The 55,944-nt window shown below is 68.0% G+C and carries 45 protein-coding genes and 1 tRNA gene (1 of these 46 running past the window's edge); 20 read left to right on the top strand and 26 right to left on the bottom strand.

Translation table 11 applies throughout. The features are described 5' to 3' along the window. The coding region (locus tag GA0070213_RS14915) for an endo-1,4-beta-xylanase (RefSeq protein WP_091063269.1) at positions 1-1,049 on the top strand (1,049 nt) is incomplete at its 5' end. Positions 1,050-1,063: 14 nt separating this feature from the next. Here GA0070213_RS14915 and GA0070213_RS14910 read toward each other — a convergent pair. From GA0070213_RS14910 to GA0070213_RS14900, 3 genes are all read right to left on the bottom strand, one after another. Further along, entirely contained in the window at positions 1,064-1,501 is a 438-nt protein-coding gene (locus tag GA0070213_RS14910; protein ID WP_217628618.1) for a MerR family transcriptional regulator, read from the bottom strand. A gap of 18 nt (positions 1,502-1,519) precedes the next feature. After that, positions 1,520-2,560: an NAD(P)-dependent alcohol dehydrogenase gene (locus GA0070213_RS14905; RefSeq protein WP_091063148.1), complete on the bottom strand. Its 1,041-nt coding sequence runs from the start codon at positions 2,558-2,560 to the stop codon at positions 1,520-1,522. Positions 2,561-2,656: 96 nt separating this feature from the next. Further along, positions 2,657-4,237, bottom strand: coding sequence for an Ig-like domain repeat protein (locus tag GA0070213_RS14900; protein ID WP_139128676.1), 1,581 nt, complete (start codon positions 4,235-4,237; stop codon positions 2,657-2,659). A 145-nt stretch (positions 4,238-4,382) separates the two neighbouring features. On the opposite strand from GA0070213_RS14900, the gene GA0070213_RS14895 reads away from it, so the two are divergent. Further along, complete coding sequence (locus GA0070213_RS14895; protein WP_091063142.1) at positions 4,383-5,171, top strand: class I SAM-dependent methyltransferase; 789 nt, start codon at positions 4,383-4,385, stop codon at positions 5,169-5,171. A 336-nt stretch (positions 5,172-5,507) separates the two neighbouring features. On the opposite strand, the gene GA0070213_RS14890 is transcribed toward GA0070213_RS14895, so the two are convergent. The 3 genes from GA0070213_RS14890 to GA0070213_RS14880 all read right to left on the bottom strand — a co-directional run bounded on the left by GA0070213_RS14890 (position 5,508) and on the right by GA0070213_RS14880 (position 7,581). Further along, on the bottom strand, positions 5,508-5,900 hold the full coding sequence (locus GA0070213_RS14890; protein ID WP_175441341.1) for a type II toxin-antitoxin system PemK/MazF family toxin: 393 nt from the start codon (positions 5,898-5,900) through the stop codon (positions 5,508-5,510). Continuing rightward, positions 5,890-6,543, bottom strand: a complete 654-nt coding sequence (locus GA0070213_RS14885; RefSeq protein ID WP_091063137.1) for a Panacea domain-containing protein — start codon at positions 6,541-6,543, stop codon at positions 5,890-5,892. Before GA0070213_RS14885 ends, GA0070213_RS14890 begins: the two co-directional genes overlap by 11 nt. A 456-nt stretch (positions 6,544-6,999) precedes the next feature. After that, on the bottom strand, positions 7,000-7,581 hold the full coding sequence (locus tag GA0070213_RS14880; RefSeq protein WP_091063134.1) for a DUF3800 domain-containing protein: 582 nt from the start codon (positions 7,579-7,581) through the stop codon (positions 7,000-7,002). A 189-nt stretch (positions 7,582-7,770) separates the two neighbouring features. Here GA0070213_RS14880 and GA0070213_RS14875 point away from each other — a divergent pair, with 189 nt between their 5' ends. Next, positions 7,771-8,226: a hypothetical protein gene (locus GA0070213_RS14875; RefSeq protein WP_217628617.1), complete on the top strand. Its 456-nt coding sequence runs from the start codon at positions 7,771-7,773 to the stop codon at positions 8,224-8,226. A 321-nt stretch (positions 8,227-8,547) separates the two neighbouring features. On the opposite strand, the gene GA0070213_RS14870 is transcribed toward GA0070213_RS14875, so the two are convergent. Further along, entirely contained in the window at positions 8,548-10,092 is a 1,545-nt protein-coding gene (locus GA0070213_RS14870) for a hypothetical protein (protein WP_091063131.1), read from the bottom strand. A gap of 408 nt (positions 10,093-10,500) precedes the next feature. Beyond that, positions 10,501-10,833, bottom strand: a complete 333-nt coding sequence (locus GA0070213_RS14865) for a hypothetical protein (RefSeq protein WP_091063128.1) — start codon at positions 10,831-10,833, stop codon at positions 10,501-10,503. 567 nt (positions 10,834-11,400) lie between these two features. On the opposite strand from GA0070213_RS14865, the gene GA0070213_RS14855 reads away from it, so the two are divergent. The 3 genes from GA0070213_RS14855 to gltX all read left to right on the top strand — a co-directional run bounded on the left by GA0070213_RS14855 (position 11,401) and on the right by gltX (position 15,189). Continuing rightward, complete coding sequence (locus GA0070213_RS14855) at positions 11,401-12,786, top strand: NsdA family TPR-like regulatory protein (RefSeq protein ID WP_245716397.1); 1,386 nt, start codon at positions 11,401-11,403, stop codon at positions 12,784-12,786. A gap of 7 nt (positions 12,787-12,793) precedes the next feature. Continuing rightward, entirely contained in the window at positions 12,794-13,681 is an 888-nt protein-coding gene (locus tag GA0070213_RS14850) for a phosphotransferase (RefSeq protein WP_091063117.1), read from the top strand. Between the two features lie 98 nt (positions 13,682-13,779). Next, entirely contained in the window at positions 13,780-15,189 is a 1,410-nt protein-coding gene (gltX, locus tag GA0070213_RS14845; RefSeq protein ID WP_091063114.1) for a glutamate--tRNA ligase, read from the top strand. Positions 15,190-15,191: 2 nt separating this feature from the next. Here the strand turns inward: gltX and GA0070213_RS14840 are convergent, their stop codons facing one another. From GA0070213_RS14840 to GA0070213_RS14815, 6 genes are all read right to left on the bottom strand, one after another. Then, positions 15,192-16,574: a hypothetical protein gene (locus GA0070213_RS14840; RefSeq protein WP_091063110.1), complete on the bottom strand. Its 1,383-nt coding sequence runs from the start codon at positions 16,572-16,574 to the stop codon at positions 15,192-15,194. Beyond that, positions 16,564-17,268, bottom strand: coding sequence for an FkbM family methyltransferase (locus GA0070213_RS14835; RefSeq protein ID WP_091063106.1), 705 nt, complete (start codon positions 17,266-17,268; stop codon positions 16,564-16,566). The genes GA0070213_RS14840 and GA0070213_RS14835 overlap by 11 nt, the downstream gene beginning before the upstream one ends. Next, the gene (locus GA0070213_RS14830) at positions 17,265-17,984 is read right to left on the bottom strand and encodes a phytanoyl-CoA dioxygenase family protein (RefSeq protein WP_175441340.1); all 720 of its coding nucleotides are present in this window, start codon (positions 17,982-17,984) and stop codon (positions 17,265-17,267) included. The genes GA0070213_RS14835 and GA0070213_RS14830 overlap by 4 nt, the downstream gene beginning before the upstream one ends. Before the next feature lie 5 nt (positions 17,985-17,989). Continuing rightward, positions 17,990-18,580 carry a class I SAM-dependent methyltransferase gene (locus GA0070213_RS14825; protein WP_245716396.1) on the bottom strand — a complete coding sequence of 197 codons (591 nt, stop codon included), beginning with the start codon at positions 18,578-18,580 and terminating at the stop codon, positions 17,990-17,992. Between the two features lie 62 nt (positions 18,581-18,642). Next, positions 18,643-19,869, bottom strand: coding sequence for a methionine adenosyltransferase (locus GA0070213_RS14820; protein WP_091063099.1), 1,227 nt, complete (start codon positions 19,867-19,869; stop codon positions 18,643-18,645). Positions 19,870-19,886: 17 nt separating this feature from the next. Then, the gene (locus GA0070213_RS14815; RefSeq protein ID WP_245716395.1) at positions 19,887-20,810 is read right to left on the bottom strand and encodes a radical SAM protein; all 924 of its coding nucleotides are present in this window, start codon (positions 20,808-20,810) and stop codon (positions 19,887-19,889) included. 286 nt (positions 20,811-21,096) lie between these two features. On the opposite strand from GA0070213_RS14815, the gene GA0070213_RS14810 reads away from it, so the two are divergent. The 8 genes from GA0070213_RS14810 to GA0070213_RS14775 all read left to right on the top strand — a co-directional run bounded on the left by GA0070213_RS14810 (position 21,097) and on the right by GA0070213_RS14775 (position 30,352). Then, complete coding sequence (locus GA0070213_RS14810) at positions 21,097-22,503, top strand: APC family permease (protein ID WP_091063092.1); 1,407 nt, start codon at positions 21,097-21,099, stop codon at positions 22,501-22,503. Continuing rightward, positions 22,500-23,528: an acetamidase/formamidase family protein gene (locus GA0070213_RS14805; protein ID WP_091063087.1), complete on the top strand. Its 1,029-nt coding sequence runs from the start codon at positions 22,500-22,502 to the stop codon at positions 23,526-23,528. The genes GA0070213_RS14810 and GA0070213_RS14805 overlap by 4 nt, the downstream gene beginning before the upstream one ends. Further along, positions 23,525-24,208 carry a GOLPH3/VPS74 family protein gene (locus GA0070213_RS14800; protein ID WP_091063084.1) on the top strand — a complete coding sequence of 228 codons (684 nt, stop codon included), beginning with the start codon at positions 23,525-23,527 and terminating at the stop codon, positions 24,206-24,208. Before GA0070213_RS14805 ends, GA0070213_RS14800 begins: the two co-directional genes overlap by 4 nt. A 112-nt stretch (positions 24,209-24,320) precedes the next feature. Further along, the gene (locus tag GA0070213_RS14795; protein ID WP_139128675.1) at positions 24,321-25,211 is read left to right on the top strand and encodes a hypothetical protein; all 891 of its coding nucleotides are present in this window, start codon (positions 24,321-24,323) and stop codon (positions 25,209-25,211) included. A gap of 196 nt (positions 25,212-25,407) precedes the next feature. Further along, positions 25,408-25,914, top strand: a complete 507-nt coding sequence (locus GA0070213_RS14790; protein ID WP_245716394.1) for a GNAT family N-acetyltransferase — start codon at positions 25,408-25,410, stop codon at positions 25,912-25,914. Between the two features lie 36 nt (positions 25,915-25,950). Next, the gene (locus tag GA0070213_RS14785; RefSeq protein WP_091063078.1) at positions 25,951-27,051 is read left to right on the top strand and encodes a helix-turn-helix domain-containing protein; all 1,101 of its coding nucleotides are present in this window, start codon (positions 25,951-25,953) and stop codon (positions 27,049-27,051) included. Positions 27,052-27,245: 194 nt separating this feature from the next. Further along, a tRNA-Lys gene (locus GA0070213_RS14780) sits at positions 27,246-27,318 on the top strand. A gap of 667 nt (positions 27,319-27,985) precedes the next feature. Beyond that, positions 27,986-30,352: an AAA family ATPase gene (locus GA0070213_RS14775; RefSeq protein ID WP_175441339.1), complete on the top strand. Its 2,367-nt coding sequence runs from the start codon at positions 27,986-27,988 to the stop codon at positions 30,350-30,352. 75 nt (positions 30,353-30,427) lie between these two features. On the opposite strand, the gene GA0070213_RS32535 is transcribed toward GA0070213_RS14775, so the two are convergent. The 3 genes from GA0070213_RS32535 to GA0070213_RS14760 form a co-directional block, all read right to left on the bottom strand. Continuing rightward, complete coding sequence (locus GA0070213_RS32535) at positions 30,428-30,814, bottom strand: cold shock domain-containing protein (protein ID WP_091063071.1); 387 nt, start codon at positions 30,812-30,814, stop codon at positions 30,428-30,430. Between the two features lie 126 nt (positions 30,815-30,940). Beyond that, complete coding sequence (locus GA0070213_RS14765; protein ID WP_139128674.1) at positions 30,941-31,252, bottom strand: hypothetical protein; 312 nt, start codon at positions 31,250-31,252, stop codon at positions 30,941-30,943. Between the two features lie 125 nt (positions 31,253-31,377). Next, complete coding sequence (locus GA0070213_RS14760; RefSeq protein ID WP_245716393.1) at positions 31,378-31,830, bottom strand: hypothetical protein; 453 nt, start codon at positions 31,828-31,830, stop codon at positions 31,378-31,380. Positions 31,831-32,032: 202 nt separating this feature from the next. Here GA0070213_RS14760 and GA0070213_RS14755 point away from each other — a divergent pair, with 202 nt between their 5' ends. Continuing rightward, on the top strand, positions 32,033-32,530 hold the full coding sequence (locus GA0070213_RS14755) for an HAD domain-containing protein (RefSeq protein WP_342670500.1): 498 nt from the start codon (positions 32,033-32,035) through the stop codon (positions 32,528-32,530). Between the two features lie 70 nt (positions 32,531-32,600). On the opposite strand, the gene GA0070213_RS14750 is transcribed toward GA0070213_RS14755, so the two are convergent. Then, complete coding sequence (locus GA0070213_RS14750) at positions 32,601-33,239, bottom strand: DinB family protein (RefSeq protein WP_091063057.1); 639 nt, start codon at positions 33,237-33,239, stop codon at positions 32,601-32,603. A 67-nt stretch (positions 33,240-33,306) separates the two neighbouring features. Further along, entirely contained in the window at positions 33,307-33,819 is a 513-nt protein-coding gene (locus tag GA0070213_RS14745) for a hypothetical protein (protein WP_091063053.1), read from the bottom strand. Between the two features lie 639 nt (positions 33,820-34,458). Between GA0070213_RS14745 and GA0070213_RS14735 the strand changes: the two genes are divergently transcribed. Then, positions 34,459-34,881 carry an NUDIX hydrolase gene (locus tag GA0070213_RS14735; RefSeq protein ID WP_091063046.1) on the top strand — a complete coding sequence of 141 codons (423 nt, stop codon included), beginning with the start codon at positions 34,459-34,461 and terminating at the stop codon, positions 34,879-34,881. Positions 34,882-35,079: 198 nt separating this feature from the next. On the opposite strand, the gene GA0070213_RS14730 is transcribed toward GA0070213_RS14735, so the two are convergent. Then, complete coding sequence (locus tag GA0070213_RS14730) at positions 35,080-36,558, bottom strand: tyrosine-type recombinase/integrase (protein WP_091063042.1); 1,479 nt, start codon at positions 36,556-36,558, stop codon at positions 35,080-35,082. A gap of 2 nt (positions 36,559-36,560) precedes the next feature. Further along, positions 36,561-36,956, bottom strand: a complete 396-nt coding sequence (locus tag GA0070213_RS14725; RefSeq protein WP_245716391.1) for a helix-turn-helix transcriptional regulator — start codon at positions 36,954-36,956, stop codon at positions 36,561-36,563. A gap of 2,041 nt (positions 36,957-38,997) precedes the next feature. On the opposite strand from GA0070213_RS14725, the gene GA0070213_RS14720 reads away from it, so the two are divergent. The 3 genes from GA0070213_RS14720 to GA0070213_RS14710 all read left to right on the top strand — a co-directional run bounded on the left by GA0070213_RS14720 (position 38,998) and on the right by GA0070213_RS14710 (position 42,814). Next, positions 38,998-39,858, top strand: a complete 861-nt coding sequence (locus GA0070213_RS14720; RefSeq protein WP_091063254.1) for an RNA polymerase sigma factor — start codon at positions 38,998-39,000, stop codon at positions 39,856-39,858. Positions 39,859-40,277: 419 nt separating this feature from the next. Beyond that, entirely contained in the window at positions 40,278-41,246 is a 969-nt protein-coding gene (locus GA0070213_RS14715) for a replication-relaxation family protein (protein ID WP_091063038.1), read from the top strand. Positions 41,247-41,875: 629 nt separating this feature from the next. Further along, positions 41,876-42,814, top strand: a complete 939-nt coding sequence (locus GA0070213_RS14710; RefSeq protein WP_091063036.1) for a replication-relaxation family protein — start codon at positions 41,876-41,878, stop codon at positions 42,812-42,814. Positions 42,815-43,014: 200 nt separating this feature from the next. Here the strand turns inward: GA0070213_RS14710 and GA0070213_RS14705 are convergent, their stop codons facing one another. The 5 genes from GA0070213_RS14705 to GA0070213_RS14685 form a co-directional block, all read right to left on the bottom strand. Next, a complete protein-coding gene (locus tag GA0070213_RS14705; RefSeq protein WP_091063034.1) occupies positions 43,015-46,341 on the bottom strand; it encodes a DEAD/DEAH box helicase in 3,327 nt (1,108 codons plus the stop codon). Beyond that, a complete protein-coding gene (locus GA0070213_RS14700; RefSeq protein WP_139128672.1) occupies positions 46,341-47,207 on the bottom strand; it encodes a hypothetical protein in 867 nt (288 codons plus the stop codon). The genes GA0070213_RS14705 and GA0070213_RS14700 overlap by 1 nt, the downstream gene beginning before the upstream one ends. Before the next feature lie 245 nt (positions 47,208-47,452). Further along, positions 47,453-50,032 (bottom strand): pPIWI_RE module domain-containing protein, encoded by a 2,580-nt coding sequence (locus GA0070213_RS14695; protein WP_091063030.1) that lies wholly within the window; start codon positions 50,030-50,032, stop codon positions 47,453-47,455. Continuing rightward, positions 50,033-53,377: a pPIWI_RE_Z domain-containing protein gene (locus GA0070213_RS14690; protein ID WP_091063028.1), complete on the bottom strand. Its 3,345-nt coding sequence runs from the start codon at positions 53,375-53,377 to the stop codon at positions 50,033-50,035. Next, positions 53,374-54,426, bottom strand: a complete 1,053-nt coding sequence (locus GA0070213_RS14685) for a restriction endonuclease-related protein (RefSeq protein ID WP_245716390.1) — start codon at positions 54,424-54,426, stop codon at positions 53,374-53,376. The genes GA0070213_RS14690 and GA0070213_RS14685 overlap by 4 nt, the downstream gene beginning before the upstream one ends. A gap of 380 nt (positions 54,427-54,806) precedes the next feature. Here GA0070213_RS14685 and GA0070213_RS14680 point away from each other — a divergent pair, with 380 nt between their 5' ends. Then, positions 54,807-55,944: the 5' portion of a helicase HerA domain-containing protein gene (locus tag GA0070213_RS14680; RefSeq protein WP_091063026.1), read on the top strand. It continues 911 nt past the right edge of the window; the window shows 1,138 of its 2,049 coding nt (coding positions 1-1,138); it begins with the start codon at positions 54,807-54,809; the stop codon falls past the right edge of the window.

The following is a 55,944-nucleotide window of genomic DNA, read 5'->3' as shown; positions in this document are numbered from 1 at the left end:
ACCACATCAACGGGGTGATGGCCCACTACAAGGGCAAGCTCGCCGCGTGGGACGTGGTCAACGAGGCGTTCAACGAGGACGGCAGCCGCCGTAACTCGAACCTGCAGGGCACCGGCAACGACTGGATCGAGGTGGCGTTCCGCACCGCGCGGGCCGCCGACCCGTCGACCAAGCTCTGCTACAACGACTACAACATCGAGAACTGGTCGTACGGCAAGACGCAGGGCGTCTATCGGATGATCCAGGACTTCAAGTCCCGGGGCGTGCCGATCGACTGCGTCGGCCTGCAGACCCACTTCACCGGCGGCAGCTCGCTGCCGAGCAACTTCCAGACCACGCTGTCCAGCTTCGCCGCCCTCGGCGTCGACGTGGCGCTCACCGAGGTCGACGTCACCAACTCGTCCACCAGCCAGTACCAGGGCCTGACCCAGGCGTGCCTGAACGTGCCCCGCTGTATCGGCATCACGGTGTGGGGCGTGCGCGACAGCGACTCGTGGCGCTCCAACGAGAGCCCGCTGCTCTTCGACGGCGGCGGCAACAAGAAGGCCGCGTACACCTCGGTTCTCAACGCCCTCAACGCCGCCGGCCCGGCGCCGACCGGCACCCCGACGGCGACGCCGACCGCCACCCCGACCTCCGGGCCGACCACGCCGCCGCCGTCCGGCGGCGCCAGCCGGATCCTCGGCAACCAGTCGGGTCGGTGCGTCGACGTGCCCAACTCGTCGCAGACCAACGGCACCCGGGTGCAGCTCTACGACTGCCACGGGCAGACCAACCAGCAGTGGACGTACACGTCGAGCAAGCAACTGACGATCTACGGCGGCAGCCGCTGCCTGGACGCCGCCGGCTCCGGCAACGGCGCGGCCGTCCAGATCTACGGCTGCAACGGCCAGGCCAACCAGCAGTGGAACGTCAACTCCAACGGCACCATCACCGGTGCCCAGTCCGGCCGCTGCCTCGACGTCTGGGGCACCGGCAACGGGCAGCAGATCCAGCTCTACGACTGCAACGGGCAGGCCAACCAGCGGTTCCAGCTCGTCGCCAACTGACGACCCGTGGTGGCTCACCGCTCCGGCGGTGGGCCACCACAGTCGTCGGGCAGGTCGTCGTCCTCGCAGGTGCGGCCGTGCGCCATCAGGTCCCGGAAATCCGCCATCTTGTGCCGCATCACCCGCAGGTCCTCGTCCAGCTCGGCACGCCGTCGGTGCAGTCGCACCTCCTGCTCCTGAAGGATTCGCAGCCGCTGCGCGGAATGCTCCGGGGTGCCGGGGCCGAGCATCACGAAGTGGCGGATCTCGGCGATCGGCATGCCGGTACGGCGCAACGCCTGCACCAGCCGGACGAAGCGGACGGCCGCCGGCCCGTACCGGCGGCGGCCGTCCGAGGACCGCTTCACCAGCGGGATCAGGCCCTCACGCTCATACCAGCGCAGGGTGTCGAGGGTCAGGCCGGTCAGCTCCGACACCTCGCGGATGCCGAGTGCGGTGGCGGTGGCGTTCACCCGCCAACCGTACGTCGGTCACCCCAGGTCGGAGAGGTCCAGCACGAACCGCCAGCGCACGTCGTTGCGAGCCAGCCGGGCGAGCGCGTCACCCACCGCACGCGCCGGAACCCGCTCCACGTCGGCGACGATGCCGTGCCGCGCCGCGAACTCCAACATCTCCCGGGTACGCGGGCGGCCCGCACTGCCCGACGCCGCCAGCCGCTTGTAGCCCAGCAGCAGCGCCAGCGCCTCCGGTTCGTACCGATCCGGGATGCCCAACATGCAGAGCGTGCCGTCCATCCGCAGCGCCCGCAGGTAGGGCGACGGGTCGTGCTTGGCCGACGCCGTGTCGAGGATGAAGTCGAACCGGCCGGCCTGCGCCGCCATCGCCTCCGCGTCACCGGAGACGACCACCTCGTCGGCGCCGAGCGCACGCGCCCCCGCCTCCTTGCCCGGCGACGTGGTGAAGACCGCGACGCGCGCCCCCATCGCCTTGGCGAACTTCACCGCCAGGTGGCCGAGACCGCCCAGCCCCACCACGCCGACCAACTGGCCGACGCCGACGTCCCAGCGACGCAGCGGCTCGAACACGGTCGCCCCGGCACACATCAACGGCGCCACGCCCGCCGGGTCCAGCCCGCCCGGCAACGGGTACGCGAACGGCTCCCGCACCACGTAGTCCCGGGCGTACGCGCCGAGCGTCACACTGCCGTCGACCCGGTCCCGACCGCCGTAGGTGAGCGTGGGAAAGTCCACGCAGAACTGCTCCTCGCCGGCCCGGCACGCGCCGCACGTACCGCAGGAGTCGACGATGTTGCCCACCGCGACCGCGTCGCCGACCGCGAAGCCGGTGACGTCGCCGCCCACGGCCGTGACCTCGCCGACGAACTCGTGCCCCGGCACCAGCGGCGCGGACCCGGCGGTCAGGGCCTCGGCCGCGTGCAGGTCGGTGTGACAGACCCCGCACCAGGTGACGCGGACCGCGACGTCGTCCGGGCGCAGGGCCCGGCGTTCGAAGGTGTACGGCTCCCAGCTGCCACCGGGTGCCGTCAGTGCCATGCCTGTCGTCTGTGCCATGCGGCGACGCTAGGCGCTGGAGTTCACTCCACCGCAAGCTTCCACGGTCGCCGTGAGCGGTCCGGCCCGGCCGCGCAGGGCCGGGCCGGACCGGACTCAGTCGGCGACCACGGTCAGGACCAGCGGGCCGTTCGGGATCGGGTTGCCGGCGTTCGGGTAGCCCCAGTGGCTGGTGTTCCCGGCCTCATCGGTCAGCGAGAAGCCGATCGTGTAGCGCCCGGGCGCCAGCCGACCGGTCGACACGGCCAGGTGGAAGACCCCGGTGCCGTCGTCGTGCTCACCGCCGTACATGCCGCCCTGGGAGACGCCCTCGCTGTCGTAGATCGTCGCGCTGGTGCCGTTGATCGGGGCGAAGTCGTCGACCTCGACCGTGACGTCGAAGCCGAGCCCCCACGCGTCCTCGGTCTCCTGCGACGTCCAGGTCGCCTTGGGCAGCGTCGCCGAGAGCACCACCGGCGCCTTCTCGTCCGGCACCCGGGTGATGGTGAGGCCCAGGTCGGCAGCGCCGTAGGTGGTGCCGTAGAGCGCCACGTTGCCTGCCCCGTCGGTCAGCTTGACCCCCTTGATCTCGCAGGAACTCACCCAGCTCGACTGCACGACGATCTCCACCGAGACCGAGCCGTCCTCACGCACCACGGGCGTGCGCGACGGCTGCGAGCACCAGGACATGTCGAGGTCGACCGAGGCCAGACCCCGGACCGCGCCCTGGGGCGTGAAGGTCAGCGACGTCGACACCGGCTTGCGCCAGTTGTTCACCCGCGACTCGGTGAGCGCGAAACCCGACGCGCTGACCACGTCGTTGCGGGTCACCTGCACCGGCGCCGGCCCCTCGGGCGACGTGATCGTCCGGGTGTTGCCCCAGACGTCGGTCAGGTCGACCCGCGCCACCCGCCAGGTGCCGGACGCCGAGCCGGCCGGCACGGCGATCGCCACCGTGCACCCCACCCAGGTCGGGTCGTAGGACACGTCGCCGTTGCACGACCACTGCGAACCGTTCTGGACGAGCTGGAAGGTCGAGCTGAGCCGCACGCCACCCGGGCCGGCGAGGGTGAGCTTGCCCCGCTTGAAGCCGCTCTCGTCGGTGAGCTGCGTCCGGTAGCGCAACGTCACCCCGGAACCGTCGTCATAGACCTCGCGCGGCTGGCCGAAGTCGAGGTAGAGCTGCTCGGCCACCGGCCCCTCGGTGTCGACGAGCTGGGTCACGGCCAGCGCCGCCGGACCCGGGTCGCGCACCGTCCGGGCGTGCGCGACGTCGTCGGCGACGGTCACCTTGGTGACCCGCCAGACCGTCTCCGCCGTCGAGGCATAGCGCGGGACGGCGAAGTCGTAGCTGTAGGTGGACTCCTGCGCCGTCCCCGAGCCGTGGACCTGCGCGCCCCAGTCGAGGTCGTAACTGACCGTCCGGGGCTGACCGACCTGCTGGTCGCCGGCGAACTGGCGCAGCTCGACCGCGCCGTTGATCTTCCGGGCCTTGGTGGACCGGTCGGTGATCGTCCAGGTCAGAGCGACGCTGGCGTAGTCCTGCGTGACGTCGACCGAGGTGCGGTCGAAGGCGATCGACGTGATCTCCAGAACCGGGGTGGCCGCCGTGGCGGCCCCGGCCGGAGCCGTGATCGAGAGAACGACCGCGGCGGTGGCCACGGTCGTGACAAGCGCGCGAAGGCGCCAAGGCTTCATCTGCACTCCCCGTGCATCAAGGCCCCTCGATAGGGGTCGTGCGCTGAGATTAAGGCACGGGCGCGACAGATTTTCGCCCGGGAACCCCGCCGTGACAACGTGCCTGCATGATCGTTCAAGCGGTGACACCGGTTCGGGAGGAACCATGACGAGCGTCTACGACAACGAGCGGCTGGCCGCGGCCTACGCCTTCGACCGTCCCCCCGTACACGCCCGGATCCTGCGATCGGTCCGCCTCGAGCAGCGGGCCAGGAGGGCTCTGGACGTGGGCTGCGGCGCAGGTGCCTCCACCGCCGCCCTGGCGCCGCTGGCGGAACACGTGGTAGGTCTGGAACCGGTTCCCCTCATGCTCGCGCATCGACACGAGGTCGCGCCGGACGCCCGATTCGTCGTCGGCTCGGCGGAGGAGCTGCCGTTCGCCGCCGCGTCCTTCGACCTGGTCGCGGCAGCCGGCTCACTCAACTACACCGATCTCCCGTCCGCTCTCGTCGAGGTCGCACGAGTGCTGACGCCAGGCGGCACCTTCCTCCTCTACGACTTCGAGGGCGGCCGGCACTCGCTGGCCGGCGACGCGCTGGCGACCTGGTTCACGGCGTTCGAGCAGCGGTTTCCGTGGCCGTCCGGCTGGCAGCCACTGGACGTACGGGCGCTTCCTCTCGCCACGTTCGGCCTACGGATGCTCGATTACACCGATCTTGAGATTCGGCTACCGATGACACACGACGCCTACCTGCGCTACGCGCTCAGCGAGGTCAACGTGCACGACGCCGTCGCGCGCGGGGCTTGCTGGGCCGAGGAGGCCCGCGAGTGGTGCCGGGAGACCCTCGGCGAGGTCTTCGGAGGCGGCGAGGTGACCGTCGTCTTCCGGGGATATCTGGCTACGTTGGCGCGGCAGTCGGGCCAGCATGAGCGTCACCCACGGCCCACGACCTGAAGGGCCGCGGAGCTGCGAAGGAGTGGGCCGCCAGGGACTCGAACCCTGAACCTATGGATTAAAAGTGGCCAGAAGTAGACAGAGTGCCGCCATTTGTTCGCCGTCCGAATTCTGGACGCATCGTCCGGCTGCGTTGGTGCTGGTCCGCGCGATGCCTCCGTTGGCTGGCACGGGGATGAGTGGTCGGCGGGGGCGCGAATCCAGGGGTCGCGCCGTGAGTCCGTCCGGCATCGGAACATCGGAGCATCCGTGGAGCACCCGCCGTGCGCCGGCGTTGGCGCGGGCCGTCGACCCTGGCTTCTGGGTACTGATTGGGCTCGGTGGTCGGCGAGACACCTACTGTGTGGGCTCATCTAGGTCGACTAGGCCGAGGTACTGCCACAGCCGAGCCTGAATTTCCTCAAGCCGCTGCGCGGGCAGGATCCCGATCATGTCCGTCAACTGGTCCTTCATGAGCGGCTGAACGGCTGGCACCCGGACCCAGCATTTGCTGGCGACGTTGCCCTCGCCTGCGCTCAACTTGACGCAGTACACGGTTTTGCGAGTGGACTCGGACGATATCGGGGCCACCAGCACGAACCGCCAGCCCGCGTGGCTGTTGGTGTCGGGCCCTGTCAGAACCACCACTGGACGTCGTGGGTGGGTCTTGCGGTCATGGTTCGGGGGCAGGCTGATGTCGGTGTCGGTGACCCAGTAGATCCCGCCCTGGACGACGGGACTACTCGTCATCACCCAGCAGTTCCCTCGTTGCATGCCTGCGCGGGGCGGCCAAGGCGGCTGACTCGATGATCATATCTTCGAATACGCCCGGATCATTCTCCTGTTCAGGCAGTCGATTGATGATCCCTTGCATCCTGGCAGCCAGGCCAGTGAGCCGCGGCCGCGGCCGTGCGAGGGACAGGTCAAGTGTGGTGCCGCGACCACGCCCCTGAGCGTCTCGCATTGGTGCTGTCTGGTAGCTAAGGTCCTTCAAGCTCGTGGCTAGCAGGTCGCCGAACTCTGCCACTACCGACGAGAGGACCGCCATCTCCTCAGGCTCCATGTCGTAGCCGACGCTCGCTTCGTCGATCAGGCGTAGCCACTGCCCGCCGTAGTACGGCTCAGGCTCCCGGCGGACTACGCCGGCCTCCACTAGCTCGTCTTCCAGGAAGAGGAGACTGTTGTTGTACGGTCCGTAGTTGAGCCACTTCCACTGAATGCCGGATACTGGGTCGTCGCCAGCCTCGATGGCTCGCAGGTCTGCCAGGTACAGCAGCTTGGCGATCTTGAGGCGTGTGATGACGTAACCCAGAGTGCGGGCCAGTCCGAGAACAGCGAGGTACGCCGCGGCGGTACGTGCCGAGGCGTTCTTCGGGTGCACGGGCTTAGTCATTGCTTCCAGTCTAGTAGCGCGGCAGGTATAGGAACAGAGGATGGTCGAACGCTTGTTCGAGCACGGTTCCACGCATGGAGGGCGTTTCCCCAAAGGGTGCCATAAGTCACAACTGTCCCTCTAGCGGGCGCGCCACACGGCCGGGATCGAGGTCGGAGAGGTCAGCCGAAAGAACTCCCGTTCCATGGCTTGTCTGGCCCGCTTGGTGATCTCGGCGGTGAGCATCTTGTCGGGTATGGGCGTGACGTCACACGGCGGCATAGGGACCCATAGAGGTCGTGAGCAAGCCCTGGACCCTCCGCCCACGGTGTCGTGGATTAACCAGTGCTCGGTGTTCCCTGGCCGGTCGAGGTAAGCTGTATTCAGCAACACCTGCCACCCATGGCCCATGGGTTGGAAGTCGTAGAGCCGAGGCTCCGGGGGCAGACCCGGCCCTCGGCTCAGCGCATTTTGGGACTACGACAGATGGATCTTGTGCCTCTGCAGCACCTTCGCAAGCGGCGCTACGTACTCCTCGGCGCCCTCGGCCCACTCGGCAGTGACCGCGCCCGCGACAATGTCAGCCAGACAGATCAGCGGCTCGGCGCGGGACGACACGTGATCGACTCGTAGTGAATCCGGCATGGCACCGCGAACGCGCATGGTGTCAACGAGCCGGACGTCTAGCTTGTTTTGGGCCTCACGGCGTGCGTCGAGCCAAGCCTCTACGACACCAAGGGCGCCTAGCTCCCAGAGCAACCGCTGCAGGCACTCGCGCCGCCCACGCTCCTGGCGCTGGTTGTCCAGACCTGCCCCCAGCACGACGTGGTGGACAGCCTCGAGTTCGGCGACCGCCGCAACTGCCGCCTGCCGTTCCGCTGGCTCCGCCTCCCGCCAATGGAACCCGCGCCCCCGTCGATCCAGGAGCTTCACCGCTCGCCTGATCTCATCGACTCCATCGGCGGTCACCACGGTTGCGGCCATCACGTACAAGCCCGACCGGCCGTGGCGCTGCCGCATCGACTCGTCGACGAACGCGATTGAAGGGCTGTAGGTCACGACGGCACCGTACGGGACGAAGGCAGGTAGGTCCTTCGTGCTCGATCACGACCTACCGTAAGACCCACGTCTGTACGGGGTGTGCTCGGCATGCTGGAATCGGAGCCGGTCAGTAGGAAGGGGGCGGGTGTGCGGGAACCGCGTAGCGCCGGCGCTATGGGAAACGAGTTTCCCTACAGGTTGAACACGATGTGCTACATCGAGGTCACCGCAAGCGGGTCGGTCCGGTTCGGGATCGACCAGAGCGTCTACGAGCGGGCCGCCGCCGGGCAGTCTCGCTTGTTCGCGGTCTGGCCTGGTCAGTGGTCCAGCGACCTGTTCGCCATCGACGATCTTGACCAGCTCGCGCGCGGCATGGGCTGGGCCCACGACGAGAGCCGAACCGGCTTGGCCGACCACGACCACCAGATCCGCTGGTCGCGGCTGGACCGCCTGAACGACAACCCACGCAGCCCGTACGTCTGGGTCGAGGTGTGGTTGGACTGCCGATGCGTTGTCCGTGATCTCAGGGTGTTCGCCGCCCACATGCGCCGTCAACTCGCCTGGAACATCGCAACCAGCAGCGGCTGGGGAAGCAGCGGCAGCGAAGGGCGCGGGTACTCGTACTCGGTCAAAGTACAACGTAGGACGCTTACCCAGCCGTAGCCGGTGCACCTGTAACAGACCGGGGACGCGCAGATGCGGGCGAGGTTCGGACCGCTCGGTTCACCACCATCACGCGGTTGCCTCATCGTGCACCGGGGCTGTGCTGATCGGCGGTTACCCGTGGCGGTGTCAACGGTGACGCTTGATCCGTTCGAGTCCGTTATTATATCTGTCGATCTTCACTGAGTAGTGGTAACTGCCGTGGGTCCGAGTATTTGCAACGGTATCGATAACAGAAAGTGGATCGGCAGGCTGCGGTCGAGGATCGGTACCGCAGGTCGGTCCAGCCACACGAACGGCCAAGCACCTACAAGCACCCGTTCAGCTGCGCCACCGCCAGGCTTGTGGATTGCCGCGAATGCCGTGGTGCCAGGTCTTCTCGTAGGCGAGGATCTCGGCGTACTGGTTGCGGGTCGCCTCCGAGTGGTAGGCCTTCTCCGGCCTCGTCGCGCTCCACTCGCCCATGAACGGCTCCAGATCCCTGGGGCGCGGTTTGATGTCGAAGTCCACCTCCGCGAGCACCGCCGGGTTGACGGTGGGATCGAGTCCATCAGCCTTGCCTCTCGCCCAGGCCACCCATTGTTCAAGGTTCTGGCCTGCGACATCGTTTGATGAGGCGGAGGCCTCGAGGGCTGTGCAGAAGCTTCGGATGGAGTCCGCCGCCACCCAGTTGTCGAAAGCGGCCCGGAATCCGTCTGTGCGCAGCTTGTCTGTGGCCTGGACGTTGGCGCTGGCCTTGACTTGCTCCCACTGCGCTCGTTCTTCGGCCTTTCGCCGCTCCCAGCGCTCTTCCTGCTCCCGGCGGGCGCGTTCCGACTCCTCGTGCTCGCGTTGGTCGGCGAGGTACCCCGTCTCCACCTCTCTTATGATCTTGTGGACGCGGGTTTCCAGCATGGTGCGCTTGTCGTCGGTCCAGGTGTCCGACTTGCCGTAGTCGGCGCGGTTCACCTCAAGGACAAGACGGCCGCTCGGCACCCGGTCGAACTCGAGCAACGAGATCCAGGGCTGCCTCCTCGGGCGCCGCCGCTCGTCATCGGTGAGTACATGCGGAACCTTGTCGTACTCCTCGCTGATCCTGACCGCGCGTTTTGCCTTCTCCAGCCGTAGTGACAGCGTAGGCCGGGCGCCCTTGGTGTTGACGACCAGACGGTGCCCGCGGCTGCGGGCCGCTGCGGCGAGCAGGCGCACCAACTCCAAAGCCCGAGGCAGAAGCTCGGTCGAGACGGTGAGCGCTGAGGGGTTCTTCTGCAACGCGGCGATGATCTCCTCATCGATCGTGGTTTGGTGGCGCGAGGCGATCCGGAAGGCGTCCCACCCGCTCCTGGCGCCGTTCGCCTTGTTGTAGAGCCTGACCACGATGTCGCCACGGTCCCGGCCGGTGTGCCGAAGCTCGTATCCGCCCGGGACGAGGTTCTGCTGCTTCGCAGCATGGATGGCCCGCCGGTATCGCGCCCGGGTCTGCTCATCGGGCTCCTCGACGCGGAGGACACCGTCGCCACGTTTCAGCTGGTCCACGAGTTGCTGGGCCAAGGCAAGGGCGGCCGAGGCCGTGCCATCGGTGCTGGCCGCTGCCGATCGCTTTGGTGGGACGCTTTCCGCTGTGCTTTTCGGCCTGCTCGGCGTCGGTCTGGCCAGGTGGGCGGGGTCCTCGGGGTGAAAACCGTGCTCGAGGTAATAGCGACCCGCTTCCGTGACAGTCGCTCGCCACAACCCGCCCTTGCGCGTGATGTCTACCAAGCGCCGGGTCTGCAGCGCCCGCGCGGACGTTCGATGTGGGGCGCCCTCGGGTGTGCTGAGGTCGTCCCCGTCCGCGATCTGACGCAGTAGGGCCACCTGGCGCTCGTTAAGCCGATCCCAGCGCTGCATCAGATAACCGTGCCGGTGAAGACAACCCCGCGCAACCATCGAACGCCGACGGTGGCTGGCGCAGGTCGTCTCACCTGACCGCTGGGAAGCCTGGCGCAGAGCCTCGTCGTTCTTGCAGGGCCACAGAAATCCGGTCCAGGACAGGCAGAGTGCGGTCTCCGTTGACCAGGAGTGATTCGGCGATTGGGAAGGGTGCCTCGGCGCGTACGAGTTCCAGGACGGACACGAATCGGGCGAGTAGATTCGAGCTGTGCTGCTCGTCCGAGGGGTTCCCGCTGGTGACCTTGAAGGTGCTCTGGGCGAGGCGGGCTGCCCATCGGACCCAGTTGCGCCGCATCGCCCCAACGGTTACCTCGGAGAACCAGAAGCGGGTAAAGGCATCGCGGCTGGACTGCAACCTGGACAGGTCTACGTACGCAAGCCTATCCAGTCAGCGAAGGTCGAGTCCTCGCCGCTCAGGACCGCCCGACCCCCGATCACCTTGAGTTGGTGCCAGTAAAGGTCGCGACACTCGACGCGCCACATTTCGACCGGCTTACCCGGCCAGGCGGCGCGATACCACTCGGGTGCCTCAGGCAGAGGTGCTGCGGTCATGGCGGTGAGGGGTCGGATCTCAAAGTTGATCTGTAGCATCGCCCGGCGCTGATTTTGCTGGAGCCGCACGAGGCGGTCCGACTGCACACGGTGACGCATCTCGTAGTCGTGGAACGGATGCGGATCGTGCAGCGCCTGCCGCCACACCTGCTTGGTTCAGAAGGTGTTCAGGGATGCCACTCGGGCGGTGTCGGGCATTGAGCGCAACCACTGCGGCCTGACTCGGCGGACCTCCGCGACGACCTCCGCCGACTCCGACTCCGCTTCCGTCGCTAAGCGCCGACGTGGGCCGGTTCCCATGGCGCTGATGATTCGCTGCCGGGCCTCGGGCGCGGGAAGCCGAATGACTTCCATCAGCGTGCTCGGTGCCATGACGACCTCAAGGTCACGCGCCTTCACAAGGCATCGAAGGAGCGGGCGGTGCCCTCGTCGCCAATCGAGGACCAGAGATTGGTGTCCAGCATGACGCGCACGATCGAGATGCTCGTAGAAGCTTGCCCGAAGCGCTCCTCGGTTTGTTATGCCTCCTGCGGGGCGCGCTCCGTTTTGAGGTGATCTGAATAGATGAACGTACGGTGTGCGCCTGCGGTGCGGTTGGGATCGGTGAGCGTGCATGTTTACGCTATGGAGTCTTGGCGAGACAGCAGGTAGCTTGGTCGCACCACAAGCCGTGTGACGCCTCATCGTGGCGGGATGCTTATCGGTCGTGTGCGGATGCTGGAGGTGATCATGGTTGCCCGGATCGACCCGGCTTGGTGGACGTCGGGCACCTGGGAAGGGCGGCCAATCAGGGAGTTCCTGCAACGGCGCGACGTCGCGGTGATCTTCAGGTTCCTGCATGCTCGCGGCGTGTCGTACGGAGCCATCGCTGCTCTTGTCGATGTCTCCGCCAACCGCGCCGCCGAAATCGCCAAGGGGGCGCGGCAGGTTACGGCCTACGAGGTGCTGGAGCGGGTCGCCCTCGGCCTGAACATTCCGCGAGCCGCCATGGGCCTCGGCGGTGAGCAGGACGTACTAGCCGTTGGAGAGGTTCAGTCAGTACGCAGGCGAGTACCCACGAGCGCCCAGCGCTCACCCCAGATGATGAGTGAGCGTCCGTCCACCGACATGGGCGGTCTCGCTCGCCTGCGCGCGGAGCTGGACGAGGCGCTGTCATCGTCCACCGTCTCGCCTCGGCACCTCGAGTTGGTTGAAGAGTCGACGAGCGAGCACATGCGGGTCTATCCCTCGGCGGCCCCGACCGTCATGCTGTCGAGACTTGCGGGTGAGTGTGCCGAGGTGCAGGTCCTGTCGCGTCGGCGGCAACCCGCGACGGTTCAGGCCCGCCTGTCGGGCGCCGCAGCTCTGCTGGCGACGATGTGTGCCGACGCGCTCATGCGACTGGGCAACGCCAGTGAGGCGCGGTTGTGGTACCGGACGGCGATCCACGCCGCGGACGACAGCGCGGACCCGCGGCTCCAGGTGTTGGCGCGCGCCCAGGCGGCGATGCTGCCCTACTACTTCGGTGACCCGCACCAGACGGTGGCGATGGCGGATCAAGCGCTCGCCATCACGGCTTCGGCGTCGCCGTCCGGCGCGCTGGCAGCCGCCGGACGCGCGAGGGCATTGGCCCGGCTCGGGGCTGCTGACCAGGCGAGAGCGGGGATCGAGCAGGCGCACCGCATGTTCGACGAGGCAGGTGACGACGACAGCGACGCGGCGTTCCGCTTTCCCGCGAAGCGGCTGCTGTTCTACCTGTCCGGGGCAAGGACATGGCTTGGCGACACGAAAGAGGCGTACCGGATCCAGGACGAAGCGCTGAGCTTGTACGGCCCCAGGCCGAGGGTGCCGATTGATCCTGCTCTTATCGCCCTGGACCGTGCCCTCTGCCTTGTACGCGACCTTCGGTTCGCGGAGGCTGCAGTAGCCGCTTGCGCCGCCGTCGCCGGGCTGCCCGAGCTACAGCGCACGGAGATCGTCCTGTCCAAGGCGGCTCAGGTCGTATCGGCGATCCCGCAACCGGCACAGGGCAGGGAGGTGATCGAGTTGGCGGAGTACGTGCGGGCGTGCCGCGAGCGGAGCCGTACCCTTGCAGCCGGAACTGCTGTGCTCGAACCCTAGGGGCCACATGTTCGTCGAGGCACGAACGCGTCCGATGCTCGCCGAGGTGTGTCGGAGATTGGGCTGCTCAACTGCCGAGGCACAGTTGCTTCGGCATCACACCAACGCGGTGTACGCCGTGCGGGACGTAGTAGTCAAGATCGCGCCGCTGGAGTTCGGACTCGACCGCTCGCGGACGGTGGTGGCGGTCGTTGACTGGCTGTCGGCCAAGGGCTTCCCAACCGTGAGTCTCTGCTCCCAGGTGCCGGATCAACCGCTCGTGGTCGACGGACACGCCGTCACGGTGTGGCAGCGTCTGGACCCGGCGGACGACAACCCTGTCACCACCGCAGAGCTCGGGCAACTCCTGCGTGAACTGCACGGCTTTCCGATGCCGCCAGTGGAGCTGCCAAGGCTCCAACCAGCCGAGAGCGTCCGCAGGTCCGTGGACAACGCCCACCTCATCGACGATTTGGACCGCGATCTGTTGCTGAGCCGGCTCGAGGTTCTCAAAGCGGCCTGGTCATCGATGGCGTTCCCGCTGGGAGACAGCCTGATCCAATCCGACCCCCAGACCCGCAACGCTCTACGGCGGTTCGACGGCACCCCGGTGCTGGCTGACTGGGACGGTATCGCGATCGGGCCGCGAGAGTGGGACATCGCCACCGTTGCGGTTCACTGTCGGCGATTCGGCGGCGGCCGGCAGGCGTTCGCTGATTTCACCGCCAGCTACGGCTGGGACGCCACCACCTGGTCGGGCTTCGAAAAGCTCTGCCGACTGCGCGAGCTCCAGATGATCGCCACCAACGCGCGCAAGTCCCGGCCCGGCACGTCGGCAGCCGCCGAGGTGCATCGCCGGCTTGACGGCCTTCGCAACGAGAATGGCGCCGAGCTGCGTCGCTGGCAGATTCTCTGACCAAAGGCAGGCGGCGCTCCAACCCGGCCGCTCGGACGCCGGAAATTCCGCCCGGGATATGCGGTTAAGCGACCGCCTCATATCGGTACGCTGCGTGCATGGCATCGCCAAACTCCCCCGTACGCGTTCGATTTGCCCCATCACCGACAGGCATGTTCCACGTGGGCAACGCCCGCTCGCTGCTCTACAACTGGGTGCTGGCCAAGCAGTCCGGCGGCACGATGGTGCTGCGGATCGAGGACACGGACGCCGAACGCAGTAAGCCGGAGTGGGTGCAGGGCATCATCGACGCCATGGCGTGGCTCGGCGCAGGCCCCGATGAGTACGAGGGCCCCCTGTTCCAGTCCGCCTATGTCCAGCACCACCGCGACGCCATCGCGAAGCTGCTCGCGGCAGGTCAGGCCTACTACTGCGACTGCGTGCGTACGCAGGTCGTGGAGCGAACCGGCAGCGAACACAAGGGGTACGACGGTTACTGCCGCGACCGCGGGCTAGCCGCGGCTCCCGGCAGCGCGGTGCGGTTCCGGACGCCGGACGAAGGTCAGACAGTTGTGCGGGATCTGGTGCGCGGCGGGCCCACCTTCGACAACGCCACGATCGAGGATTTCGTCATCGCACGTGGTGACGGCTCTCCGGTGTTTCTGCTCGCGAATGTCGTCGACGACATGGTCATGGGCATCACCCATGTCATCCGCGCTGAGGAGCACCTGCCGAACACCCCTAAGCAGCAACTGCTGTGGGTGGCACTCGGGCACGAGCCGCCGGTGTGGGCCCACGCGCCGATCCTGGTCAACGAGAAGCGGCAGAAACTGTCCAAGCGTCGGGATCGGGTCGCGCTGGAGGACTTCCGCGCCGAGGGGTACCTGCCCGATGCGATGCGCAACTACCTGATGCTGCTCGGCTGGGCCCCCTCCGGTGACCGGGAGATTGTCCCCTGGGACGACATCGTGGCGGAGTTCCGGATGGCCGACGTCAATCCGTCGCCGGCGTTCTTCGACGTCAAGAAGCTTCGGGCCTTCAACGGCGACTACCTCCGCGCGTTGAGCACAGAGCAGTTCATCTCGGCGTGTCAGCCGTGGCTGCGCGGTGAGTACGCCCCGTGGCGGGCTGAGGAGTACGACGACGTCGCCTTCGCCGCTGTCGCGCCCTTGGCGCAGACCCGGGTCGCGGTGCTCAGCGAGATCGTCGGCATGGTCGACTTCCTGTTCCTGCCGTTCCCGTCGATCGACGAGGCGGCTTGGAAGAAGGCCATGACCGGGGAAGCCCTGGCGCTACTCACCGAGGTGGCTGCCGCCTTCGAGAAGGTGGAGTGGGATGCCGAGTCGCTCAAGCGCACGGTCGAGGAGTTGGGGGCAGCTCGCGGGCTGAAGCTGGGTAAGGCCCAGGCACCGGTCCGGGTTGCCGTGACCGGCCGTACCGTCGGGCTGCCCCTGTTCGAGTCGTTGGAGGTGCTCGGCCGGAGCCGCACTGTCACGAGGATCAGGAGTGCGATCGACCGGCTCTCGTAGGTCTAGGTGGTGCCGCTTCTCTGAGTGGGGGCGGCACCGCTCCCTACGGGTGGCGGTTGCAGGTCGCCGATTCCGGTGCTTAGGAGTTCGTCAGCCATTCGGAGGGCTACCACGACGCTCTCCTGCGGCGAGATGCCCACGGGCAGGTGCTTCCGCGCGAGTTGAGCCCGAAGAGCGGTCCCTCGCGGTCCGCTGATGACCTCGATCGAGCCGTGCGCCTCGTCGGGCCGGCACGCTTCAAGCCCGCTATCGCGCCAGCGAACGTGTCGCCTCGCCAACGGGACCGGTTGCCCGATCATCGCGAGCAGGTTGAGGTCGGTGGTGTCGTTCAGGGCGCGATGCACGCTCTCCGTAAGCCCGGGTCCGGCCGCGTCGACGCCGTGCAGGCCCTCCCTGGCGAGGAGCGCGCTCGCGTGGACGCCAACCCGCAGAGGTGGTGGTGCGGCCTCGAAGGCCGAGGTCACCCTGGTGTTGAGGTCGGTGGGGCGGAACCCGCTCCGGGTGAGGATTCCATCGACGGAGAACCCTCCGCGGTAGCCCAGCCGGCGGCGCAGGGCCTCGCCCATCCACCGGGTCAGCTCGATCAGGCCTCGCTGTCGGGCCACGGGCATGGGTGCGGTGCCCGCGCAGAGGAAGGTCCGGTCGGCGGGCCGCCGCGGTACGAGAAGCTCCAGTGGGGTGAACGCGACAGTCGACTCGACGAGCACCAATCCGTGCAGGCGGCAGGGCACGCCGGGGAGCATCGGCATGACGCGGATCCGCCCTCGCCCTGTCGACTCCGCCCGCGGGCTGGGCATGCCCGCGCTCGACCATTGGATGTCTCCACCGCCGGCCGAGGGCTCGGCCCCGCACGTCTGCCTCGCGGTGACGATTTCGGTCCCCGGCGGGCTGACAGGCTGCCACAGCGATGCTGGCTCGTCGTACACCACTGATTCCGCGCGCGGCAGGCCGATGGAGTCCCACAGCACATCCACCACGCTCTTGTGTTCGAAGATGCTCCAGCTCGGGTGCTTGGCGCCGATGAGCGGCCGGCTGCCTGTCACCAGCGGCTCCAGAGGGTCGGTGACGTAAAGCGCTGCTCGCCTGTCGGGATCGAAACGATCCACGAGTGCGCTCAGCGGCGAGTCCGTCGCGAGGGTGGCGAGGAGAGCGTGCCGGTCCGCGAGCAGTTGGGCTGCGCTGCGGGTGCCGGGCGGGCTGGGCAAGGAGGCGAGGAGGTTGCCGTCGAAGGCCAGGACCAGGACGTCGGCCGCGCCCGCAGCCGCCATCAGATTTCGCCAGTGAGGCTCGTCCGCGCTGTGGGAACAGAAGACCACCGCCCTCTCACCGGTCACCTTTGGCTGGATCGCGGTGGCGAGCGCTTCGAGGAGAGAATCATCTCGCATGGCGCCACCGTCGCTGGCTCACCGGATCCAGCCCTCGCAGGACGAGGTTGGCTGGAGTTCGATGTATGAGCTCGAAGCGATCAGCCCCGAGAGCGCGGATGATCCGCTCCTCACTGCGGTCAGGGTCTCGGGAGTCGTACTCGATGATGACGATCCCAGGGCGGTGCTCGGCCGGGTCGAAGGACGACCAGACGTCCAGCTCTGTGCCTTCGACATCGATGTTCAGGAGGTCTATCCGCTCGATTCCGAGGTCGTGGAGCAGGTCTCCGAGCCGGAGGCAGGGAGCGGTGCCCACGGTGTAGCCCTGGCCCCGGTCACCCAGGCCGGACCAGGAGGGCTTGGCGTCGTATTGGCTGAAGGTCTGCTTGCCGGCGGTGTTCGAGATGGCGCAGTGGCGGACCACGCATTGGCGTCTGGCCAGGGGCGCGTGGTTACGCGGATCAGGATCGACGCTCAACCCCGTCCATCCCCGCCTCTCGAAGTAGAGGGTGTTGCTACCCCGTACTCCGTCGCCTGCCCCGATATCGACGAAGACGCCCTGTGCTGGAACGGCCAGGTGTTCGACGAGCCAGCGGTCCTCGCCCCACTGACCGAAGTACGGGTGCGGTTGGGTGTACGGCGGGTCGAAGGCACTGTTCGGAGGCTGAGAGGCGCCGACGGTCGCTCGGCCCGGCGGATTCGGTGCGGCGGTCATGAGCCGCTCGCCGAGTAACCGAGAACCAGCAGTCGCCGCGGTCTGTCGGTGCTGTTCGGCCCGCTGGCATGCACGAGCGCGGCATCCCAGGCCAGCAGCGATCCCGCTGATGCCTCAAGCGTCACCGCCTGATCGTCGGGCGCGTCATCGTCCGGGACGACCGGCCCCTGGTTTGGCGTCGGCTCGTGTCGCACAGGGCGTCGGTGACTGCCGGGCCACACCTGCAGCGCCCCTGCGGCTGCGGGGCAGTCGTCGAGACACAGCGCCACCGTGATCACCCGGTCGTAGCCGCGCGCCGCGAAGTACGAGGCGTCGGAGTGTTTGCGGACCTCCTCGCCGAAAACCGGCAGGTCGGCCCAACCGGCGGGGTCGGCGAGCGCCGCCTTGTAGGTGACCTTGTCCTCCATCAGTGTCGCCTTGGCGGAGAGCATCGACGAGGCGAGGAATCCGATATCTTCGCTCGCCGCCACGCCCGCGAAGGCCGGTGCGAGATCGACAACAGGTTTGATCTTGAAGACGTACGGTCGGCCATCCGGCAGGCGCCACCAGGTGAGGCGAGGATGCGCCGTCCGCAGCGACACGGTCTGGCCGATGATCTGCTCGAATGCCAGGTCGGCGGCGGCACGCAACTGGGACAACGTCTCGCGCTCCAGGAATCCCTCGATGGCGAGGTAGCCCTCCTGACGGAAGCGGTGCGGGAGGTCTTCGCCGGTCACTCGCATCATTGGACCCCCTTCCGGGCGCACGGCACGAGGAAGTCGCCCGTCGGCTTCGTCCAGCCGCTCGGCAGTTGATTCGCAGGGATGGTCACCTTCGTTGCGCTCCAGCCCGGGAAGAAGTGGTCCAGCACTTCGACGCGCGCTTCGGGCAACTCTGTGCCGCTGTGGAAGAAGCTGAAGCGACCTCCGGGCCTCAGAACAGGGATCGCTACCCGTTCCACGAAGCTGGCGAAATCGGCGTCGGCGTGCCCGTCGGGCGGCCAGGTGTCGTACATGATCGCGTCGATGCTCTCCGGCTCAAGATCGAGCACCTGCCATGGTTCGACGACAACCACGACGGGACAAGGCAGGTGCTCGCGGATTCTCGGTACGACCAGGTCCACGACCGCCGGATGGGGTTCGACGGCGGTGTAACGGGCGGGTCGCAGCGGCGCGATCTGCTGGGCGAAGACGCCCAGGCCAAGACCGATTTCCAGCACGTGCGCTCGGTGTTGATCTCCGAGCAGGGCGGCGGCGTGCTCAGCCATCAGGGCGGACTCGGCGAAGAACATCACGTACGTGCCTCCGAGGCGCAGGCCCTCGTCGTCGATCATGGCCGGACGAGCGCACAACTCGCGGAGATGATGGAGATGAACCTCGTCCAACGCCGGCGGCATCAGCACGGCTCCTGCTCGCGGAAGCGGCTCACCGGGTCGGTCTCCAGGAACCGCTGGATGTATCCCGGCGCCGTCCGCATCGCTGCCCGAGCGAGTGCCTCGCCAGCGGCCCCGATGGGCGCCTCGGACCGGATGAGCACGTACGCCGGATCGTCCAACTGGCCGCCGTTGCGTGCCGCGATGAGCACCTCGGCGTACGTCCCGAGCTCGGCCATGATGCGTCGCGCCAGTTCATCGGCTACGGCCGTGTAGATCTTCCCGACGTGGTGAAGCGGGTTCTTGCCTGCGGGCGCCTCGCCGCTCGCCGGACGAAGGGGCTCGATCGCCCCGTTGTACCGGTTGCCCCGCCCGACAGCGCCACAGTCTCCCTTGCCAAGTGAGGTGCCGAAGGGTGCGAGGTAGCCATGACCGGGCACGTCCTTGGTGTTCAGCGACAGCCGTGCCCCAGCTGCCGTCGGTGTCTCGTCGAGCACCCGCTTGAGCTCACCCTCGATCTCGTCGCGGATGGCGTCCAGCGCAGTCCGATACTCCGACCAGCCGTGAACGCTGGCGGGATGAAAGGGCACTGCCGCGGTCACGTCCAGTTGGCCACGGTCGCGGACCACCATGACCTTGACGTCGGTGCCGGTCTGGTAGCGAGTTCGGAAGGCGGCACCGGTCAGCAGCGTCTCCAGTCGGACCGCCGTCCGCGCCGCGATGCCACGCAGGCTCGTCCCGGCGCACACGACGGTGTCGTTGGCGACGGACTCACTGGCGAGCACCTTCGTGATCCCGGCAGCCGTCCGAGGCTGGTAGAACTCCCTGTCGTGATCGACTCCGGTGCCGGCGGTGTTGTTCACGTGAATGCGCAGGTGCCCAAGGATTGCCGGGTCGTCCAACGTGCTGGTGAGAACAGCGCGGACCGTGTCGTCGAACAGTTTGGCGACGGATACATCGTTGCCGTCGATCCGCTCCGTGACCTTGCCGAAGAGGTAGCAGTCGACCGGCTTGCGGATGTCGTACCCACCGAAGCGAACGTCAGCGGCTGCGCCCACCAGCGTCACCTTGTCGACCCAGTGGTTCGGCACCGCACCGAAGCGCTCCTGGCAGGTTGCGGAGTAGCGGCGGGAGAAGCTGTCGGCGACCAGGTCCGCGAGGCTGTCAGGGTGGCCGATGCCCTTGCGCTCCGCGACATCGAACGGTGATTGGTCGGGGTGTACCGCCCCGAGGCTGGTGATGACCTGCATGGCGCTTTCTCCTCTCCTCACGAACGCGGCGCGGCAGCGGCGGCGGATGCGGATGCGGGCTGTGGTGGATCGACGAGGTACGCCATGCACTGCGACAGGACCAGGACACGCTTCGCCGGGCACGGCTCCGGTGCGGAGGCGGGCTGGAAGGTGCCGTCGTAGAGGTTGCCGTAGCTGGTCGGCACGGAAGCACACCGTCGGACCTCGCCCGTGACGGTCACCTTGAAGGAGGTCATCCCCGCCGTGCAGGGCTGGCCGCGGAAGGCGAGCATTCCATCGAGGTACGGCCGGTTGAAGGTGTACTCGCCGGAGTTCTCCAGGATCAGCGCACGCTCCGCGTCGGTGTACGCCTCCGGGTACCGGCGACCTTCGTAGACGCCCTTGAACACCTTGGCCCGCAGCGGATTCACTCCGAGAGCCGCCAGCGACGCCAAGTCGTCGCGTAGCCGCGGGAGCAGCGGCGGGAAGAGCACGTACAGCGCCACCACGTCGAAGCCGGCCCCGCGCAGGATCCGGAACGACTCGGCGTACTCCGTCATCGGCAACCCGAGGCGCTCCCGCTCCGGTACGTGCAGGGCCGCCACGATCTTGGCCACCCGCGTCGGGTCCACCTCGTTGGCGAAGCGGGTGACCAGCTCGGGCGACGCCAGGTTGGTGTTGATGCTGATCCAGTTGCGGCGGGTCAGCCCGGCGCAAAGTTCGACGAACCCGGGAAACAGGAACGGCTCTCCGCCCGACATGTGCACGAGACTCGTGCGGTCGAGATCCTCGAAGCGCCGCACCACCAGGTCGGCGTCAGGCTCGTTCAGGTGCTTCTTGTTCAACACGTGACGGATCTGCGGATGGCAGTACTCGCAGAAGAAGTTGCAGCGGTTCGTCAGGTGCCAGTCGAACTCCCACTCCCACGGCGCCGGGTCCGACGTCATCGCTGACACACGCACCGGTCCCACCTCCCCACGTTCGGCCGCCGACATCGTTTCGACGGATACCGATGTCAACTCTGGCGTTGAGGGTGTTGACCGGGACACCTCACGGTGGGGTCCCACGGTGACCCCTCACCGTGGGCTGTCCCACCTGCCGTGATCACGTAATCGTTCATTCGTCCTGCGCTGCCAGGGGTGCAGAACGGATCACCGGGGCGCAGGCACTCGTAGGGCGCGTGAGTTACGAGAGGCAATCCTCCGCATGCGCCCTCATCCAAGTGCCGATGCAGGAGGAGGGCGTCGAATGTTTGAACAGAACGACTTGGCCCGTTACAGCTATCGCCAGGAGTTGGCTCGGAGGCTGCGGTTCCGGGACCTCCTGGCCTACGGCCTGGTCTACATGGTGCCGATCGCGCCGATGGCGATCTTCGGCAGCGTCTACGCCGGCTCCGGCGGCATGGTGGCCCTGGCGTACGCGGTCGGTGTGGTGGCCCTGGTGTTCACGGCGTTCTCGTACGCGCAGATGGTGAAGGCGTTCCCCATGAGCGGCAGCGTCTACAACTACGCCGGACGGGGCATCAGCGCGCCGGTCGGTTTCCTGGCCGGTTGGGTGATCCTGCTGGACTACGTGCTGGTGCCGGGGCTGCTGTACCTGGTGGCGTCGGTGGCGATGCACGCCACCGTCCCGGCGGTGCCGGTCTGGTTGTGGCTACTCGGCTTCGTCGCGGTCAACACGGTCGTCAACTCGGTCGGCATCCGCATGACGGCGGTGGTGACCCGGGTAATGCTCGCCGGCGAGCTGATCGTCCTGGCCATCTTCCTGGCCGTCGCCGGCTGGGCCCTCGCCTCGGGCAGGGGCCGGTTCAGCTGGGACGCGTTCTACAACGCCGACACCTTCACCTGGTCGGTGGTCGCGGGAGCGGTGTCAATCGCCGTACTCAGCTTCCTGGGCTTCGACGGCATCAGCATGCTCGCCGAGGAAACCAAGGGCGGCTCCCGGCAGATCGGCCGGGCGATGGCCGCCGTCCTCGTCCTGGCCGGGGTGCTGTTCATCGCCCAGACGTGGCTGGCCGCGATGCTCCTGCCCGACCCCGGCGCGCTCCTGGCGCAGGGCGATCCGAACGGCACCGCCTTCTACGACGCCGCCGCGGTGGCCGGCGGCGACTGGCTGGCGACGCTGTGCGCGGTGGCGACGGCGATCGCGTGGGGTCTGCCGAACTCGATGGTCGCGCAGGTGGCGACGTCGCGGCTGCTGTACGCGATGGCCCGCGACCGGCAGCTCCCGAGCTTTCTGGCGAAGGTGTCGGTACGCCGGAACGTGCCGATCAACGCGACCCTGCTCATCGGCGCGGTGTCCCTCGCGCTGGGCTTGTACATGGCGACCCGAGCGGACGGGATCACGCTGCTGTCGTCGCTGATCAACTTCGGGGCGATGGTCGCGTTCCTGGTCCTGCACGTCTCCGTGGTCGTGCACCACCTCATCCGGCGGCGGAGCGGGAACTGGTGGGCGCACCTGCTCATGCCGGGGATCGGGTTCGTGATCCTCGCCTACGTGGTGGTGAACGCGAACATCGCCGCGCAGCGCCTCGGCCTGGCCTGGCTCGCCCTGGGCATGGTCGTGCTCGCCGGCCTGTACCTGTCCGGTCGTCGACCCGCCCTGTCGGGACTGGCGCCGGCGCAGCCGCAGGCCCGCCACGTGGAGCGGGTGTGACCGGCATGGACGTGATCACCTACCGGCCGGCGCGCGACGAGCTGGCGTACACCTTCGGTGGTCGGATGCCGGTGGCTCACGTCCGTTCCGGCGACGTGCTGCGGGTGCGCACGGAGGACTGCTTCGGCGGGCGGGTCCGCGGTCCGGCGGATCTGCCGTCGCGGGTGTGCGCGATGCCGTTCCTGAATCCGGTGTCGGGGCCGTTCTTCGTCGAGGACGCCGAGCCCGGCGACACCCTCGCCGTCCACCTCGCGTCGATCGTCCCGGCCCGGGACTGGGGTGTGTCATCGACGTTCCCGCACTTCGGCGCGTTGACCGGCACAGCGCACACCGCGACGCTGCAGCCGCCGCTGGAGGAGCGGGTGTGGGTGTACGACATCGATCGGCGGGCCGGCACGGTCCGCTTCCACGCCACCGGCAGCGACCACTCCGTCGACCTGCCGCTGGAGCCGATGATCGGCACGATCGGGGTCGCTCCCGGCGGGTTCGAGGCCCGCTCCACGATCGTCCCCGACACCCACGGCGGGAACCTGGACACCCCACGGCTGCGTGCCGGGACCACTCTCTACCTAGGGGTGAACGTGCACGGGGCGATGCTCGCCCTCGGCGACGGGCACGCCCGCCAGGGCGAGGGCGAGGTCTGCGGGGTCGGGGTGGAGATCGCCACGACCACCACCCTGGCGATCGAGGTCATCAAGGGCGTACCCACGGTGTGGCCCCGGCTGGAGACCGACGCAGAGGTGATGTCGGTCGGCTGCGCCCGGCCGCTGGAGGATGCCTACCGCATCGCCCACCGTGACCTGGTCGCCTGGGTCAGCGCCCTGACCGGGCTGGACGAGCTCGACGCCTACCAACTCGTGTCGCAGGCCGCCAGGGCGCCGATCGGCAACGTATGCGACCCGAACTACACGGTCCTGGCCGCCGTGGACAAGGCGCTGCTGCCGGCCCCGACCGCCGCCTACACGGGGGTGCACGCCCGGCTGCGGCAGCAGGTGGCCGGGCTGCGGGAGGAGCCGCCGCGATGAGCACGGTTCCGCTGCTGCCGTTGCGCGACGAGTTGTTCCTGCTCTGCCACAACGACGACACCGGTCAACCCCACATCCATCGGCGGGCTCTCGCGCTCGGGATGGCCGGGGCGGTCCTGATCGACCTGTTCCTGGCCGGGCGGATCGCCCTCACCGACACCACCGGCGACGCCGGGCCGGCGGGTGGGCAGCGGATCCGGCCACACCTCGACCGGCCGGTCGGTGACCTGATCGCCGACACCGCCCTCACCTCGGTCCGCTACGCCGACCCGGTTCCGACGGTGCGGGGGTGGCTGGCCTGGTTCGCCGACGACCTGTACGAGCGCGCCCGCGCCGGCCTGCACGCCGGCGGGATCCTGCACCGCGCCACCCGCCGCCGCCTCGCCGGCCTCGCCCGCACCGAGACCTACCTAGCCACCGACACGAAATGGGCCGTCGTCGCCCGCGCCCGCCTGCGCTACCTCGCCGCCGGCCGGGACCAGCCCGACAACCACACTGCCGCCCTCGCCGGCCTCGTCGCCGTTCTCGGCCTCACCGAGCACCTCTACCTCGGCGAGGACACCACCACCCTGACCGCCCACCTGCGCGCCATCGCCGCCCAGCACCACCGACCGGTACGCGACATCACCGCCGCCGTCGACGCCGCCGTCGGTGACCTCGCCACCGCCACCTACCGCTGACCGTGACCGCGCCAGACGTCTCCCGGAGCCAACGACCGTGACCCACCCAACCCACCCACCCGCGGATTCGTCCACCCGACGTCGGCGGCCTGCCGTCAGGATCGCGGCGGCGTTGGCCGTGCTGGGCCTGCTCGGCATGGCCGCCCTCGCACCCGCCTGGGCCGCCACCCACACCGCCATGCCCGACACCCGCAGTGGCCGCCACATCATGCCGCCGGTTCACCCGACAACCGCCCCGTGTGACATCCCGGCGCCGCTGACCGCAGCCCAGTTGCGGGTTCTCACCGCCCGGACCGCCGCGACACCGCCGACCGTCCTGCCTGCGCCGCGGCCCGCCGCCCAGGTGCTTCCCACGGCCGCCACCGAGGCGGGCTGCGACCTGCCGGGCCGGTTCGCGTTCGTGCGGCTACGGCAGTGGGCCGCCGACACCCGCATCCAGGGCGGGCACGCTACCCGCCGCATCGTGGTGTTCGAGCAGCGGCACTGGCGCGCCGACGACGGCTCCGGCCGCGAGACCAGCCTGCGCTACCCGCCCGACCCGCACCCCACCACCGACGACACCTATCCGCCCGGAACCCTCGACGGCCCGATCGGCCCGATCGCCGGCACCCCGGCCACCCTCGCCGCGCAGATCACCAGCATCAGCCCGCCGTTCCTCGGTGCGCCCGGGGTCCTGGACGCCACCGCCAGCCTCACCCGATGGCGCACCCCCGACCGCGACGCCCGCACCGCGATCCTCACCCTCCTGCGCCACACCCCACGACTCACCTACCACCCCGCCGTCCGCGACCGCGCCGGACGCGTCGGCATCGGCATCAGCGCCACCAGCGACCACGGCGCTCTACGCGGACTGCTCATCCTGCACCCCGCCACCGGCGAGATCCTCGCCTACGAACGCACCCACTTCCCACCACCGCAGGGCCACCGCAGGCCCACCGGCCAGGTCGAGGACTACCTGCTGTTCATCGCCCACACCCGCACCAGCACCACCCACACGCCCTGACACCACCCCGTCCGGCACCGCCACCCGCCCTCGTCGAGCCGAAAGGAACCGTCATGGAGGCCACCGCTCGTGTCCGCGCCGCCCGCTGGACCGACAAGGACCACGTCGCCGCACTCATCGCCGACGCCCTGCACCCCGACCCCTCGCCGCCTGGCTGATCCCCGAGCCACCCCACCGGCGCCGCGTCCTCACCCAGGTGGCCGCGATCTGGGTCGAGCACGCCATGTTCTACGGCGACATCCACCTCACCCACGACCTCAACGCCGCCACCGTCGGCTTCCACCGCTACCGACCCATCCCACCACCGGCCAACTACCACCACCGGCTCACCGGCGCCGCCGGCGAACACACCGAACGCTTCGAAACCCTCGACCGGCTCCTCACCGCCGGCCGGCCCACCGAACCGCACTACCACCTGGCGTTCCTCGCCGTCGCCCCCACCGCCCAACGGCGAGGCCTCGGCACGGCGATGCTCGCCCACCACCGCACCCGCCTCGACCGCATCGACCTGCCCTCCTGGACCGACACCACCACCGCCGCCCACACCCTCTACACCCGCCACGGCTACACCCCTCGGCCGGCGATCACGCTGCCCAACGGACCGACCCTGCAACCCATGCGCCGCAACCCCGACCAGCGCGGCGCCGTTCCCACGAACGCGGCCCATCCCGCCGACCGCCGGCGGCAGGTCCTGAACTCCTAACCCTCGCCCCCAGCGCCCCCCGACGGACTCCACCTGATGGCCTTCCCTCGCACCTATCCGCCCGAGTTCATCGACGCCGCCGTCCGACGCGTGGCCGACACCCGCTCTGTCAAGGCGTACGGCGCGGTCACCACCGTCGCCCGCCAGCTGGACCTCGACCCCCGCCGCGTGCAGAAATGGGTCACTCGAGCCACCACCCCAACCCAGCCGCAGAACCGGGATCTCACCAACGGCCGGGAGGCCCGGCTGGCGCCAGGGCTGCTGCACTGCGGGAGGTGCCGACAGCCGATGAACCGCACCACCCCACCCGGCGCCCCAGGGACCTACCGCTGCCCACCCGGATGCCGCCGACAGCCCCTCGACTCCGCAGCCATCACCGACACCGTCGGCCGAGTCATCCTCCGCCACGCCGCACGGATCCTGCCCACCACCAGCGCGCCACTACCGCCGTGCCTCGCCGCCGCCCACGCCCACCGCGTCCTCGCCCGCGTGACCGTCGGCGCCACCGCCAGCGACATCGCCCTGACCTGGCGACCCGCACTCCCACCCGAGCGCACCGACAAGAACCCCGCCCGACGCGTCACCGGTGCCCGCGACATCGCTCGACGCCAACCGGTCCGCGCCCGGCAACTCCTGCACCAGATCCTCACCGGCGTCGACCCGGCCACCGCACCAGCCCACCCCCTGCACGCCGACGCCGCGGCCCTCCTCGCCGAACTGCACCTACGCCACGGCCGCGCCGCCGACGCGACCATCTGGGCCGCCTACGCCCACCGAAGCGCGGTCCAACTGCACGGGCACAGCCACCCCGACAGCCTGCGCGCCCTGCACCTGCACGCCGCCGTCCAACGGCACGCCGGGCACCACCAACGCGCCTACCACCTCTACCGGCAGCTCGGCGGACACCTCTCGAACAGCGACGGCCCGCACAGTCCTCGAACCCTCGCCATCCACGCCACGACCGCTCTCGTCCTGCACGACCTCGGCCACTGCCACGCCGCCCACATCCTGCTCACCGACACCATCGCCACCCACCGTCAGCAGCACCCCGGCCACCCCGCAGCCACCCGCATGACCCGGCAGCTGACCCGTATCCACGGCGACTGCGTCGCCAGGGGCCATCAGCACGACACCTGACAATCACTCGAAAAGGGCCAAATCTGGCGTGGATTATCCGCCGCTCGGGCCTGGGGTTCCCGCTCCGACGTAGCGTCCAGACGATCGTGCGGCGGGCCGCCGCGCGGCCGGCAGTTCTCACGGTGCCGGCCGCCCCCGCAGGCTGGGCGGACCTCAACCCCGCAGCCGGTGATCGGGTAGCCTGATGGCCCAACGGGCCGTTAGCTCAATTGGCAGAGCTGAGGACTTTTAATCCTTAGGTTCTGGGTTCGAGTCCCAGGCGGCCCACATATGCCTGATTTGCCCGCCCGGCTCCAGCGGGCAGGCACCTAGCCGGTCGGTCCGTGCGCGTTGCGGCCTTGGTGCGTGCGGACCTTTCAGCCGTGACGGTCTCGCGACCGATGGCAGATCGTTGGGCACCTGGAGGGAGCGGCCATCTCGGCGCTGACCCTCCTCTGCTGCAGCCTGAGCCCACGAACGCAGTGGATATCCGCTCATGCCGATGAGCGGATGGCGCGCTGTCCGGGACAACTATCGCCTTAACCGCTCTGTACACATTCGCTGGTAGTTCAGCGAGATGGCTGGTGCTGGTGCTGCTGGTCCGCTCGGCGGTGACACCTGTTAGCAGGTGTTTCGCGAGACCCCGCTGGGCATGGTCAAGGCCTCCGCCGAGGTACTGAGCGCACTCTGCGACGATTCGGCGCCACCTCTGCGCGGCTGTCTTCGCGTGACCAGTGGCATGCGCCGTCGTGCGGGCCGACGGGTTGGCGCAACTTCGGCTCACCACCGATGCGCATGCCCTTGGTACTGTCCAACCGACCGTCGTGTCGGCCCGCGACCCAGCCAGGATCCGGGATAAATCAATCGGCGGATTTAGACCATCGTCAGTGGCCACCGACCATGGGCCGAGCTCAGGTCCGCTGTCCGTGGCGCATCCTTGGGGGACCGAGACATCATGCGTATGACGAAGCTCTACGTCCGCTTCTACAAGTCGTTCAACTACAACTATGAACGCAAAGCCGCCCCCAACGCCACACGCCGGGAGTGGGAGGACTTCGAGGGGCGATGGTTTCCGCACGTCACCGTCGAACTGGATCCGTCGATCACGGCGATCGTGGGTGCCAACGAGTCCGGCAAGAGTCACCTGTTGGACGCGATCGAGATTTTGGCCAGCGGCGACGGTATCGAGCGGGGCAACTTCTGCCGTTACTCGGAGTTCTACTCGGTAGCCAAGAACCAGATGCATTCACCCGAGTTCGGCGGCGAGTTCGAGATCATCTCCGAAGCGGCCGGCAACGCGCTGACGGATGTGCTCAGCCGTCCGCTCCGTCTCGGTGATCGGTTCCGGCTATTTCGGCCCGGATCCGGCCAGCCGTTCATCCTCTACGGCGAGGGCGACACACCAACGCCGGTTACGCCAGCGGTCCTCGCGGCGGTCTGCGGTGCCCTCCCGCAGGTATACCGCCTCGACACCGGCGTCGCCCTGCCTGACAGCATCCCAATCAGCTATCTCGCCGGCCGCGCGCCGACCTGGCTGCAGCAACGTGAGCAGCGAGCGAGCTTGTGGGACCTGATCTTCGGCGGAGGGATCACCACGCCCAACCAGGTCACCGAACACGCCTCGGAAATCCTGTCGATCATCAACGGCGGGGACGCCGACCCTAATAGTGCGACCGGCAAGCAGCGTGAACTCGGCCGCAAACTCCTCATCGACGTGTGCGGCATTGACCAGCGGGCGTTCGACGACCTCGCTGGCGCGATGAAGGAAGGCCACGAGGGGCAGGTCAACGGCCTGATCCAGCGGATGAACAATGAGATCGCCCGAAACCTGAACCTGGCCCGCTGGTGGACGCAGGACCGCGAGTTCAAGTTGCTTCTGTCACCCCGCGAACACGAACTCTGCTTCACCATCCGTGACCGCACCGACACCGACTACTCGTTCCAGGAACGCAGCCGCGGCCTCCAATACTTCCTGAGCTACTACGTGCAGCTTTTAGCCCATCAACGCCCGACTGACCGGCATGAGATTCTGCTCATGGACGAACCCGACGCATACCTCTCCAGCAGCGGCCAGCAAGATCTCCTGCGCATTCTCGAACAGTATGCCCAGCCTGAAGACGGATCACGCCGCGACCAGGTCGTCTACGTTACCCACTCGCCGTTCCTGATCAACCGCAATGCCGCCCACCGCATCCGCGTTATCGAAAAGGGTCGGGAAGACGAAGGAACCCGGGTGGTTCGCGACGCCACCAAGAACCACTATGAACCGCTGCGAACATCGCTGGGCAGCTTCGTGGCCGAGACCGCGTTCATCGGCGGCTCCAACCTGTTCGTCGAAGGTCTCGCTGACCAGGTACTGCTGGCCGGCATGTCGTCGTTGCTACGCGGCGACGGCGGATCCTTCCTCCGTACGCTCGACCTCAACGAGGTCACTATCGTGCCCGCCGGATCTGCCAGCAGCATCCCGTACCTCGTCTACCTCGCCCGTGGCCGTGACCAGGTCCGCCCACCGTGCGCTGTGCTCCTCGACGGCGACGCTGCCGGCATCGACGCCCAGAAGACCCTCCGCCGAGGCGGAGCCCGGCAGAAGCCGGTAATCGACGACAAATTCGTCATCCGCGTTGACACCTGGGCCGCCGATGCAGCTCTGACCATCCCCGCGAACGTCACCGTCGAGGAGGCCGAGGACCTCGTACCACCGGCCGTCGCGGTTGAGGCCGCACGCGCCTACGCCCGCCGGTTCCTGGACCTATCCGCCAACGATGCCGACAAGCTGCAGGAGTCTGATCTGATCGCGGCCCTCGGCACGAGCGGATCTCTGTGGGACTCCCTCGCCGAAGCGTTCACCGCCTGCTTCGATGGGCACATCGACAAGGTCGGCTTCGCCAAGGAGGTCATCACCTGGGCCCACGCCGCCCAAGCCTCTACGCCGCGGCCATCCGCCCTCGAACACCTCCGCGCGAACTTCGCGGCCCTTATCGCACATGTCGCACTCATGTTGCGGGCCGCCGCTGAGCAGGAGGCGGCGTCACGACGCGACAACAGGCTCCGCCGGCTCGTCAACGGATTCCTCCAAGACCATCCCACCGGCCTTCGCCGCGAACAGGCGCTGCAACTCCTCGAGGACATCACCTTTGCCCTCGACGACTCCGGCGCCAGCGACCAGCCCCGCCTCGTGGTCGCCCAGCTACGCCGCGATCACAAACTCGACTCTGACCCGATGGAACAGGTGCCCGACTTCGAAAAGTTCACCGACGGTGTGAAGTCGATCCCGTACCAGCAGCGCCTTCACGACCAGCACGAGGGCGCGACCGTTTCGTGACCGTACGAGAGGCGGGGCTGCCAGCTGCGCAATCTGCGAGAGTGAACTGCCGCGTCACTGGAACGTCGACTGAGGCTACGACCATGACACGCACTGCAGCATCTGCCGCGCAGTGCGCGGCGTGACGCCACCTACGTCCGTGGTCCAACCACGTCGTGCGGGCGGGGCGGATCGAATGTAAAGGTCAGCGAGCTGTGGTCGGCAGCGGGAGCTGCGCTGGGTTCGCGGCTGATCGGCCGGCTCGACGTCGCCCGTCCAGACCTTCATTGCTCGATAGGCGAAACCGTCCTGGCTGGCCACCTCGACGCGGAACGAAAAGTGCTGCCCGAGGGTGAACTCTCGGTATCCATCAGTCGCAATGGCAGAGAAGTGGACCCAGCACCCGCCCGGCACATCCGGGCCGTCGATGACACCCAAACCTTCTTCGGCGTCGAAGATGCCTACTGAACCAACGCTCGTCATCGGCCCAGTCCGCACGACACTCGTTGACGTGGCCTGCCAAGTCCGCATCCGTATCTGCCGCCGACGGGGGTCACGGCGCGTGACGAGCGGCCCGTGCAGCTAACAGTCAGGGCTGCCGCGCGTCCGTTAGGTACCGAACCCGCCGCACAGGTAGTACAGGCTCACGGCCAGTCCCAACATCCAGCCAGCCACGAGGCCAGACGATGACCCACGGCCGAGCCGTCCGGACAGCGCGAAACAACTGCCCAGCAACACCAACTGCGCAATGCCGTATGTGAATACGCCGAAGAAGAGCGCCGCGAACCTCCCACCGGCATCCAAGTCCGCATTCGGGCCGCCACCAGCGGCGGTGGCCAGAGCAATCGTGAACCCAACAGCAAGACCGTGCCCAGCGAAGGCGACGACCGCTCCGGCAACCATCGGCCTGGTGATCGTCACCGCCGGAGCGTGACATACGTTGAAGGAACCGAGCTACCTCAGCCCGAACTATTTTCGAAACCGCCTGGCACAACCGCCAGACGGAGCCGCACTGATCTGCCGCTGGGCGAGCGCGGAGTGGCAGCTCAGTCGAACCAGTTGAAGAGCAGGTGACCGAGCCGACTCGGTTGGCGGTAGGCGACATCCTGGCGTTCTTCTTCGGTAAGTAGATGCAGGTGTCGCTCCTCAAGCGGCTGATTCAACTCTGCCATGGTGGCGAGCCGCAGCGCTGCGCGGCGGTAGATCTCCCCGCCGGGGACGTCAACGAACACCGCGTTGACTACGTGGGGATCTTGTCGTTCGGCTCCAGCGACCAGGAATGCCGCAGCGTTGAAGAGGATGCTCAAGGGCCTGCCATCACGAAGTCGCACACCGACCCTGTAGTGGTTTCGGCCGGTCGTCGGTTCCTCGACCGAGGTGGTGACCACACCTTCGACTGACCTGATGCTGGCGTACACCGTGGCCAGCCAGGTGGCACTGGCTGCCTGATCTGGGTGCGGTTTGGTCACTCCCGCTCGGAGCAGTTGGGTGATTTCCACGCAGGGATCCTCCGGCTTTGCGGCGCCGAAGGCGCATCTCAGGAGCGGACGCCCCCACGGTGTGTTGCGGCCAGCTTTCGTGCACGCATCTGCCGCGCCTCGTGCGCTGTGGAGCGTATCCGTCGGTGGGGTCGGATGGCGTCCCGGCTCGTCGATGGCCTACGGGTACGGTTTCAGGGTGCTTGTCGGCGCTACGCGACCGTTGGTCTTTGTCGATGTTGACGGTGTGCTCATTCCGTTCCGGACCCGGTCGACGGGCGCACGCCGTTTGGACAGCGGGGTAGGCGACGTTGCTGACGGCTATGGCAATCCGCTACTGGATCGGCTTGATCCAGCTGACGGCGTGCGTCTGCTCGCTCTGCCGGGCGAGTTGGTCTGGGCGAGCACGTGGATGGCGGAGGCGAACGAGGTCGTCGCGCCGCGGCTCGGCCTTCCGGTGCTTGCGGTCGTGGACTGGCGTGACGACGACGAGGAGCCGGGGCGCGGTGTGCATTGGAAGACTGTGCACCTGGCGCGGTGGGCGGCCGGACGTGCGTTCGTCTGGCTCGATGATGAGATCACGGATGCCGATCGGCGTTGGGTTGCTGCGCACCACTCGCAGCCGGCGCTGCTGCACCGCGTCGATCCGTTCCTCGGACTGGCTGACGCCGACCTTACCGCGGTGCGTAAGTGGCTCGAAAAGCGTGAGGCGACCGGTTGATCAGCTGCGCGGATCTGCCGCTGATGGCGCGGCCAACATGCCGAGGACCGGGCGGTCAGTCCGACGTCGATCAGATCGCCTTCCGTGTCGCGCCTGTCCGCAGGGCGTCGAGGTCCCGTTCGGCGAACTGCCGATGGTGCCACTCCTCGTTCAGGACGATCAGCAGGCACTCGCGTACCGGGAAGCTCTCCGGCGGCGGCCAGCCGGTCCCCTCGACGGGCTCGGTGTGGCCGGCCAGGGACGCGTCGGTCAGGCCGTCGACCACCCTGCGCACGGTGGCCATCCGTTCGCGGCGCAGCGCCAGGACCTCCTCCAGCGAGGGACGGGCCTCGCGGTCGCGCGGGATCCCTGGGGTGCCCGGCATCTCGTCCCACGGCAGGTCGAGCGGGTCCCACGGCGAGGGGTCGCCCAGGATTGCCCGCCGTACCCACGTGTCGGTGGCGAACACCACGTGGCGCAGGGTCTGGATGAACGACCACTCGCCGTCCACCGATTCGTGCAGTAGCCCGGGGTCCAGGCCGCGAGCCCGCTCGACGGTGCCGTCCCAGAGCCGCTCGACGATGCCCCACGCCTCCCGGAATCCATCAGGGTCGGCCGGGCGCATCCTGGCCCGGACGGGGTCGCGCCGGTCGAGCTCCGCATTGACCAGAGGCGCTACATCGACCCCGTTGACCACAAGGCTCAGGTTGTCCCCCGTGAAGTCAGCCATGGCCGGACCCTAGCCACGCACTGCGACAGGCATCGTCCCGAGCGCGGCCGAGGCGAGTTTCTGCGTGTCAGCAGACGCACTCGAAGGACAAGCCGCTACTCGCTGGGGTCGCGATCCAGGCTGCTCGGATAGGGCCATGCCGCTGCGTCTCCGCCCAGGTGGCGGACAGCGCTGCGGCGCGCAGCGGTCCGGTGGGAGCGAACTTGAACCCCGTGTCCTGGACGTCGAGTCGGTCAAGGCCGACCAGATCGTCCTCGTCGTCGAAGGCCATCGCCAAGTCGAGCTGCCACAGCTCGGGCTGCCGGTAGGGATCAACATGGGCACCGACATCAGCGATGGCCAGTTGCCGGGTGAAGGCCAGAACCAGGCGGTTGTCGCTCCATGAGCGTCGGCCCCACTGGATGATGAAGCCATCGGCATCAGAGTCCGGAGTCGGGTCGAGGCCGTCGATGTCCAGTTGCAGGAACTCAGCGAATGCCACCCATGCCGCCTCGACATCGGTCACACAGTCCTGATAATTGCCATGCCGCCGCAGGATCTGCGCGAACACGTCAACGCTGCTCTGCCACGAGATGTGCACGTGGCCAGCATGCCCTGATGGGACAGGGCGCCTGTCGGCCCTGTCCGGTCTCAGGACGTGCGTGACAGATCAGTATCGGGACGTGGGTGACACGTCCGGCTCGACGATCTTCATCGTCAGGGTAGCGGTCCGTTACCCACCGCTGATGGGGGCGGCGTTGACAGGCGGACGGGTCGACCTGTACGTCAGGTGCATACTGGGCGGCCGGGATGAGGACGGTGGTTGTGGGGGCGACAGGACTCGACGAGGCTGTTGCGCGGATCCGAGCCAGCGGTGGCTACCGCTGCCTGGTCTCGGGATACCGATGCCTTGCCATCGGGTTGGTCGTTGGTCTGCTGGTCTTGGTGTCGACGTTCGTCCGCTCCCTACCGGTGACGATGACGTTGTTCGTCATAGCAGCGCTGGGGATCGCCGCTGGCGTGTGTCTCTGCTGGGCGGGCGTGATCAAGCTGCGGGTCGACCGGTTGACGCCACACGGCGGAACCAACCGTCACCGAGCCCTGATGCGAGGACTGTGGCAAGACGTGATCAGGCCAGTGCGGCGCAACCGGCATGAGTAGAGGAGACGCGCACGTGGTCTAGCCGAGATGAGAGCGCCGGGGTGGTGCTGGCCGTAGCGCACCCGGCACCATTTCCGCCATGGCGACCTATGAAGTTGCGTTGGTGCTCCTCGTCGATCCTTCGGAAGCGGTACTCATGCAGCATCGCGACGACCGGACCTCGGTTTCTCCGAACCAGTGGAGTCTGCCGGGAGGCCATGTCGAGCCGGGCGAGACGCCTGAGCAGGCGGCGCGCCGGGAGTTGCTGGAGGAGACGGGCCTGACGGCGGGAGAGTTGCGTAAGGTGTGGAGCGGCCCACGGCCGTACGAGGCCGGCTTCCCGCACACGGTGACTGTTCACGTCTTTCGCGGTACGACCGATGCTCGACAACAGGACGTGATGGTTGGCGAGGGCTGCGCAATGGTGTTCGTCCCCCGGGAAGAGGTTCTCAATCGCGACCTGGCCGTGACGACAGCCGCAGTCCTGCCGCTCCACCTCAGCAACGCCCAGGAGGTGAACTGATCTGCCGCTGGGCGAGCGCGGAGGGGCAGCTTAGTCGAACCAGTGCTGCGCCTATGGTGGTGTGTTTCCAGGATCCCGGCCGAGGTTGGGGCGGGCCGCCGCCGCAGGTGGGTGGGGTGTCCTCGTTGCGGCCGGTCTTCGAGGACGAAGGCCGGGCGGGAGCCCGTGGCTGCCGCCCGACCCTGGCATGGAACCTCCCTAGGCTGCGCGTCCGCGTCGGCGGGGGAGGAGTTTGGCGGCGGCTTCGGCTTTGGCGCGTTCGACGTCGAGTTCGGCGATGACGGAGGTGTAGACGTCGGTCATGGCGGCGGAGGAGTGGCCGAGGAGTTCCTGGATGTCCTTGAGGTCGGCGCCGGCGGCTTTGAGGTAGGTGGCGGCGCAGTGTCGCAGGTCGTGCAGCCGGATCGGGGGTAGGCCGGCGTCGCGGACGAGGTTCTCGAAGCGGTCGGTGACGGCGTTGGGGTGCCAGGGCTGCCCGTCGGGTTGGACGAAGAACAGCCCGGTGTCGGGCCAGGCGGGGCCGGCGGCGAGTTTCCATTGGGCGCGTCGGGTGTGGTGGGCGCGCAGGACGGTCCGGGTGATGCTGGCCAGGGCCATGATCCGGTTACCGGACTCGGACTTGACCTTCTTGATCACGGGTGTGTAGCCGTGGGTGGCCATCTGTTGGGTGACGTGGATCAGGGAGTTGTCGAGGTCTACGGCGGTGTCGGTGAGTCCGACGGCTTCGCCTCGGCGTAGGCCCCGGTGCAGGATCAGCGTAAACAGCGGGTAGAGGGCGGGGTCGTGTTCTTCGGCGTGGTCGAGGAACGCGCCGGCCTGCTGCGGTGTCCACACCATGACAGGGCTGGGCCGCTCGCCGGTAAGACGCCACCGTTGAACGGCGTTGGCCGTCCAGACGCGGGCCTTGGGGCGTACGCCGGAGGGTAGCTCAATATGGGCGGCGGGGTTGAAGTCGATGAGCCGGTGGTTGCCGCGGCGGATGGCGTCGTTGAGCGCTTTACGCAGGGTGGCGCGGATGCGGTGCATGCTGGCCGGTCTGGTGATGCGTTGGCCGCGGACCGTGGCGCGGATCCACGGCTTGTCGCTCTGCCGGGCGATCTCGATGGCGGTGGAGCGGTCGGCGATCGCGGTGAACATGGCCTCGATGTGCTCCACCCGCAGCTTGACCAGCGGGATGGCGCCGAGGTGCGGGATCAGGTGGGTGCGGATGTGGGACTCGTAGGCGAGCAGGGTGTTGGGTTGGACGCTGCGCAGGTTGCGGCGCGACGCCAGCCACGACTCGAGGTACTCGCCGACGGTGGTGGTGACGGTGGCCGGTAGTCCGGCGCGGACGCGGCGGGCGATGGTGTCGCGGTCCGGTAGCGGGGCGCCGGAGGTGACGGTGAGCAGCAGGTCGGCGATCTCGGCGGCGACGGCCGGGTCGTCGGCGGCGAGGGCGAGGAGCGCTTTGGCGTGGTCGCGGTCCGCGGTGGCGGCGTCGCGGGTGTCGAAGGTGCTGCGGCGTAGTTGCCGGCGGGGTTTGCCGGGGTGGGTGGGCAGTTCGAGTTGGTAGGCCCACCGGCCGTGGGTGGGGCTCCACGATCCGTTGGGGCGGCGTAGTTGGGGGCAGCGGTTGCCGATTTTACGGCCGTCGCGGTCGCGGCAGGAGCAGCGTTTGAAGACGGATCCGTCCGCCATGATCAGGTGTTCCCTTCGGTCGGGGTGTGCGGCAGCCGGGGGCTGCGGATTCGGTACGGGGTGATCGACGCGTGACTTCCACCCGGGGTCAAGTCGCCCTCGGTCGGCCCTGTCGGAGGCCCGGGGTTGTCGGTGGTGGGCAGGTGCAGGGCGGTCAGGATCGCCGCGACCGGTACGCGGTAGCGGCTGCCGAACCGCAGCACCGGTACGGGGAACCGGTCGCGTTTGGCCAGGTCGTAGGCGACGGACCGGGACAGCCCGAAGATCCTGGCGGCGGTGCCCAGATCGGTGACCGCGCCCAGGGCGCGGATCCGCGCCGCGGTCCACGTCTCGCGCGAGCCGTCGCCGGTGGAGTGGGTAGGGGTCGTGTGGGTGGCGTGCTGGTCAGGGGTGCTCATCGTGCGGGCGGTCCTTCCGGTGATGGAGACAGCAGAGGCGGCCGTGCCGCCTCTGGGCGGCCAGCCGGTGCAGTGGCTCGCAGGCCGCCACCAGGCCATCCCCACGCCGTCGCCCGGACGACGGCGGATCATCGACGACGCCGAACCGGCACGGGGACGGGTGGAGGCTGGGACGACCCGGCGAGTTGAATGGGCGCGGTGCTCCGGGCTGCGGTGCGCCGACGTGGTGTGCGCTGACACCTAAAAAGCCGCGTTTGTGTGCTCTGGCGAACGCCTGCCTCGCTCACGAAAACTCACAGCGCACACCCGGCCGGCTGGCTCCGACGGCGTTGACCTGCTCATTCGCGCTCACAGAGGCTCCGGACGCGGGCTTCCCGGGGTCGAGGTGCCGCAGCGAGGCCAGCGACACCTCAGCCCAGCCGGGGCGACGCGTCCGCCGGTGCGACGAGGACCGGGTTGTCGGAGAGAGACGCCCACTCGCGCCCGAGGCTCGACGACACCAAACTGCCCGAGGCCGTCGTGCGCAGGGCTGCCCAGACACAGACGCTTGACGTTCAGCCCGGGCCACGCCGGGCACGACAGCCTGGGGAAGCCACCGGTCTATGCCGTCGCTCTCGCGGATCCGATCCGCGCGGCAGCATGGCCACCGGTGGCGGGGCGCCCGCCGCGGACACCAGAAGGGCGGCCACTGGCATGTCACGTGTCATCCACCAAGGTGGATGTCATGGTTGTCTCACCGCGTCCGCGCGGGACATGCGCTGATGTCATGACACCACCCGCCGGCGTGACCGACCTGCCGCAGCGCAATGACTGCGCGGGCGGCGTGACTGTGACGCCCGTCGTGACCGGCGCCGGCCTTCGACGATGCGACTGCGGCGCGCCGGTCACGGGCACGGCGTGGCCGCCCGAGATGTCAAAGCGCAGCTCAGCGAGCTGCTCGGACAGCACGTCAACGACGTGTGTGGATGCCGGATTGTCACAGCGCGGTGTGAGATGCCATCCGGCGGCCCCTCGCGGCGACACACGGTCATCGCGACCGCCGACATGTTCGCAGGCATAGGCGTCCGGTCGCTGTCACTGTCATCGGGACACGGCGCCGGCGGTCTCGATGACACGTCCACGGCGGTACCGCTGTCATGGCCGCTGTCATTGCCGCCGCGTCCATCTAAATCGACAGACATCGTTGAAACGGTCACCGCGTCACCAGTGCGCACCCGGCATCTGTGACACCTCCCGGCCAGCGCACGATTGTCGGCGATCTCGGCGGCGGCGGCCGGGGCGTCGGCGGCGGCCGCCGGTGTTACCGCGACCGTGTGCACCTCACGGCCGACTGCGGCTCACTCCGTCGACGACGCCGGAATGTCATCGCCGCAGGCGTCCGATCGTCATCGGTGTCCAGGCCGCGCGCGGCGATCAGTCGCCGGCCGGCGGGATGGCGCGTTGGCGGCCTGCCGACCGGGGCCTGCCGCGCACCGCTGCGGCCGACAGGCGGACGGCCTCCGGCAAGGGCTGCGAGTGGCGGGAGTCGATGGCCGCGGGTTTCTGCGAACGCTGCCGTGACCCTGCGGGCGTCAGCAGTTCGCTGCTCACAGTCCTGCTCAGACGCGCTGTCGTCGTCGAGTGGCGGGGCGGAGACGCCTGGCCGAGTGCGGTGACGGCTGCGGCTTCAGTCAGGACGGACGCCGCCGGGAGCGGGTGTGGGCCGTCCGCTGTGAGCCGCTGTGAGTTTCCGTGAGTCGCTGTGAGCGGCATATGCATGGGGAATCGGCTGTAGACGGTTGTGTGCCCCGACGGGGTGCGTTCCCGGGCTGGCTCGCCGCTCACAGTCCTGTTCAGAGGCGTATTCGCTGTCGCCGAATGGCCGTGGACGCGGTCGTTGCGGGCGACGGCGCCAGCGGGCGTGACAGGGGCGAATGGCGGTGGCATACCGGCGTTGACCTGCGTTGTGAGCGGCTGTGAGTGGGCCGTGGCGTAATCGGCGTTCCAGCGCCGCCGGGACGCGGCGGCGCCTGATGGTCTTCCTGACCCGGGAGTGCTGATCATGAGTGTGTCCGACACGATCTGGCCCGCCGCGCCTCTGGACGCCGTCGAGGTCGCGTTCGCCGCGTTGAGCGGCGACCCCGAGCCCCTGTCCATCGACCTTGACGTGGTAGGTCCGGTCGACGGTCTACCGGCGGGTGTCGTGGCGTTGCCGGCGCTGCGGGAGTGGCTGTTGGCGAACCCGCGTGCCTACCGCGCCCGCGACGCGGTGTGGCGGGAGTTGATCCGCCGCGCCCGCCTGGACGGACCGCAGTGGGTCATCGCCGCGGCCGGGATGGCGATGCCGGCGCTGCGCCGCTACGCGAGGCGGTTGTCCGACGGCTACCGCGATGATCCCGACGACATCGGCGCGGAGATCCTCGCGGGTTTCCTGGCGGCGCTGCGTAACCACGTGGACGTGGCCAGCCGGGCACCGTATGCGTCGTTGTGCCGGGCCGGGTGGCGCGCGGGCTACGCGTTGCGTCAGCAGGCCCGCGAGTACCTCACGGTTGAGAACGTGGAGCGCGTCACGGGCCCACGGACACCACGGGTGCCCTACGGGCATCCGGACGTGCTGGTACGCCGCGCGGTGCGCCTGGGGATCCTCGACGCCGACGACGAGCAGGCCTACATCGACGTGCGGCTGGGACGGCGGGCCATGGACCCGATCGCGGCTCGCATGGGCATCAGCACCGACGCCCTGCGCATGCGGCTGGGCCGTATCGACACCCGCCTCGCCGAAGCCCTCGCCTCAGGAATCCTGACCGGCGCGGCATCCCCGCAGGCCACCGAGGCGTTGGCGGCGCGAGCCGAACGCCGGGCCAGCCTGCGCGCCGCCAGCCGCCGTCGCCTCCCCACCACCACGTCGACGGCAGCGGCGTAGGTCCGATGTCCCCCGAAGCCCGTCTCGCGGCGCCGTCACCCTCCCAGATGAAGCTGCTGAACTGGATGACCTCGACTGAGAAAGCCGCCCGCTGTGAGTGGCTGTGAGCGGTTGTGAGTGGGACAGGCGTTCGTCAGAGCACACAAACGGCGGTTTCTTGATGACGGCGCCGGAGACCGCGGTGCGCTCGGCTTCACGCCGTGCCGCATGCCTCAGCCGTCGATCCGGCCGCGCTGACCGGCCGGGAGGCGCGTTCGGGCACCACCCGGCGAGCCGGCGCGCACTGTCACCCGCCGCGACGCAGTCACCGCGGTGGCGTAATCCGCCCGTGTGGGCCGTACCGATGCGGTCGCACAGCCATTCATCCACCCCTGCCACCCCCGAAGCCGGGGGATGGCACCACCTTGGAGGTACCGGTCATGGCGACCACCTACCATCCCCAGTTCACTGCCCCGTCCACCCGACCCATCCCGGCAGAACTGCTCCTAGCCGAGAGCAGCCGCCTGCGCCTGCCCGACTGGTGGGCCGTCGAGATGCTCGCCGAGCACCGCGTCCTGACCACCGCGCAGCTCACCGCACTCGGCTTCACCACCACCACGGCGTCAGCCACCCGACGTCTGGCGATCCTCGCCCGCTGCGGCTGGATCGACCGCCTCTGGAACACCGACGCCGCGGCCACCGCCGACACCTCGTGGTGCCTCGGCCCGATCGGCACCCAACTCACCCCACTCGCCGAAAACCGCGACGTCACACCGGCGCAGGTGTACCGCGCCCGCGACCGGCTCCGCGAGCATGCCGGCCTGCCCGGCCTGCTGCAGGCCAACGAGTTCTTCGTCGACCTGGCCACCCACTCGCTCACCAACCCCGGGAGTGACCTGCGCACCTGGTGGTCACCGCGCACTTGCCGATACGTCACCGGAGCGCGACATGCGGCGTGGCACGGCGAGTACATCCACGACCGCGACCGCCACGCGTTCTGGTACCAGCCCCACCCCGGCGAGCTCCGACCCGCCGACCTCGCCGACCACGTCCATGCCTACCGGCGGCTGGCCGAACGGACCGGCCTGGCGACCCTGCTGTTCCACGCCGTCGACCCGCAACGCGAGCAGGAACTGCGGCGCCACCTCGAGCGCCGCTACACGCGGCACCTCACCGTCGTCACCAGCAACCCGGAGCAGGGCCACCCGGCCGGGCCGGTCTGGCAGCCGATCGGCGAGACACACCGCCTCGCCCTGACCGACCTTTCCCACACCCCCGAGCAGTGGCCGCCCGACACCGTGACACTCAAGGAGGTACGGCCCCGAGTCCCACACCCCATCTACGACCCCGAGCGCCCCTACGACGAATCCGTCGCCGACGGCGAGTACCACTACCCGCCGCGTCCCTGACCAACCGACCGCTGCTCCTCGACCGGACCAACCGGGCCGGTCGAGGAGCAGACCGGGGCAGCCCAACGAAGCACTTAACCCGCTCGCTGCAAGGGGGACTACCGGAGGTTGCCGTTTGATCCGAACCTGAACGGTGTCGCCGGCGGCTCTCACACCGCAGGCCGCAGCCGCGGTGACCAATTTCGACCGGCAGGCGACTGACAATATCCCTGCCCGCGAAACTCGGCCAAACGCGCGAGACCAGGGAGGTTGCCATCTCCAACCAGGCCTCCGTGACGCGACTACGGAGCTCCGGTTACTCCCGCCGGCTGCGGCCACGGAACGCCCCAACCTCACATCCACTCGCACCTGCGACCTTGGAGCAACAACGATGATCACCTCGCACCGCGAGCCTCACCAGCCTCACCTGCCCGACTCACACCCACTCTCACCGCACCGTCAAACGAGACCCGCTGTGCCCGGCGCTTCAGCAGTCAGTGCCGACCTCCGTTCTACCGTCCGTCTTGATCCTGACCCCCAACCTGACCCCTCGCGGCCGCTCACACCCCAGGCCAGCCCCGCTGTCAGGAGTCTGGGACCGCTCCAGACAGACCCTCCAGTCTCGGGTCTCTCCCCAGGGGTTTGTGCCGATGGGTAGACACCTACCAGCAGCGGATCCGCTACTGCGGCTGCAGGCCAGCATCACCGCCCGCGACGACCGCCTCCTCGGCTGGCTCTACGACCACGGCGTGCTCACCACCGACCAGATCGCCGCCGCCCTGTTCCCGTCCCTGGACTTCACCCAACGCCGGCTACGCCGCCTCACCGCCCTGCGAGCGGTCGACCGGTTCCGACCCAACAAAGCCGACGGCGGCTCCTACCCCTACCACTACGTCCTGGACCAACTCGGCTACGACCACGTCCACGCCCAACGCGGACTCCCACGAGGCCGCCGCGACCAAGCCCGCCGCCGCAAACAATCACTCACCCGCCGGCCGGACCTGCCGCACTTGCTCGGCGGCAACCAGGTCTTCATCGACCTCGCCGCCCACGCCCGCACCCACCCCGACACCGAGCTGGTCCGCTGGCAGCCCGCATCGGCCTACCACGAACCCGGCACCCTCTACCGCAAAGGCGACGACCCGCAGTTCATCCTCGCCGGACCGACCGGCTTCCCCCGGCCGGACGGCACCGGGGTGTGGGCCGAGCACGGGCGGTCCGTGCCGTTCTTCCTCGAGTACGACACCAGCGGGGAAAACCTCCAGGTCCTCATCGACAAAGTCATCAAGTACGAGCGGCTGTACACCATGAGCACCTGGGCGTGGCCGGTGCTGTTGCACCTGCCCTCCGCACGACGCGAGGCGAACCTGCACCACCGCCTCGCCGGCATCAGCCTGGAAACGGTCATCGCCACCACCACCGCCGAACTGCGCACTGCACTCGCCGCCAGCCCAGCAGATCGGGTCTGGCAACTACCCGGCTGTACCGGCCGTCACCGCCTCCTCGACCTGCCCTACATCGACGCCCACCACGACGATCAATACCCCACCCGCGGCCAGCCCACCCCGGACGAGCGGGCCGCCTACTGAGGGGAGCGGAACACACGGCGTGCGTGGACCGGGCCGGATCCGGTAAGCGGCAACGGGCGTGACCGCCAGGAGAGGACAACGACGTTCGCCAGACACCGCCGTGAAGACCCTGCCCAGCCGAGGCAACAAGTCGACACCGCGCCCTGAAAGCAACTCGACCCGCACAGACAACCAGCTGAGGGCCCCATATCTCGCCTTGGCTACCGGGCCTCACGAACGATCCGCAACGCGGAGATCACAGCGGCTTGTGTCGTTGTGGCCAGACCAGGGAGCGAGCTGTCGTACAACTCCATCAGGCGTCCATGTGCCCATCGTCGGAGTTGATCGTCGGACTGGCCGGGAGGGGCAGACAGCAGGTCGTCGAGCAGGTGAGCGGCGACCCGGGTATGGACACCGGCGCGGATCCAGGCGAGCGAGTCCGGTGTGTCCGCGCCTGATCGCACGGCTAGTGGGAGCAGATTTAGCGCCCTGACGGCTTCGGCCGGCAGCGCCCATGGACCGTCGGGTTCGCGTTCTTGGCCGAGCATGACGATGGCGGTGAGGGCTCCCGCGATGAGGGGGAGTCCGAACCGAAAGGCGTCGCTGGTGACGGTGATTGCCCGCGGAAGCGGATCTTGCGGACCACGCTTAGCGTTACCGGCGACGCTTCTGGAGTGGATGTGGTCGGCTACCGCGATGACCGGTTCGCCGCTCATCCATGAACGCAGCGCCGCCCGGTAGGCAGACCAGGCGTCCGTGCGCGCGGCGCCAGTGTCAAAGATGTTTGACAGCTTGCTCGCATCCCCATAGGGGGTGGACGGCAGGATGCGTCGCAGCTGCGCCGGAGGCAGCTGTTCGAGGAGATCCAGCATCAGGTCTGCCCAGGATGTGATCGTGCCTGGTGCCGCAGTGCTCTCAAGGCGCGCCCGCAGGTATCGGTAGAGCGTGGCGGTCTCGGGGAGCGCGATGCCGGATTGGTGGGCGGCGAACGCAACCCACGCGGGTGCGCCTGCGGAGTGGATGAAGGTGTTGCCCGTGACCGTGATCGCGTTCGTGATCTCCGGCACCCGGTGTTGCGCGCCTGCTCGGTGGACGGCCCAGGTTTTGCTCATCACCTGCGCTGTGTCGTCCTCGTCACCGTCCTCGAAGGCCAGGAAGCTGAATGCGGTGTGTTCTGCGGCGGTCATGTCCTCGGGCGTCAGTGCGCCGGAGAGTGCGTCGCGGATTAGCCCGTCCAGCGCGCTGCTTAGTTCTGACGACGCGTCTTCGTCCTGCAGGAACTCCGCGTTGCGCACGGCGCGCTGGGCGTCCGCCGAGGAGCTGAGCACGATGGCCCGGTTCGGCACAACGATAGCCATCGAGCGAGGGGCGATGTGGGCGCGGCCGGCACGCCCGATTGCGTTCAGTAGCTGTGCACGGGCTTGATCACGTCGCTGTTGTGCGGTGGAGGTGTTGTCGTAGCCGATCTCGGTGCCGCCGATGACGACGGCGGTGGCGGGGAGGTTGAGCCCTTGTGCCATGGTTCCGGTGGCGTACATGGCGACGGCAAGGCCGCGCTCGAAAGCGATCTCGCTGGCACGCTGCTCTTCGCGGAGCAGGGCGCTTGTGTGTACGGCAACGCCGTGTCGCAGATGTGCGCGAAGCGCCGACGATACGCCGAGTTCGAGTTCGGCCAAGTGCAGAAGAGCTTCGACTGTGCTGTCGGTTGGCGCAGCGGCGAACTGCGTCATGCCGGCTGCGTGGAAACTGTCGTGTTTGCTGCGTGGCAGGAAGGCGAGAATCTTGTCGCCGCGTAGGCCGAGGCGCTGCACGATCGCGGCAGTGGCCGGGGTGCAGTAGCCGGCGGGGTCCCAGCGGGCGTTCCGGGTGACCGCGGCAGGTACTTCGATGTCGGTCTGCACGAGCGTGTAGTCGTTGACGGCTTGGCTTGCCCACGCGCCCTGCAGACCAGCAAGCAGGGCGATGGGCGTGTTGAACTTTTGCCGTTTGCGGTGGGGAGGGAGTACCCGAAGCTGCTGGTAGGCGGCGTTGGCGGCTGCGTTGCCGCGGTCGCGGTCGATGCCGGCGATCGCGCGGAGGGTGCGGGTCGGACGCCAGGGCTCGTTGATCACGACCGTGGGTGTTGCAGTCGCCTGGCTGAGCCATGCTCCGAGGTCGGAGGGGTTGGCGATTAGGGCGGACATCAGCAGCAGTCGCGCCTGCCGGGCACGGTGCATGATCTCTGCGATAACCAGCTCGGCGATCACGCCGCGGCCGGCCCGGTCACCGAGAAGGTGCGCTTCGTCAAAGACACACAGGGCCAGTTTCTCGAAGGCCTCCGGGTTCTGCCGCAGCGCGAGGGAGCATTTCTCCGGGGTCATAACGAGGACCTGCCGGTCTTCGATCTGTTCTAGGGACTCACCGATCAGCTGCGTGTATTCGGCGCCGCCCAGGAACTCTCGTACCGTCGCACGGCCGAAGACGTCAGCGACCTGTCGGCGGATCTGGCCGACGAGCGCGTTGGTCGGCGCTAGGTAAACGACCCAGCCCCGGCACAAGGCTTGGCTTATGGCGAGTTCGGCGACGGATGACTTGCCTGAGTTGGTAGGTACTGCCACCACGGCGTGGACCTCGGGCCCGGGGAGCGTTGCGTCCGCGTATTCCTGGGCGGCGGGCCAGAGCAGCGGCCGACTCGCGGCACGGTCGCGCTGGTAGGCCGCGAAAAGGTCCCCGGTGTCCTGCGGCGGAGGCGGTACCGCCCGCAGCGCCCGGGAGCCCGTCTCGTCGCAGGCGGCGGCCAGCAGGAGCAGCAGGTGATGAAGGTCGGGGTGGGCGGCTGGCCGTGCGGGTACCTGGTCCCGGTTCTCGAGCCGCTCGGCAAGGGACCGCAGTGCAGCGCCGGCGTTCGGGTCGGCCCCCGTGCGGACCATGAGCCAGTCGAGATGGTCGGAGACGTGGACGCCGATCCGGCGCCACAGTTCGTGCCGAACCAGGATACGAGTCGGATGTGCTTCCTGGTCGAGGGCCGGTGCAGCGACCTCGGCCGCCGGTGCCAGACGACATAGGCCCACAATTCGCCGCACCGCCCAGGTGGCGATCGGCCCTTCTGGGCTGTCGTCTCCTACGTCCCCGGCGCCGATGCTGGCGACCGTCAGCGCAGCATTGGCGTCGTACCCGGCGATCAGGTAGAGCAAGGCGGCTTCGACCCGCTCGAAGCTGCGTTCGGGCCCGAACAACCAGAACCGGGAGCCGTTGCTAGCCCGAAGTTGCTCGTCCGTCTCGTCGGCGTTTGCTAGGTCATGCGCGATGGTCAGGGCCTCTGCGGCGACGAAGGCACACGCCCGGACGACAAGCTGTTCGGCCTGAAGGGGCAGGATCGCGTGCAGTTCCAGTGCCGTCGCCAGTCGGCGGAGCATCTCCACCGACGCCGCCGCACGCTGATCGGCGCCCAGCCGCGGGCCGGTGGTCTCGAGCCAAGCCGTGGTGAGGATCCGGCGAATCTGATCGACGGTCAGGTCGGCGATGGCGGGCAGTGCCGCAAGCAGGTTGTTGATTCCCCGGTTGAACACTAGGCGACCACCTCATCGACCGCTGCACGCATCGCGTCCGCAACGGCGTCGAAGAATGCGTGGAAGTTCGGCAACTGCACGACGATGACCCGACGCCGCTCGAGCGGCGTCCTCATCCGGTCGAACTTGGGTCGAGCGGTCGTGAAGTCGTAGTCATCCTGGTAGACAATGATCGGCAGGTAGGACGCGTTGTCGCTCCACAGCGAGTCCTTGACCTGCTGCTTGAGACCCGGCTCCAGAACATAGCGGAACGCGGAAAGCCGAGCGCGCAGGTCCGGGCCGTGAATGCCCTTCTCCACTTCAGCAAACAAGTTCAGCGCCTCGCCGAAGTTGGTTCCCGCGTTCGACTCGGTCGACTTGCTTTCGCCGATGGACACGCCGAGCACGCCGTTCTGCACGTAGGTGCCCACCGAATCTAGGCCCTGCCGTGTGACCGTCTGATGCATCTCGGACAACGTGCAGATCCGCCCATCGACGCACGAGGTCTCCCGGCGGGCACTGAGCATCAACAGGGCGTGCCCGACACCTTCGCCGATCCATGCGTTGCGGCGCGTGTCGCGAACCTGCCGCTGAGCCTCCGTCATAAAGACATTGTCGTTACCGATCAGGGACGTGACAGTTCTGCGGATCTCCTCACGGCGGTCGACACCTCGCGCCAGCAGGTCCTCCGACAGTTGCGCGTCGATGCCCACGGCGCCGGCCAGCGTGCCGACGAGGTACCGACCCATGACGACGGGGATCTCTACGGCGTCCAGCCCGGAGATGAGGACAACCGTGTGGCTCGACGCCGTGTTGCCGGGGTGGAAAACGACACATCTCTCGATCTCGTCGAGCGCTGCGGTCAAAAGGTCGATCACACTGCCCACGCCAACGCCCAACTCTGCTTCTCCCTTCCCGCTCCGCGGTCGTGTGCATACGCGTCCTGGCCGATCATCCCTGAACAGCCGCAAGGCGCGGGTTGTCAGTGTCGGCTTGCCGTGCAAGCCATGCCTGGCGGCTGCCCTCATGCCGGGGCAGGGCAGCGCACGTAGTCGACATAGGCGGCCGCGGCCGAGTGCATTTTGATCGTGGTCGTGGCCTCCCCCTACGGAGGTCCCGGGAGGCCACGCCCCTAATCGTCCCCGAGAGCCTCTTGGGAACTAAGGTCAGCGATCTTGGCTGGCAAAAGATACTCCTCGATCTGCTCAGCGAGGTGAAGCGGCCACGGCAGGACGGTCGTGCCCCGCACGTACGGTGCTGCATCTCGCAGCTCATGCGCCAGCGCCGCCCAGTGCTCGGGCTGGTCACCGTCCTGGATCCCCGCCACGAGCACCTCGATGAACTGCGGGTTCCATACCTGGGCCTTCGGCTTCGGGGCAGTGAGCTTGCCGTTGTGCTCGCCCGGGATCAGCTTCGACACGCCCTTCAGCGCTCCGGAGTGAGTGCTGGGCTTGCCCGTGGTGCTGCCGTACACCCGAGGGACCAGAAAGCGCCACAAGCCCTTGGGCTGGCCCGTGCCGTCGTCGGTCACGCCGTAGCACTCCGGCGTCTCGCCGCCTTCAGCGGTGCGAACGCGTACATGGCGCAGACCGGGCAGCTTGCTGATCGGCTGAGGTTCACCGGCCCCGAAGCCGAGGCTGTCGAGCTGGATGCGGCCGTTGGTGAGGGTGTTCCAGACGCTGCGCAGGTTCTGCGCATGGGTGAGTAGGAGGGTGTCGGGGAAGGCGCTGGTGGCCTCGTCGATGACGTCCTTGGCAAACCGGATCACGTCGTCGGGGCTGCACTTGAGGTCGACGTTGACGTACTGCTTACCGATCTCCACGAGCCCGGTGTGGAGAGGTTGCCAGGGCACCTTGGGCGCACGGACTTCCACGTTCTGGCCGGTGGGGTCGAGGAGCACGGCGACCGGGACCTGTCGGGCGAGCCCCCAGACGCGTCCCTTGTTCTGGCGGATCATCCAGATGGCGAGGAGGGCTGGTCGCCGGATGAGGGTACTTTGCGCCGGCTCAGGCAGTGGTTCGGGGCGTACGCCGAGCTGCCGGAACAGGTCATCGACGGCTGCGGCGAACCGCTCTCGGTTTGGGTCAGAGGGCTCCCTGCCCTCACGGGCGCGAGGGGGATGCTTCGGCTCGGCAACCGGGGTGACGAACTGGCTGAGCCGTCCCGTCTGCAGCAGGCCGTGCCGGATGGCGAACTTGGGATCGTCGCCGCGTCGTCGTCCCTGATAGGCGTCGGGGTGGGCGATCTCGACCAGGGCGATTGTCGGGTTTGCCGCCTGGCCAAGGGTGTCGGCGATGTGCTCGATGCGAGCCTCCACCGCGGCCTGCGGTCGGCGTCCGACTCGGTCAAGGTCGGCGCGAATCGTCGGTGCCGCCAGCCGCCGGATCCCGACGGTCACCGCGCCGAGGTCCATGTCAGCCCCGGTTTCGTCGAGCTGCTCGGCGCGGGGCATCGGGAGACCGAGACGGGTGGTGAGCTGGTCGAGGGCGTATTGCGTGGCACGGTCGGTGTCGGTGAGCAGCTCGATGTCTAGGCGTGGCCCGACGATCTCACCGAGATAGGTGGCCGAGACCTGGCTCTCGCTGATGCCGCCAAGCCCCTTGTACACAGTGCACTTTTCGCGGGGGAGCGCCGTGGCCGGACGTAGGTGTGGGCTGAGCTCGCTGATGACCCAGTCCATCAGCGGCTGGCGATCGGCGACCGACAGCCCGGCGCTGACCTTCTCAGCCGAGAGCATGCCGGTGCTGTAGACCAGCGCAGCCGCGTCGCCATGGCGCTGCAGGTAGTCCAGTGGCTTGTCGACCAGCTGCTGCGGGTCGGGCAGGCGGTCGAGGCAACCGGCGTCCTTCAGTACCCTCGCGAGGGCGTCGTCCCAGCGTGGCCCATAGCTGTTCGAGCCGTCCCTCTCCGTTACCCTGACCTGCTTGATCCGCGCGGTGCCGAAGTGACGAGAGTTCTCAAGGCCGGCAAGGTACGGCACGGTCGGCGCCAGGTACACCGAGTGGCCGTGGTCGAAGGCGAGCTTGCCTCGCACGGGCATCCAGCGCCGCACGCCGTACGACAGATAGACCAGTAGCTCATCACTGGTGGGCAGGGTCTGTGCGCTGATTCCGATCTTGACCGAGAATGGGGTCTGGTCCTCGATCCGCTCCGGCGGCCAGGACATGATCTCCGCGCCCTCTGCGCTCGGGCAGCGCAAGAACCGCAACTCGTTGTGCGAGCACGTTGCGTCCGGGCGGGACAACGTCGCCGCGATCTCCATCGGGAGCAGGCGCATGGCCCGTTGCCGCTCTTCCGGCGCCGTTAGGTCCAGGTGAACCGGCGACCAGGTGAGGTGGCTGGCGTGCAGCTCGGACAGGGTCAGGGAGATCTGCTCCGGGGTGCCCTTCTGCGCGCGTACCCATGCCGCGACCAGGTTGAAGATGGCTGCCGGGTTTACCGCGCGGTATGCAAGCAGCCAGTCCTGGTCGTGGTCGCCGCGTCCGGCGTACGGAAGCGTGACGACGCAGTCGGGAACGAGGGCGGTGAGCGCGTCGTTGAGCGAGGCGATCGGGATGCTGGCGATGTCGCCACCGCGCTGGGCTTGGGCGAGCCGGCGCAGTGGCTCCTTCCAGCGGCCAGGGAACCGCATGAGGTAGTAAGTGCGCTTGATCGGGGCTGCAGGATCGAGACGCAGGACGGTGACAGCGAGGTTGTCGTAGCGGGGTGCCATTCAGCGGTCTCCCATGGTGGTGAGGGCGCGGTACAGGGGCTGGTAGAGCGCCTGTACCAGGTGTCGATCGGTGTGGACGCCGTTAGGCTCGAAGTAAGGGGTCAGCACTTCACGCATGCCGTGTAGCAGGCTGGTGCTGGCATCGTCGAGGTCGGTGTCGGTGTCGCTCCTGCGCGCAGTGGCCGGTGCGAAGGCGGCGTCGCAGAAGTAGACCTTCGCGGCTTGGCCGCCGCGTAAGAGCCGGCCCACGACCTGCCAGATGGTGACAAGTTGGGTCCAGGCCACGCGTTGGCGCTCGTCTGTGCCGAGCTGGCTGTAGGCGACCATGGCGTGCAGCAACCGCCGCCATTGACGCTGCGCGACTCGGCGTCGCCGGCTGCCGGCACCTACGAGGCGTTCGTGTGCCGGGCAGTCGTCGTCGAGCGGGTGCGGGCGTAGTTGTTCGAGGGCGTACTGGTTGATCCGCTGGGTGACGTAGCTGAGATCCTTCGGCCGCGGGTGAGGACGTACGAGGAAGAATGCGGCGCCGATGGCGGCCACGCCGTCGTTGTTGAGGATGTTGTGCCCCCGCTCGACGGCCAGGATTGGGGCGACCAGCAGCCACGCATCATCGGTGCCGAAGTCCGCGACGTCGCCGCGGCGCAACAAGTGGCCGTCGTCCCAGCCGGTCTCCAACTCGTCATCGCCGATGAGGCAGCGCACCTGCCCCTCCCAGGAGGACTTGCGCCGAAGCAACTCGTTGGTGACGGTGCGGGCCTCGGCGTAGCTGCCGACCAGCAGCATGACCTTCTGCCGGCCGGGCGGCAGCGCGGCTCGCTCGCGCTCCAGCCGGTTCGGTCGCCCGGGACCCGCGCCCGGCTGGGTCAGGGCCGCTACCATCTGCCGCAAAGCGCTCGCACGCTCATCCCCGTAGCGGCCGGACACCCAGATCGGGGTACTGCGTTCGCCCTGGTGCTGGATGTCCAGGGTGAAGGTGGTCTCGGAGATGGCGGCGAGTTTCTGCGGTGGCGGGCGCAGGATCGCCTCGACCGGTACATCGATGTCATACCGAGGTGAGGTACCGGCCCAGCTTGTCCCAGACAACAGCAGCACGTTCGGCCCCGGCCCCTCGGCGGGGAACAGGTCCGGCAGGCCGACCAGCAGGGCCCGCCCCACGCCGGTGTAGCGAAAGAACCGAAACTCTCCCAGCTGGCCATCACGGCGGTCGGTGTCGTCCTCGACGTGCTGGAAGCCCAGCACGTTGCCCATCGGGGACTCGGGCACGGCGACGGCGAGGTCGCTGGGCGGGCGGCGTACCTCCGCCGGGAGCGTGTCGAACATGTCCAGCTCGGCCGCGACTTCCGGCCAAATAGCGAGCATCAGATTGAGCCGGTGCGCCATCACCGCTACGGCGACCGCCAGCTCTAACCGCCACACGTTGCGGTCGAGCTCCGTGGGCGCGATCTTCCTACCTTCGACCAGCTCTCGATCGCTCAGCTCGGTCAGCCACTGGCGGACAGCCTCCTCCCGCGTCTCCTCTTCGGTTTCGGACAGCTGCGCCTCGGCCAAGGTGGCCAGGCCCCCAGCAACCTCGCCTGATACATCGGTCGGGTTGTCGATGAACGCGTTGAACTGCTCGCGCAGCAGCTTGTAGAGCGGATCGGTGTCCCAGCCGGGGTCCGGCCTGCGGCCCTTTGCGGCGGTGTAGCCGGCCCAGTCCTGAGCAAGGCTGTTGAATAAGGTCCAGGCCGTGAAGTAGTCAGGGTCGAGCCAGTTCAACACCGGCTTGCCCGCCCTCACCCGGTCCCGCTGCAGCAACTGGTAAATGATGTCTGCTGCGGAACGGGCCTGGTTCAGGGCCGTGGTAAACCGGCGGATCTGCCGGGAACTGACCGGTGCGCGGCCGGTCGCGCGCAGCTTCTCCGCTACCCGCGCCCCGATCTCGTCGATCCAGGCTTCCTGGCTGGGGCCAAGCAGTACCTGGGCGCTGGCGAACATCTCATCGAGGTTTGCCTGCACCTGGTCGGCCTCGTCGACCAGGATCAGGTCGCTGCGTCGCCACGCCGCCTCCAGGTACCGCATCTGCTCGTGGCTCAACGGTCCGGGCACGGGGGTGTGCACAAGACTCCACGGAGTCGCGATCCAGACATTCGCCGTGACCAGTCGACGCGCGGCCTCATGCCGCTGGCATCGATGCCACAGGGGACAGGCACGCCGGGCCCCGTCCCGCCAGCCATCCACTGGGGCGTCTGGATCTGTCTCGATCAGGTGCTGGCAGGGCGCCTCGCGTACCTCAAGTGGGGTGGCCTTGTCCCGGACCGCATCGAGCGGGCAGGCCGTGCTGACCAGTTCGAACCCGTATGGCTCAGGAGGCAGAAGTCGGCCAGGCGCTGGCGGCTGGAGCCGATGCAACCGCTCCGCGTGTCGGGTGCGGTTCTGCCCCATGACCGGTGCCGCTACTACGCCGTCGTACCAGGACAGCTCGTGCGCCATGCGTAGTGCTGCCGAGTTATCGCCGACCACGATCGTCACCCGGAAGTCATGCTGAGCGGCCCAGGTCGCCAGAATCGTCACAAGCGTGCTCTTGCCGACGCTGACCATGCCGACCATGTGCAGGATCCGGTCGATGCGAAGGGTGGTGGCGTCGCCGAAGGTATGGTCGGCCAGCCGGATCTGCAGCGTGACGTCCTGCAGGCGCTCTTCCCACCGGTGAGGGGCACGCCTGGCCTGCAGATCGGCGGCGTCCATACCTCGGGCGGCCGCCACCAACTCTTGCCAGGTGACCTCTATCGGTGCCCGGGTCCGGACGGCCAGGTCATGCAGAGCAGGAGCCGGCGCGGGTGGAAGGCCGTCCGGCACGGTCACGCCGTGACCACGCGCCGTGGAGCTCATGCGGTATCGGCCGGGCGTGGCGAACCGTACGCCTGTTGTGGCGAAGGGCAGCGGCTCGGTAAGGAGCTGCTCGTACCAGTCCCACCTGTCGGGCGCCACCCGGCACTGCCGGCGTAGCGGTCTGCCGAGCGGATCTAGGTGGTAACCCCGTACTGCCTCAGGAGCGGACAGGTACGCCCGCAGCAACTCGTCCCACCCGTAGGGGCGTTGGCTACGCCACAGCAGGGCTCGCGCGTTGGCGAGTCGGACCGTCGCGTCGGCTGGTGGGCTCGGCACCGCATCCCACAGCGCCCGGTAGCCGTCGAGTAACGCGGGTACTCCGTGGGCGGTCTGGTCGGCGGCGACTGTTTCCAGCAAATATAGGCATAATTCGGTGTCCATCAGCCGGGACGGCGAAGGCTGGTCCCCGATCGGGGTGTAGTGGCCGCGAAGGGCGCGGGTGAAGCGGTTGCGGATGGTGTTGATCTGCCTCATGACCCCGCCTCCACCCGGCGCTTCACGGCACCGATGAACTCCGCCTCGGAGACCGCCACGACTCGCTGTCCCGGCCGTACCTGGGGGCACGCCTTCCGTAGCCGTGCCACGTACCGTGGATGCGCCTTGACCTGCTCTTGGCCGATGACGACGTAGGCCCTGTCCGCCTCCGGCGACACAGCGAACAGCCGCTCCCGTAGCCGTCGAGCCAGCCGTACCGGGTTGCGCCAGGCCTTGATGTCAGCCACCCAGGGTCGTTCCTCGAAGACCGAGATGTCACAGGCGTCGAAGTCCGGCCACAACGCGACCGGTACGCCGAGCTTCCCGATAGCGTCGGCGATGCGCAGCTCGGCACGACCCGGTGCAGTGATGAAGGTGCGCAGCTCACGCCGCAACCACCACACGCCCTCGCTGGCCGGATGGTACGTCCCAGCCGTGCCGGGGGCCGGGCAGGACTCGTCCTCGCAGACCCAGGTCCGGTCGTCATCCAGTGGCAGCCGAAGACCGCCGCATCCGCCACAGGTCCGGATCACTCCGTCCGCCATCGCCTCCGGCGGCGCCTCTACGTACGCCTGCCGCACCTCGTTCGCCAGCAGCGCCAAGGCGTGATCCGCGAGCCGTGCGTCGAGTTCCATTGCTGCGATCGCCGGCTGCCGGATCAGGAGCTCGCGGAACGCGATGTAGGACTGCGGCGCGTTGTGGGCCCGGGCCTTGTCCATCACCGCCCGCAACAGCGCGTTCTCGCGGATCTCGCCTTCGACATCCCCACGGAGGCTGCCCAATTCTTCGCAGGCCGCCGCCGGGCGGCCATAGATGAGCAGCGACTCGTCTGGGTCGACGTCTGCGTCGGTGAGGTCGATCTTCCAGTCACCGAACGGCTCCTGCGCAAGCTGGAGTAGCTCCACCACGCTGGCCGGCGCGGGGGCGTCCTGATGCCAGGCGAGCAGGGTCAGCCGGTCCAGCGCGAGCTGCAGGTTCGCCGGATACGGCAGCCGAAACGCGTCGCCTGAAGCGGTCTGCTGGGCGTAACTCGAGGATGCCGCTGGCAAGCTGCGCGACCGCGATCTGCGGGTCGGGCAGCCACGCTGGGGTGGCGGGCGAATCGATCATGCATGCACCTTCTGTCAGCGGACGACGTAGGCCAAGGTATCTGCGCCAATCCGACTCGTTTAGGATGCGCAACACTTCGGCCATGGAGCGCAGCATCGAGGATCGCCGACAAACGGCCTCATCGCCAGCACCACCGTTACCGATGGCTCCGTGATCCGCGCCGGCTGCGCCGCGTCCACCGCGGTGCCGGGCCGCTATCCGCAACCGTGGCGGTCACGCACATCAACGCCGGCGCGACCGCCGGCCGCCGGCCGCCAGGGTCTACCGTGGACGGTGATGGATCACTAAGCTAGGCACTTCGATTGGGCAGAGGAGCCGCATGACCAATCTTATTCCTGGCGTAGGCGCAGGGTCGTTGCTAAACTCGCAGCTGCTGGCTGACGACCGATCAACTCGGATCGGTGCGATCTACCGGATCGGCTACACCGAGGCGATCGTTCTCACGCACGACCGCTGGAAGTTCGACGCGGGTGGCATACCCCAGCATTCGTTCCTGCTCGCCACGGCTCAGGACATCAACACCCCGCAGGTCGATGACGATGAAGTTCTGCTGCTGCGTGTCGAGGGAACGTCACCGCTGTCGATGGAGAGTGACCTTCATGCTGTTCGCGAGGAGTCCCTTCGCGCCGCCCTCTCGAGCAGCCAGAACCCATCGCCGTCCGTCGTGCTCGACGTAGATTTGGATCCGTTCACGAAGAATCGCGTATCCTTCACCGGGCTACGCTGTAGGATTCTCGGCACTTTTTACGAGGACGACGTCGAAGGCCGGAAGGTTCTCGAATTCGGTGCCGATGTCGACAACTTCTACGCCACATCCACATATCGGGTACTGAAGCCAGTCGGCGAGGGGCTTTCCACAATCGCGTCGTACTTAAAACCGACCGGTCGTCCCGTGGAACGCGTCCGTATCGGTGCTGTTCGGTACTCCGCGACTCGTCGCCGGGCAAAAGCGTCGAAGCAGGCCACGGCTACTGTTGAGGTCAACATCCGTGATTTCATCGGTCATAAAAGCGCGCTCTTGGGCATGACCCGGATGGGCAAGTCGAACACCGCGAAGATCATCATTGCCCGTACCTTCGCTATCTCGGAGCGGCAGCGCTCTGCCGGCAAACGTCCTGTGGGGCAGTTGATCTTCGACCCGCAGGGCGAGTACGCGAACCCGAACACCCAAGACGGCACCGAGATCGCCGCTATCGGTGAGAAGCACGTAAGAATCTTCAAGTTCGGCGCAGACGGGAAGCAGTCTCACGTTAAGCCTCTCTCAATCAACTTCTACTCCGAGAACCAGATCGACGCGGTCCAGAGCCTCATCTCCGGCGAGCTCAGCACCGACGACGCGGGCTACGTGAAGGACTTCGCGGGGGCGTCCTACGCGGATGTTCCTAACGACCGGTCCGCTACCACGCACGCGCAGCGGGCGAGACTCGTTCTCTACGGAGCGCTCATGCGGGCAGGCT

The organism is Micromonospora humi, assembly GCF_900090105.1.
Lineage (GTDB): Bacteria > Actinomycetota > Actinomycetes > Mycobacteriales > Micromonosporaceae > Micromonospora > Micromonospora humi.
The sequence above is the reverse complement of the archived record's forward strand: the minus strand, read 5'-3'. Positions and strand labels throughout refer to the sequence as shown.

Bases quoted from the DNA above. Each gene is read 5' to 3' on its own strand.
- GA0070213_RS14885 (WP_091063137.1), bottom strand. From the start codon at position 6,543: ATGACTAAGCCCGTGCACCCGAAGAACGCCTCGGCACGTACCGCCGCG.
- GA0070213_RS14825 (WP_245716396.1), bottom strand. From the start codon at position 18,580: ATGATCGACGACGAGGGCCTGCGCCTCGGAGGCACGTACGTGATGTTC.
- GA0070213_RS14750 (WP_091063057.1), bottom strand. From the start codon at position 33,239: ATGGCTGACTTCACGGGGGACAACCTGAGCCTTGTGGTCAACGGGGTC.
- GA0070213_RS14875 (WP_217628617.1), top strand. From the start codon at position 7,771: ATGTGCTACATCGAGGTCACCGCAAGCGGGTCGGTCCGGTTCGGGATC.
- GA0070213_RS14840 (WP_091063110.1), bottom strand. From the start codon at position 16,574: ATGCGAGATGATTCTCTCCTCGAAGCGCTCGCCACCGCGATCCAGCCA.
- GA0070213_RS14895 (WP_091063142.1), top strand. From the start codon at position 4,383: ATGACGAGCGTCTACGACAACGAGCGGCTGGCCGCGGCCTACGCCTTC.
- GA0070213_RS14775 (WP_175441339.1), top strand. From the start codon at position 27,986: ATGCGTATGACGAAGCTCTACGTCCGCTTCTACAAGTCGTTCAACTAC.
- GA0070213_RS14725 (WP_245716391.1), bottom strand. From the start codon at position 36,956: ATGAGCACCCCTGACCAGCACGCCACCCACACGACCCCTACCCACTCC.
- GA0070213_RS32535 (WP_091063071.1), bottom strand. From the start codon at position 30,814: ATGACGAGCGTTGGTTCAGTAGGCATCTTCGACGCCGAAGAAGGTTTG.
- GA0070213_RS14715 (WP_091063038.1), top strand. From the start codon at position 40,278: ATGGCGACCACCTACCATCCCCAGTTCACTGCCCCGTCCACCCGACCC.
- GA0070213_RS14690 (WP_091063028.1), bottom strand. From the start codon at position 53,377: ATGAGGCAGATCAACACCATCCGCAACCGCTTCACCCGCGCCCTTCGC.
- GA0070213_RS14800 (WP_091063084.1), top strand. From the start codon at position 23,525: ATGAGCACGGTTCCGCTGCTGCCGTTGCGCGACGAGTTGTTCCTGCTC.
- GA0070213_RS14720 (WP_091063254.1), top strand. From the start codon at position 38,998: ATGAGTGTGTCCGACACGATCTGGCCCGCCGCGCCTCTGGACGCCGTC.
- GA0070213_RS14835 (WP_091063106.1), bottom strand. From the start codon at position 17,268: ATGACCGCCGCACCGAATCCGCCGGGCCGAGCGACCGTCGGCGCCTCT.
- GA0070213_RS14820 (WP_091063099.1), bottom strand. From the start codon at position 19,869: ATGCAGGTCATCACCAGCCTCGGGGCGGTACACCCCGACCAATCACCG.
- gltX (WP_091063114.1), top strand. From the start codon at position 13,780: ATGGCATCGCCAAACTCCCCCGTACGCGTTCGATTTGCCCCATCACCG.
- GA0070213_RS14900 (WP_139128676.1), bottom strand. From the start codon at position 4,237: ATGAAGCCTTGGCGCCTTCGCGCGCTTGTCACGACCGTGGCCACCGCC.
- GA0070213_RS14870 (WP_091063131.1), bottom strand. From the start codon at position 10,092: ATGCAGCGCTGGGATCGGCTTAACGAGCGCCAGGTGGCCCTACTGCGT.
- GA0070213_RS14695 (WP_091063030.1), bottom strand. From the start codon at position 50,032: ATGGCACCCCGCTACGACAACCTCGCTGTCACCGTCCTGCGTCTCGAT.
- GA0070213_RS14890 (WP_175441341.1), bottom strand. From the start codon at position 5,900: ATGACGAGTAGTCCCGTCGTCCAGGGCGGGATCTACTGGGTCACCGAC.
- GA0070213_RS14905 (WP_091063148.1), bottom strand. From the start codon at position 2,560: ATGGCACAGACGACAGGCATGGCACTGACGGCACCCGGTGGCAGCTGG.
- GA0070213_RS14810 (WP_091063092.1), top strand. From the start codon at position 21,097: ATGTTTGAACAGAACGACTTGGCCCGTTACAGCTATCGCCAGGAGTTG.
- GA0070213_RS14710 (WP_091063036.1), top strand. From the start codon at position 41,876: ATGGGTAGACACCTACCAGCAGCGGATCCGCTACTGCGGCTGCAGGCC.
- GA0070213_RS14735 (WP_091063046.1), top strand. From the start codon at position 34,459: ATGGCGACCTATGAAGTTGCGTTGGTGCTCCTCGTCGATCCTTCGGAA.
- GA0070213_RS14730 (WP_091063042.1), bottom strand. From the start codon at position 36,558: ATGGCGGACGGATCCGTCTTCAAACGCTGCTCCTGCCGCGACCGCGAC.
- GA0070213_RS14785 (WP_091063078.1), top strand. From the start codon at position 25,951: ATGGCCTTCCCTCGCACCTATCCGCCCGAGTTCATCGACGCCGCCGTC.
- GA0070213_RS14850 (WP_091063117.1), top strand. From the start codon at position 12,794: ATGTTCGTCGAGGCACGAACGCGTCCGATGCTCGCCGAGGTGTGTCGG.
- GA0070213_RS14855 (WP_245716397.1), top strand. From the start codon at position 11,401: ATGCTGGAGGTGATCATGGTTGCCCGGATCGACCCGGCTTGGTGGACG.